The sequence below is a fragment of the Arenibacter troitsensis genome, from assembly GCF_900177645.1.
Taxonomy (GTDB): domain Bacteria; phylum Bacteroidota; class Bacteroidia; order Flavobacteriales; family Flavobacteriaceae; genus Arenibacter; species Arenibacter troitsensis.
This window is the reverse complement of record NZ_FXAO01000013.1, coordinates 1-57,038: the sequence shown is the minus strand read 5'-3', so window position 1 is coordinate 57,038 and position 57,038 is coordinate 1. Positions and strand designations below refer to the sequence as shown.

Genomic DNA, 57,038 nt, shown 5'->3' with positions numbered 1-57,038 from the left:
GCTTCAAGACTGAAGTACACTTTTTAGTTCGTTTCTGTATTCGGACGGATTCTGACCTGTAAACGCTTTAAAGGACTTGTTGAAATGTGAGAAATTGTTAAACCCACTTTCAAAACATACCTCTGTTATACTTATTGGCTTTTCTGCCAATAATTTTGAGGCATGTACCAATCTGCACTCATTAACGAACTGCACAAAAGTCTTATTTGTTATTTTCTTAAAGTATCTACAGAACGACGGTACGGTCATACTCACCAAGTCGGCAATCTCTTCTAAAGTAATTTCCTCCTTAAAATTTGTTTTTACGTAATTGAAGACAATATTTATCCTGTCATTATCCTTCACTTCTGTTTGAAGCGAAAAACCTTGGGCATTCAATACTTGATATTCCTTTGAGTTCCCCAGTTCATTTAAGATATTTAGAATGGACAACAGACGTTGGAAATCTGTTTGATACTCCATGATTTCGATTTTTTCGCCAATTTTTTTCTTGGTACTCCCTGTGAAGGCCACACCTCCACTGGCAATTTGAAAAAGGCTTTGAATTTTTCTCATTTCCGGAATGTTGAAAAAATCGTTGCCTAAAAAATCCTGCTTCATTTGTACCACACTTTCACTTTTGTTGCCAGTAAGCACATCTGTAAATCCACAGTGCGGTAGGTTGGATCCAATCAGAATAAGGTCGCCATCCGTATAATAGGAAACATGGCTTCCAATTTGTCGCTTTCCAGATCCGCCATTAACATAAACCAGCTCAATTTCAGGGTGATAGTGCCAAACCCCTATTTTATTAGGGTTGTGTTCATCAAACTGTTGATAGGTATAAGAATGGCCGAAATCTGGTTCTATGACCTCAAATGTAGGTTTAGGTATCATAAGTTAATTTCATTAGGTTAAGTAAAGATAATACAGCTATTTTGGACAATTCTGTGCAAAATTAACCTAAATATGTTTAAAATTAACCCCTTAACAATTATTTAATATATCAAGATGGTAAAATAGAATAGAAACTGGAGAATTCTGGAGTAGTGGGAAGGGGATTCCTGGTCTACATTTGCCATATAAATGATTTATTAATATTAAATCCTAAATGTTATGAAAGCAGTTTTAAAATTAACAGCAGTGGCAGCCTTATTACTTAGTAGTACTATAGCTATGGCCAACGACCCAGGAATGTACTTGACAACAGTTAAAGAAGCAAAAAGATTGGTTCTTAAATTAAATAAGCAAACTGAATCTTCTACATTGACTTTGACCGATACCGAGAAGCATCAAATATTCATGGAGAATATTAAGGAAGACGAAGATTATACCAAAAAGTTCGATTTGTCCAAATTGGAAGAAGGACTTTACTTTTTAAAAATGGAAAGTCTTACTAGGACTGTGGAGTTCACTATAAGTGTAGAGGATTCTGAAGTAAACGTTATTGCACGTGACGAAATTACAAAGCCATTCTTTAGAAAAAACGGGGATGTTCTTTATTTGAATTATTTGAACCAAAAGCTAAGTCCTGTAGTTGTTAATGTTGTGGATAGCTCCAACAGGATTGTCTTTACCCAGAAATTTGATAAGGATTTGGTTGTAGGTAAGGTTTTTAACTTCACCAATGCCGTAAAAGATGACTATACCATATCTGTTAGTGAAGGTACTACCACTTATTATGAAACCATTTCGGTGAAATAATTTATAAAAGAGTAAGTATAATTACATTGAAAAATAGGGGCCAACGGGCCCCTATTTTAATTTCTTGTCATACATATTTTTTTAGTCGATTCCTTTTGTATTCAGGTAGCGAAGGGTTATCGATCGCTTTTTGAAGTAGTATGGGATCTTTTTCCTTGGCAAGAATAATTTGAAAGCATTCTTTTACGGTCAGGGTATTATTGGATTTTTCCAACAAGCTAAGCATATCTCCGTTTTTTACCTGGCCTTCCTCCAATATACGAACGTAGGTTCCGGAATAACCATGATCTATAAATTCCTTTAATATTTTGGCATTGCCAAAACGTACGCCAAGCTTGTAACAGGGTTCCCTAGGCTGTGAGACTTGAACCACAACGCTTCCAATCTTATAGATATCGCCAATTCTCATTTCGGATTCGTTCAGACCTTTTACGGTAAGATTTTCTCCGAACATTCCCCAGTCCCAATTTAACTCAGGATACATACCTTTCCAATACGGATAGTGGTCTGCTGAAAATAGGTAACAGGCTTTGTTTAACCCGGCATGATGTTCCCTATCTATAACGGTATCTTTAAGAACATCCATTTTACCTAGAAAAAGAGGTTCGACCGTTGGATATTTAAATATCCCTGTTTGCTCCTCCTTTCCATTCCATAGAAAGGTGGTGGCTTTTCCAATATTTGTGGAGATGATTTTCATATTATAAAGATAGAAATCCCCCTAATATAGATGGCTATGGCGTCAATATTAAAATTTAAAGCAAATTCTTGGCTGGCCAATTGGTTAATTACAATTTTTTAGCGAAAAGTATCAGTCATAAGGTTTCGCAATTACACAATGGCTCCTTTGATATAAGGTTAAAACTAAAGCACTAAATATAAATAGGCCCAGTACATTAGGACAAATTGAAGTGGGATTCTAAGAATTAGGATCCATTTTGGGATTCCTGCCGACTCTTTTTCACCCTTTAGCATATAAAAGTGGACCAATAGGAATACGGTAAGCATTAATACGATGCCAATGACGGCAATGTTTTTAGTAGCAGGTAAGCACAGTCCCAGACCCAAAAGAATTTCCGCCAGGCCACTAAGGGAAACCAGGAGTCTATGATTGGGCAAATATCTAGGCATTATTCTCAGATAGACTTTGGGAACTATAAAATGCATTATTCCTGCCAAAATATAAATAAACGCTAAAAGGTAAAGATGCCAAGGGTAGACCATTTGGTAAAGGTATAAATAAAAAAAGCTGAATTACACTAGGCAATTCAGCTTTTTATAATTATTGTTGAAAATGTTTACTTCACCATTTCATAACTTCTCTTAATGAACTTGGTAAGTTCTTCGCCTTTCAACAGTCCTTTGGATAAACGTGCCAAATCGAGGGATTGGTTAATAAGTCGCTCTTTCTTTTTGGCAGTTTTGGTGTTTAAAATTTCAGAAACCAATTCATGGTTGGTGTTCACAACCAAATTATACATTTCCGGCATATTTCCCATGCCGAACATTCCGCCACCGCCTGTTTGCTGCATTTCTTTCATCCGCCTCATAAACTCTGGCTCTGTTATGATGAACGGAGAGGAGCTACTATCCATGGCTTCCAATTGAACGGTATAGCTTTTATTATTGATGGCAGTTTCGATATCTGTTTTTAAGGCTTCTTTTTCTTCATCGGACAGCTTGGATATTTGGGTGTCCTCCTTTTTGATGAGATTGTCCAAATGATCGGCGTCTACTCGTGCAAAGGAAATTTTCTCCTTGGAGGTTTCCAGTTTTTGCATTAGGTGCGATACTATTGGGGAGTCTAATAATAGAACCTCATATCCTTTGGCCGTGGCAGCCTCAATATAACTGTGCTGTTCTTCCTTGTTGGAGGCATAAAGGATTACTAATTTCTCGTCCTTGTCCGTTTGATTGGGCTTTAATTTTTCCTGTAATTCCTCAAAGGTATAATAGGCACCATCTACAGTAGGGTACAAGGCAAATTTGTCCGCTTTTTCAAAGAATTTATCCTCGGAAAGCATCCCATATTCAATTACGATTTTGATATCGTTCCACTTTGCTTCAAAGTCTGCTCTATTATTTTTAAATAAAGAGTTTAATTTATCGGCCACTTTACGGGTAATATAGGTAGATATTTTTTTAACCGCTCCATCGGCCTGTAAATATGATCTACTAACGTTCAACGGAATATCCGGAGAATCTATAACCCCTCTAAGCATGGTCAAAAACTCTGGTACGATTCCTTCAACGTTGTCCGTAACAAAAACCTGATTTTGGTATAATTGAATCCTATCCTTTTGGGTATTTAAATCATTGGTCAATTTTGGGAAATACAAAATCCCGGTCAGATTAAAAGGATAATCCACATTTAAGTGTATGTGGAACAAAGGCTCCTCAAATTGCATTGGGTACAGTTCCCTGTAGAATCCTTTGTAATCCTCATCCGTTAAATCCGTTGGCTGCTTGGTCCAAGCTGGATTGGGATTGTTGATTATGTTGTCTACCTCCTTTGTTGGAGCAGGATCTTCTTCTTTGGCTCCTTCCGGTTTTGGAAGTGTCTCCGTTGTAGTCCCGAACTTAATGGGGATAGGCATAAATTTGTTATACTTTCTAAGTAAGGTGCCAATTTTGCCTTCTTCCAAAAATTCTGTGGAATCCTCTGCTACGTGGAGAATTATTTCCGTACCACGGGTAGTTTTCTTGGCCTTTTTTAGGGTAAAATTGGGCGATCCATCACAGGTCCAATGCGCTGCAGGTTCGTCTTTGTAACTCTTGGTAATGATTTCTACTTTGGATGCTACCATGAACGCAGAATAGAATCCTAGTCCAAAATGACCAATGATTCCTGAGTCTTTGGCAGAATCTTTGTATTTATCCAAGAATTCTTCGGCCCCGGAAAATGCAATTTCATTGATGTATTTCTGTACTTCCTCCTCGGTCATACCAACACCTTGATCAATGATATGAATTTTCTTTCCTTCCTTATCGATCTTAACCTCAATAAGTGGGTTTCCATATTCCACCTTGGCCTCTCCTATAGTGGTAAGGTGTTTTAATTTTAAAGTTGCATCGGTTGCGTTTGAAATAAGCTCCCGTAAAAATATTTCATGGTCGCTGTAAAGGAATTTTTTTATGAGCGGAAATATGTTCTCTACGGAAACATTAATCTTGCCTGTGGCCATACTTCTATTATTTTTTGGTTTAACGACTAAACACTGTCAAAAAAAATACCATAATCGGAGGATGTGACAAACTGACATTTTTTATTGGAATTAAAATACTTTTTATGTCATTGTGTGTATTGAAATTACTCCATTGGCGCTATGACCAAAATCATCATATTGATGTATATTTTTGTTTAAATTGGATGTAACTAAATTTATTTCTCATATTTTAGACTTTATAATAGAAAAAGTAGGAAGCAGGGTCTTCCCGAAATCTTAATTTTCCAACAAATGTTCAATTCAAAAATAATTGGTCTGGGTTACTATGTACCTGAAAATGTGGTTACCAACGATGATTTGTCGAAAATAATGGACACCAATGATGCTTGGATTCAGGAGCGGACCGGTATTCAAGAAAGACGGCATGTTATTAAGGGTGACGGGGATACCACTACCACTATGGGGGTGAAGGCGGCAAAAATTGCCATAGATCGGTCTGGAATAGATAAAAATGATATCGATTTTATCATCTTTGCCACATTGAGTCCTGATTATTATTTTCCTGGCCCCGGGGTGCTTGTGCAACGGGATTTGGATATTAAAACGGTTGGTGCCCTGGATGTACGTAATCAATGTTCCGGATTTGTTTACGCCTTGTCCGTGGCGGATCAATATATAAAAACAGGGATGTATAAGAATGTCTTGGTGATCGGTTCCGAACTACATTCCCACGGACTTGATATGACTACCAGGGGTAGGGGGGTTTCGGTTATTTTTGGTGATGGTGCCGGAGCCGCAATTGTCAGTAGGGAGGAAGATAATAAAAAAGGTATACTTTCTACCCACTTGCATTCCGAAGGACAACATGCAGAAGAATTGTCCCTTATAGCACCTGGAATGGGTAAGCGTTGGGTAAACGATATTTTGGAGGATAACGACCCCAATGACGAGTCTTATTTGCCTTATATGAACGGTCCGTTTGTTTTTAAGAACGCTGTGGTCCGTTTTAGCGAGGTAATAAAAGAGGGTTTAAAAGCCAATGGTCTAGAAGCTAAGGATATAGATATGTTGGTTCCCCATCAGGCCAATCTAAGGATATCCCAATATATTCAAGGTAAGTTTGGTCTAAGGGACGATCAGGTATTCAATAATATTATGAAATATGGGAATACAACCGCAGCCTCTATACCCATTGCGTTGACCGAAGCTTGGGAACAGGGGAAAATTAAGTCGGGCGATTTGGTGGTGCTGGCCGCCTTTGGAAGTGGCTTTACTTGGGGCAGTGCTATTTTAAGGTGGTAAAGGATTAAAAATTAAACTATACAAAAAACAAAACCCGGAACATTTGTTCCGGGTTTCTTTCATTGATAGACTATACTAAACACTAACCATTAACTATAAATATATAGCGTTATCAATGACCAAGTTCTTTATGTACCTCTTAAGGTACGAATATTCTATAGCCTTATTACAAGTATTAACACACTTTAACTTCAAAATAGTAGCGTGTTAACACCAAATAGAAGGGTGTCGTTCCTTTTGGATAATAAGCCAATAAATGTTAATTGCATTGCGGCGATAGGACTGGGGGAACTATGCCGTGAGCAAAATAAGGGTTAATTATTGTATTATCAAAATATACCGCTCATAACTTTATCTTAATTTTCTGAAAATCAATATTGATTTTTAAGGGACATAAGTTTTGGAAAGTTTAGGCGGGAGTATCAATGGTGAAATAAGTTTTTCTGTAGTTGTATTTAATTTATTGTAAATCAGTGTGTAATGCGCTTTGGTGTAACATATGTTTCAAGTGGCAGCTTTTTTAAATGAGGGATAAAGCGTAATTAGAGGGGCTATTTAGAAAGTGAAAACTAATTGGATTGCATAAAACTTGGCTTTCGATGAAAGGTTGTTTGTTTCGGTAATCGGTAATTGGGATGGGGTGAAAGGAAAGGAAGTACAGTACCGAATGGAATGATCAGGAAGGCCATTGGTCAATAACCATTTGGTAGAGGATTCCTCTATCGTTTCCTAAGGATACCATTTGTTTTTAGGTTACAACGATAAGGGTTATTAAATTCTTGTAATTTACTTTTAGAGTGAATGCCTCAATTTAATAGTATAAAATTGTAATTTTGTGGATATGGAATTTTCATCTAAATTATTGGAAAATGCGGTCTATGAGATGTCTCAATTGCCGGGTATTGGTAAGCGCACGGCGCTGAGGTTGGTCCTGCACCTTTTGAAACAGCCCAAGGAGCAAACTGCCAGATTGGCCAATGCGTTGATCAATTTAAAGGACAATATCAAATTCTGTAAAAGCTGCCATAATATTTCAGATGTAGAGGTTTGTGAAATTTGTTCAAACCCGCGGAGGGACGAAAGTCTGGTTTGTGTGGTGGAAGACATTCGGGATGTGATGGCCATTGAGAATACAGGTCAGTTTTTAGGATTGTATCACGTCCTTGGCGGGAAAATTTCGCCAATGGAAGGTGTTGGTCCACAAGATTTGACAATTCACTCTTTGGTCGAAAAAGCGAAACAAGGGAAAATAAAGGAATTAATATTCGCATTAAGCTCTACCATGGAAGGGGATACTACCAATTTCTACATATACCGACAACTAGAGGGGTTGGGTATAACAACTTCAACCATAGCAAGGGGCATTGCGGTAGGCGATGAACTGGAATATGCAGATGAGGTGACTTTGGGAAGAAGTATCCTTAATAGGATTCCGTTCGAGAATTCGTTAAAAGTATAGGAGTTGCAATTAAAATTCATGAATAAAAGGCAAAAATATGCTCTTTTATTTGTTAGTTTTGCAAATTATTAATCATTACAAGTGTATTAAATAAGGATATGTCAAAATTTGAGCTAAAGTTACCACAAATGGGAGAGAGTGTTGCAGAGGCAACACTTACCTCATGGCTGAAGGAAGTTGGCGATACCATAGAAATGGATGAAGCTGTTTTTGAAATTGCTACGGATAAGGTAGATTCAGAAGTTCCTAGCGAGGTAGATGGCATTTTGGTTGAGAAATTATTCAATGTTGATGATGTTGTTAAGGTTGGGCAGACCGTAGCCATAATAGAGCTCAACGGAAGTGATCTTGAATCCGATCATGATCAGGAAAGTGCTGATGCTTCTGTAGGGGATGATGCTCCTAACAAAGCGGTCGAGGAATTGGAAGTTGGGATGTTGAGTGCCAAGGAAAGCGTTGCCGCTCCGGTAATGGATTATAGTGGGGCCGATAGGTTCTATTCTCCCTTGGTAAAAAATATAGCAAAGCAGGAAGGTATTACCTTGTCAGAGTTGGATGCCATAAAAGGTACTGGAAGTGAAGGTAGGGTGACCAAAAATGATATATTGGATTATATTGCTTCGGGAAAAGAAAGCGGAAGACAAGCTTTTGAAGAAAAAAAGGAAGATATTGTAATCCCTTCGGTAGAAAAAGTGGAGCAAGTAGCCAAGTCTGTTCCTGTTAAAAAAGAGGAGCCAAAACAAGACGTGGTTAAACCGGCTTTGGAGAAGGAACAGCCCAGTAACGGGGACGAGCATATTCCGTTGACCCGTATGGGTAAATTGATAGTTCAGCATATGAGCGCAAGCGTGGCTACCTCGGCACACGTACAAAGTTTTGTAGAGGTAGATGTGACCAACGTGGTCAATTGGAGGAATAAGGTCAAGGATGCCTTTGAAAAAAGGGAAGGTGAGAAACTTACCTTTACCCCTATTTTTATGGAGGCGGTGGCCATTGCCTTAAAAAAGTATCCTATGGTCAATATATCCTTGGACGGGGATACCATAATAAAGAAAAAGAACATAAATATAGGTATGGCCGCGGCCTTGGCCGATGGCAATTTGATTGTTCCAGTGATTAAAAATGCCGATCAGTTGAACTTGGTGGGCATGGCAAAGGCGGTCAACGATTTGGCCAAAAGGGCCAGAAACAATGCCTTAAAACCAGATGAGGTAAAGGATGGTACCTATACCGTAACCAATGTGGGTACTTTTGGCAGTGTTTTTGGTACGCCGATTATCAATCAGCCCCAAGTGGGTATCTTGGCTTTGGGCGCTATACGTAAAATGCCCGCCGTAGTAGAGACCAAAGAAGGCGATTTTATCGCCATCAGAAGTAAAATGTATTTGTCCCATAGTTATGATCACAGGGTAGTGAACGGGGCCTTGGGCGGCATGTTCGTGAAGGCCGTGGCCGATTACCTGGAGGCTTGGGACGTAAATAGGGAGATTTAGTAAATCTTTGCTATTGCATTGAATCCTCTTGTGGATTTTGGTTTTGGCTTGGTTTTATAGTGCACTGGCATTGGTCTGGAGTCTACACATCCAAGTTTTATGAATATATATGGAGTTCTTTGCCCTTAAAAGGATTTTCAAGATTTTATGGGTCTATTTTTAGCCATAACCTTTGTAAAAACTATATTTGCATAAAGAACCTACAACATGCAATTAAAGCTTACAAGGCCAATTTGTTTTTTCGATTTGGAGACTACGGGTACTAATGTTGCCAAAGATAGAATAGTGGAAATAGCTATTCTAAAAGTCTATCCAAATGGGAATAAGGAGAGTAAAACATGGTTGGTTAATCCTGAAATGGAAATCCCTCCGCAAGTGGTCGCTATCCATGGCATTTCTAACGAGAAAGTAGCCAATGAACCTACATTTAAACAGCTTTCCAAGGATATTTACAAAATGATTAAGGATAGTGATTTGGGAGGCTACAATTCAGATCGATTTGATATTCCGCTTTTGGCAGAGGAAATGCTCAGGGCCGAAATAGATTTTGATATGAAGAATACCGTTTCTGTGGATGTGCAGACCATTTTTCATAAAATGGAGAAAAGAACCTTGGAGGCGGCCTATAAATTTTATTGCGACAAAAGTCTTGTAGATGCCCATAGTGCGGAGGCGGATACCTTGGCTACCTATGAAGTGCTCTTGTCACAATTGGACCGTTATCCTGAATTGGAAAACAATATTAAAAAGTTATCGGAATTTACAACGAGAAAACAATCGGTAGATTTTGCCGGGTTTATTGTATTGGATGAAGAAGGGGAGGAGATTTTCTCCTTTGGTAAGCATAAAGGTAAAAAAGTACATGCTGTTTTGGAAAATGAACCTGGATATTTTGGTTGGATCTTGAATGCCGATTTTCCATTGTATACCAAAAAGGTATTGACCCAAATAAAATTGAGCAAGTTGAACAACAAACTGGGCTAAGTGCGCTTTAAAAAGATGATTATTTTTTTTTGAAGGCTTTATTTGGGATACTGTCTAGGTTTGAATTCCAAAGCTACTTGCTAAACATTTCTATATAATATGAAGATTATTTGTATTGGTCGTAACTATGTTGATCACATAAAGGAATTGAACAACGAGAGACCTACAGATCCGGTTTTGTTTATTAAGCCGGATTCTGCTGTTTTGCCAAAAGAACAGGATTTTTATATTCCCGAGTTTTCCAATGACATACACTATGAAGTGGAAGTTTTGGTGAAAATAAAAAAAGTGGGCAAACATATAGATGCCCAATTTTCCCATACCTATTATGATGAAATTGGTTTAGGGATAGATTTTACGGCTAGGGACCTTCAGTCCCAATTAAAGGAAAAGGGATTGCCTTGGGAAAAGGCCAAGGGTTTTGATGGCTCTGCGGTGATAGGTAAATGGTTGCCGAAATCCACTCTGGGTGATGTAAACGATTTAAACTTCCAGCTTAAAAAGAACAATGAGGTTGTTCAGGAAGGGAATACCGGTTTAATGCTTTGGAAGATCGATGAAATAATTTCCTATGTTTCCAGTTTTTTTACTTTGAAAAAAGGAGATATTATTTTTACAGGTACCCCTGCCGGTGTTGGTAGAATAAGTGCAAATGATTATCTTTCGGGTACTTTGGAGAATGAACAAATGTTCTCATTAAATATAAAATAGATGATTTATAGTCTGGACAAGATCAATGAAATGGCAGATGGTGATGATGAATTCATTAAATCGGTCGTTGCTGTTTTTTTGGAAGAAGTTCCCCAGGATCTGGACGACCTGGAGAAAGCATTGGTAGTAAAAAATTATGATAGTGTATATAAATTGGCACATAAAATTAAACCCAATGTAGATTTGTTGGGCATGGAGCAGACCCGGGCTATAGCCCTTCAGATAGAAACCTTGGGAAAAAAGGAAGAAAATACCCAAGAAATTGAGCGTTTGGTGCCTTTGCTTAAAAAGGACGTAGATCAGGTGGTTTCAGAATTGAAAAACGACTTTAAGATTTAATGTTTGCTGAAATCATAACTATTGGCGATGAGATTCTCATTGGTCAAATTATAGATACAAATTCTGCCTTCATTGCCCAAGAACTTAACAAGATCGGGGTTTCCGTGTATCAGATTTCTTCGGTACAGGATGAAAGGCTGCATATACTCGAAGCTTTAAAGGAAGCAGAGGCTAGGGCCGACGTAATTATAATTACGGGTGGACTGGGTCCTACCAAGGATGATATCACTAAGCATACGCTGTGCGAGTATTTCAATGATACTTTGGTGGAAAGCAAGGAAGTGTTGGCGCATGTAGAGGCTATATTTAAAAAGCATTTGGGAATACCCTTGTTGGAAGTGAATAAAAATCAAGCTTTAGTGCCTTCCAGGTCAGATGTGCTCCACAATGAATTTGGTACGGCCCCCGGAATGTGGATTAAAAGTGAAGGGAAAGTATTTGTCTCTTTACCGGGTGTCCCCTTCGAGATGAAGAATCTAATTACTACTAAGGTAATTCCAAGAATTATAAAGGAGTTTAAGCGACCTTATATTGTGCATAAGACCATCATTACCTATGGTATAGGGGAAAGTTCCTTGGCGGATAGGATATCCTCTGTTGAAGACAATCTTCCAAGTATGGTAAAACTGGCCTATCTGCCAAGTCTTGGTTCCGTGAGGCTCAGGCTTTCTGCAAAGGGAAACGATAGTGAGCAGTTAAACGCTATGGTCAATATTGAGGCGGAAAAAATTAAAAATCTTTTGGGCGACATCATCCTTGGAGAGGCAGGGGACGAGCCAGTAGAATTTGTAATTGCCCAATTATTGACAAAAAAAGGTATGAGCTTGGGTACGGCGGAGAGTTGTACCGGAGGTAAAATAGCCCAACAGATAACCAGTATACCGGGGGCATCTGCTTATTTTAAGGGGAGTATTGTTAGTTATGCCACCGAAACCAAGATAGAATTGCTCAAGGTGTCCAAAGCTACCATTGACCAATTTTCTGTAGTAAGTGCCGAGGTTGCCGTTGAAATGGCTACCAATCTGCGTAAAATTTTAAAAACCGATTTTGCCATAGCCACTACTGGGAACGCAGGTCCAACTAAAGGGGACTCCGATGCAGAGGTAGGGACGGTGTTTATAGCGGTTGTTTCCCCTAAAGCTACGGTGGTAGAGAAATATCTCATGGGAAGCCAACGTGAAAGAATTGTGCAAAAGACTGTAAATAAGGCTTTTGAAATGCTTCAAAAAGAAATTTTAAAATTCTGACAAAGAATTTTGTCCGTCCCGTAAAATTAATTTAAATTTGCACCCTGTTTATAACAAAATAAAAGTAGAGAGATGTCAAAAGTTTGTGATGTTACTGGAAAGAGGGCCATGTTTGGGAACAATGTGTCCTTCTCGATTAATAAAACCAGAAGAAGATTTGATGTAAATCTTTCTAAAAAGCGTTTCTATATTCCAGAAGAAGATCGTTGGGTAACCTTAAAGGTTTCCGCTAAAGCTCTAAAGAGTATTAATAAAAAAGGAATTTCCGTTGTTTTGAAAGAAGCAAAGGAGAAAGGGTTAATTAAATAATCCTGAAATACTAAGATAATAATGGCAAAGAAAGGTAACAGAATTCAGGTTATTTTGGAATGTACAGAGCATAAGGAATCTGGCATGCCAGGTACTTCAAGGTACATAACCACTAAGAACAAAAAGAATACTCCAGATAGGATGGAAATTAAAAAATTCAATCCTATTCTGAAGAGAATGACAGTTCATAAAGAAATTAAATAATACGTCATGGCAAAGAAAACGGTAGCGAGTTTACAAACAAGTTCAAAAAGATTGACCAAGGCCATAAAAATGGTGAAGTCTCCTAAAACTGGAGCATACACTTTTATGGAGTCTGTAATGAGCCCAGAATTGGTAAACGACTGGTTGAAAAAAAAATAATTACCTAAATTTATTGGTGATAAAGCTACTTTCTGATGAAAGTAGCTTTTTTATTTTTATATCTTTGATGAAAAGGAACATGCCAAAAATATGAGTTTATTTAAAAAAATATTTTCCACACAAAAAAAGGAATCTTTGGACAAGGGTCTGGAAAAGACCAAAACCAATTTTTTATCCAAACTTAGTAAGGCGGTAGTAGGAAAGTCCAAGGTAGATGATGATGTTTTGGATAATTTGGAGGAGGTATTGGTTTCTTCCGATGTGGGTGTAAATACTACCTTAAAGATTATAGATCGTATAGAGGCACGTGTATCCAAGGATAAATACCTTGGGGTAGATGAGCTTAATGTTATATTAAGGGAGGAAATAGCGGGCTTGTTGTCCGAAACCAATTCTGGAAATGAAACGGAATTTACGGTACCTTTGGCGAGAAAGCCTTATGTTATCATGGTAGTTGGGGTTAATGGGGTAGGTAAGACAACCACCATTGGTAAATTGGCATATCAATTTAAAAAGCAAGGTTTAAAGGTAGTGCTCGGAGCGGCCGATACGTTTAGGGCAGCAGCAATAGACCAACTTCAGGTTTGGGCAGATCGCGTTGAAGTGCCTATCATAAAACAAAATATGGGGAGTGATCCTGCCTCAGTAGCGTTCGATACCCTAAGTTCTGCACTCAAGCAGAATGCGGACGTTGTAATAATAGATACGGCTGGAAGATTACATAATAAGGTTAATTTGATGAATGAATTGACCAAGGTGAAGCGTGTTATGCAGAAGGTGGTGGAGGGTACTCCGGATGAAGTACTACTAGTTTTGGACGGCTCTACCGGTCAGAATGCCTTTGAACAGGCAAAACAGTTTACCAAGGCTACGGAGGTAACGTCTTTGGCAGTTACAAAATTGGATGGTACGGCCAAGGGCGGTGTCGTTATTGGTATTTCCGATCAATTCCAAATTCCTGTAAAATATATAGGTGTTGGGGAAGGAATGGATGATTTGCAAGTCTTTAATAAGGTCGAATTTGTGGATTCATTTTTTAGTAAAAAAGAATGAAGGTAATCCGTAGGCTAGTTAAAGCTGTATTTTTTTTACTGCTTTTATTGCTCCTTGTCTATTTTTTGGGTCCCAAGGTAGATAAACCTCTTTTGACCATGGATCTTCCTGCAATGGAAACGGATTTGACTAAACTTCAAAATAGTATTTTAGAAAAGGAAAGGTTAAATACCAAAATCAAGGCAAATAACGAAGCACAAATCCTTTGGTACGATTCTATTCCCCGCAAAACAGAGTATTCCATTCTTTATCTTCATGGTTGGTCCGCCAGTCATGAGGAAGGTGCACCACTGCACAGGGAGCTGGGACAAAGGTATGGTGCCAATGTATACTTGCCCCGTCTGGAAGGGCACGGTATCCAGGAAGAACAGGCCATGCTTCAATTAACGGCGACGGACTACTTCGAATCTGCCAAGGAGGCTTTGGCCGTAGCTAAACAGATTGGAGATAAGGTAATTGTAATGGGTACTTCCACAGGGGGTACGCTAGCTCTTTATTTGGCCCAAGGGGATAAGGATATTGCCAGTCTTCTTTTGTATTCCCCGAATATTAGGATCTATGATCCCTCGGCTTTCCTATTGTCTGGACCATGGGGATTGGAGATTGCCAAAACCATTATGGACAGCGACTTTTATGAATCTGAAGCCGATTCCCTAAAACAGAGTTATTGGACTACTAAATATAGGGTGGAGGCCTTGACACAGTTACAGGCTTTGTTGGATGAAACAATGAAACCGGAAGTCTTTCAGCACATCGATCAACCCACCTTCTTAGGATATTACTATAAAAACGAGGAAGAACAGGATAAGGTAGTCTCGGTTTCCGCCTTGTTGGAAATGTACGAAGAATTGGGTGTAGATAGCAGCTTAAAACGGAAAGTGGCTTTTCCGGAGGTAGGAAACCACGTAATGACGTCCTATATTACTTCAAAGGATTTGGAATCTGTAAAAAGGGAAACCATAGGGTTCTTGGAAGATGTGGTTCATCTTCAGCCTGTGAAATAGTGATTTTTGATACCTGCGGATTTTAGTTGATCAATTCATTTATTTTTTCCCACAAATCGTTGTCAAAGCTAGTAGGTCCCAATTCATCTTCATTTGCGGAATCGCCCATTCGTATAATTACCAATCCTTTACTTGGTACCACATATAGTTTTTGGTCAAATGCACCGAGTCCGGCTATTAGATCGTCCGGAGCATTGGGTATCAGTTTTCCAGGGAACAGTTCTTCGGAACCAGGTATTCTATAACTACTTTTTCCATTGAGCCACCAGAGATAGCCATATGACTTGTTCAGTTCTTGGGAGGTCGTGGTCATTTCTGTAAAATAGTTGGGGTCGTCCAGAATTGGGGTGTCTTCCCATATGCCTTTGTTGAGGCTCAACAGTCCAAACCTTGCCATGCTTCTGGCATTGCTAAAATAAAGATTAAGATATCCCGTCTTTATCCAAGATCCCTGCATCCCAATTTTGTCCCGAACCTTTTCATAAAAATATTCTTTATATTCCTCATTAACGGCTCCGCTTATAATATTATCCAATAAGGTATAGGCTGCATTGTGGTAGTACCAAAAGCTATTGGGCTCATCTTTGTATATTAAACACTCCACATCGGTGCAAAAACTATTTTCACCAGTGAAATCAAGGCCCGATGTCATGGTAAGATGATTTTTTACGGTAATCTGCACTTCTTGTTCAGGGGTCAATGAGGACCAGCCCGTTCCCATATAGTCGGACGAGGCATGGTCTATGTCTAGATAACCTTCCTTTTGGGCAATTCCTACGGTAAAGGCGGTCAAAGTTTTGGCTGCCGAGTTCCAAGAGTGGTTTTTAGAGGCGTTAAAGCTTCCAAAGTATTTTTCCAAAACAATTTTTCCATTCTTTAAAAGGATAAAGGCTTCTGTTTTATTTGTCTCCAAGTAATCATATAGAGGTTGCTCGGCACTTGTATTCCAATTCAGCTCCTCAAGGGACACGGTTTCCCATTCGTTCGAATTTATTGGGGGAAAATACAAGGTTTCCTCCGGTGGAACTGGCACTTGGTCATCATTCCCTTTAGAGCATCCCACTAAACAGGAAAAAAGGAATAAACTACAAATTAGAAATTGGTTTTTCATAGTGCTTTATGAATTAGAGTTCAATTGGTTATAAAGGTTTAACGTTAAAAGAATAAAAAAAGATATATTCGGACTACAATCTTTTTTCAAGTTGTACTTTTGCACTTTATTTGAAAAATATGCGTACTAAATCACTTAAGAAGAATAGGATTAATGTTGTAACCTTGGGGTGTTCCAAGAATGTGTACGATTCAGAGGTGTTGATGGGTCAACTAAGGGCCAATAACAAGGAAGTCGTGCATGAGGAGGAAGGGAATGTGGTAGTGATAAACACTTGTGGTTTTATTGCCAATGCCAAGGAAGAGAGTGTCAATACCATTTTGGAATACGTTCAAAAAAAGGAAGCAGGGGAAGTAGACAAGGTATTTGTTACAGGTTGCTTAAGTGAGCGCTATAAACCAGATCTTCAAAAAGAGATTCCTAATGTGGATGAGTATTTCGGAACTAGTGAATTGCCTAATTTGTTAAAGGCCCTGGGTGCCGATTATAAGCACGAACTTATTGGGGAGCGGCTAACGACCACTCCTAAAAATTACGCTTATCTAAAAATTGCGGAAGGATGTGATCGTCCTTGTTCTTTTTGTGCCATACCCATTATGCGGGGCAAGCATAAGAGTACTCCTATAGAGGATTTGGTAATCGAAGCTAATAAATTGGCGGCCAAAGGGGTGAAGGAATTGATTCTCATTGCCCAAGATCTTACCTATTATGGATTGGACCTTTATAAGAAAAGGAATTTGGCGGAATTGTTGAACGAATTGGTGAAAGTGGATGGTATTGAATGGATTCGATTGCATTATGCTTTCCCTGCCGGATTTCCTATGGATGTCCTGGAAGTGATGAAACGCGAACCTAAGGTTTGTAATTATTTGGATATTCCTTTGCAGCATATTTCTGATGCCATATTAAAGAGTATGCGGAGGGGAACAACTCAGGCCAAAACAACCAAATTGTTGAAGGACTTTAGGGCTGCAGTACCAGAAATGACCATTAGGACTACCCTTATCGTAGGTTATCCAGGCGAGACGGAGGAAGATTTTCAAACTTTGAAAAGTTGGGTAGAAGAAATGCGTTTTGAAAGGTTGGGATGCTTTACCTATAGCCATGAAGAAAATACGCATGCCTATAATTTGGTAGACGATGTTCCTGAGGAAGTGAAACAACAAAGGGCTTCGGAGATCATGGAGCTTCAATCACAGATTTCGTGGGAGTTGAACCAAGAAAAAGTGGGTAAAACTCTGCGTTGTATCATAGACCGTAAGGAAGGCAAGTATTTTGTAGGTCGATCAGAGTTCGATTCTCCCGATGTAGATAACGAAGTCTTGGTGGATGCAACAAGGCATTATTTGAAAGTAGGGGAATTTGTTGATCTTCATATTTTTGAAGCTGCAGATTTTGACCTCTATGGGGAACCTATTCAAGCTTAACCTATTAAATTTTAGTTCCAATTCATGGCAAAGGCCAGGGGATAATAGATCTTTGCTACGTTTGGAAACTTATGGGTTGGATTATTGAAACTATAACCGTCGGTTCTTGCCAGTAAGTGGGACAAACTTCACTTTTTTTCATATTTTAGTCGAATAACTGACTATAATATGAATCGCAGATCCTTTATTGCAGGCGCAGCCACTGCTAGTGTGGCAACAATTTCATTGGCCAACACCTTGCCCTTGGAAATTCCGAAGAAAGAAAAAAGATATCAAAACGGACAGAGTCCGTGGCCCATCTGTTTGGATACAGCGACCATTAGACCCGCCAAGGGCCTGGAAAAAAAGGTAGAGATTGCTATAGCGGCAGGTTACGATGCCATAGAACCTTGGGACAGCGATTTGGCTGAATATGAGAAAAGCGGAGGCGATCTTAAGAAATTAGGCGCTAAAATAAAGGAAGCCGGACTGTTCGTACCCAGTATGATAGGTCTTTGGGGCTGTATTCCCCAGAATGAGGAAGAATTTCAAAAGTCCTTGCCAGCTACTAAAAATAGAATGAGAATGGCATCGGAAATAGGTTGCACCTATGTACAGGCCATACCCAATCAGGTTGGGGAGAATTATGATGTTGCCTTTGTTGCCTCTTGTTACCGCAGATTGTTGGAAATTGGGATAACAGAGTATAATGTAATACCGGCACTGGTGTTTGTTAAGATGTTTCCGCTCAAGACTATGGGGCAGGCAACGGCGGTTGCTCTGGATGCCAACCATCCTAAAGCCAAAATAATACCGGATGTATATCATATGTATATTTCGGAAGGAGGATTTGAAGGTTTAAGACTTTTGAACGGCGATATATTCGCTATTTTTCAATTTAACGATGCTCCCAAAGGAATGGAAATAGCCGATATGGAGGATAAGCATAGGGTTTTTCCGGGTGACGGAATTTTGCCACTGCCACAAATTTTAAAAGACCTTAAAACCACTGGTTTCAACGGTTGTATTTCCTTGGAGTTGTACAATCCGGAGTACCACAGTATGGATTTGTTGGAGGTGGCCAAGACCGGACTGCAAAAGACATTGAAAGTTATTAAAGAGGCGGGAGTTTAGCCTTTTTTCCCATGGGTAAAACAAGTGGTTTGTCGTAAAAGGTGATTCGTATTCCAAATAGTAAAATAATGCCTCCGAGAATCATTTGTGGGGTAATTAGCTCGTTGAGAAATATCCAAGCCAATATTGCGGCCAAGATGGCCTGAGCCAATAGACTTAATGCGACTCTTGTGGCCCGCATATGTTGGGTGGAATAGCTGATGGATAACCAGGCCAACAACTGGCAGACCAATCCTTGGATGACAAGTACAAACCAACCAATGTTGGAGAAGCCGTTGAAAGGCTCCCCAAGGGCATACGATAGGATCCCCAAAAAGAATGAAGAGGAAATTAGGCTTAGGGTCATAAAGTTTAATACAGATATTTTGGCGAGGACTTCCTTACTGATTAGGATATAGATGGCATAGAATACCCCGGATAATACTCCAAAACTAAAACCAATATCAAAAGAAAGATGGGCAAAGAATTTAAAGCCTACCAAGGTGACCATTCCTAATAGTGCAATAACGGTACCTATCCAAAAATTAAGGGAGGGTTTGGGTTTTAAAAAGAAAAATGTACCGATGCCCACCCAAACCGGAGATAGGTTGGTCAGGAACGATGCTTGTGTGGCCGTGGATTCCTGAATGGCAATATTCCAAACTGCCACATCAGAACCAAAACATATTCCGCAAATAACGGTAAGCAATAACGTTCTTCGATCCGGGATTTCCAATTGTTTTGTAAATAGGACATAAGGTAAGATTATGCTTAGGGCGATAGCCATACGGTAGAAGGCGGAAATAAGGCCTGGGGTATAATTTAATTTCACCAATACTGGGAATATGGAAATACAGACTATTCCAACAATTAGAGCGATACGTGGTTTTGTTATCATTTTTGAAAAATGCGCAAAAATAGGAAATAAGAAGAATTGTTGTTGACCATATACCAGTTAAAACCTTGTGAAATTGATTCCCCCTAAATATTCACAAATTCAAATCCTGCCAGAGGTTGGTGTCGCAGGTCATTTTGTGTTTCATTCAACAAAATGCCATATTCCAAATAGGCCTTAAGATTTGCCAGCCAGAAGGTCCATCCGTTGCTGCAGCCATAATGGATGTTCAATTTGCTCTTGTCGTCCGTAGGTATATGGTATTGCTTCAAGGTTAATAGTATATCATGGCCGCAGTCCTCGAGCGAAACCGAAACCTTACATACATTGGCAAAGGTAATTTCAAAAAAATCCGTGCCGTTCGCCTTTGTTACTGTTCCTTTTTCCTGACCGTCCCAATTGTACCATTCCCAGATATAGCTGTCCCCTTCGGCAATCTGATGATGTGCAGCCTTGGGGTGTCCATCAGGAGATGTATAAGTGGCCTTGCTCAAAAACCAAGAGGTAATCCCTTCGGCCGTACACCAGGCCCAATAAATTTTTTCCATATTGGTTTTGATGTATATTTTTTTAGTGAAAGAGTCAAAACTTAAAGCTGTCATTGTCGTTGTTTTTGTGCTATTTCCAGATGGTAGATCTCTCTTCCCAATTGCGCCAAAAACGGAAGTCCAATAGTTTCATACTCATAAGAATTATCGTTAAATATCCCATTTTCATTGGCCAAAAGAGTGGCAGTTAGTATAAATTCTACATTATTTTTACTGTCAGATATATAGGCGCAATCCGTAATTGTGCCATAGGCATTGCCTACTTTATTGTATATTTTGAGATATTCGGGAATGGTATCCCTGGTATCTCCAAACATAAAAAACTTGCAATAACCGTCGTAATAATCCATTTCATCGTACCCTATTTTTCTTGGAGGGTCGCTCATGGCCTTCAGGAGAAATCTATGTTGATCGGGACTAAGGTTGAATCGTTTGTTCTTTGGGAATTGTTCCGGGAAAATGATCCTTTTTAAGACCTCGTTCTGGGTACTTATTGGAAAATAATTTTTTAAGCTAAAATCGAATGGTTCATTAACTAGGGCGTTTTCTTCGTAATAGGCCCTACCTTTTTTAATCCTGTTCAGGTCCAAGGGGACGGGGGGGTTGTTTACGCTCGGTTTTAACCAGGTTAATGTGGTGTCGTTTAAGTAGACTATAAGTGGCTTTGTAGTTACCTCAAAAGCATTGTCCGTTGAAAGTCGATGGGAGATTCGGACAGGTGCTATACCTTTGTCCTTCAATTTTTTGTTTATTCGGTCTTGACCTAAAAATTCCAAAAGTCTATTATTGGCCTCATTGTCGCTTACTGCAAAAATCTTGGAGATTTCGCAGGCAAATGTGGTTTCCAGAGAATCACCCTCCACATAAAATTGGGTGTAAAGATCTAGGGAATCCATTTCGTTGAGCTTTTCCAAGGCAAGTAGGGCCGTTAGGATTTTAACCGTGCTTGCTGGGTAGAAGTAGTTGCTGTCGTTTACCTGAAAATTAAAGTCCGTAAAAACTATACTATCCTTTATACGGTCTATTCGGGTATATCTTACTTGCAGCTCATGTTTTGCCAAGCTATCCATAACATTCCTTATTTTGGAATTGTTGGAGTTTAGGGCAATTTTCAATAAATCCGGGTCTTCAGTAGGGGTGGCACATGATAGAAGCAAGTTAGTGATGGTTGCAATGAATAAAAAGAATCTACTGCCCATAGGTCTGTTTCTTGTTTTTTGTTTAGTCAATCGGGGTGTAGACCTCACCGCGATGCGGTTTTAGGGCATCCCTAACGGCAATCATCTCTGATTCGCTTACAACGAGATAGGCAATGGAGTGCATACTGCTTAGGTCTTTGTTCCCTGTAATGTTGAAAGTTAAATTTTGGGCCAGCACATAGTCTTCAAGATGTATTTTATGATGTTTCGCCGTGTTCTGGGCCGATTCCCCTCTAAAATCCCAAATTAGTTTTATTTGTCTTTCCGCCATGGAATAAAATTAATAATAAAAGAAATAAAATGTGCAGTAAACCTGTCTATAAATGTAGGGGAATTTTATTGGGAAACAAGGACTTGCATAATGCTGCTTAATTGCTAAATTTGCGGAATGGATTTTTGTGAAATAAAGCTGGAAAAAATCTCAATATTTTTAATGAGTGTGGTTTTGCTATGCACGTGTATATCCTGTGATTCCCTTTTTAATAAAAAGGAAGACAAAATTCCAGTGGCTAGGGTAGGGGAAACGTATTTGTACAAGGAGGATTTAAAAGAGTTGCTTCTGACCAATATGTCCAAAGAAGATAGTACTTCTCTGGTTAATAACTATATTAATAATTGGGCTTACAAACAACTTTTGCTTTCCAAGGCCAAAATAAATCTTCCTGAGGAGAAATTGGAATATTTTGAGCAATTGGTCTCCAATTACAGAACAGATTTATATACAGGCGCTTATAAGGAGGCATTGGTCCTCCAATCCCACGATACCGTTGTTACACGTACCCAGCTCACTGAGTTTTACGAACGGGAAAAGGAAAATTTTAAGCTAAAGGAACGGATAATACAGTTGAGGTTCGTGGAATTGCCTACGCAATATTTGGACAAGGATTTGGTTGCCAATAAATTGAGGAATTTTAAAGAGGCGGATAAGCGCTATTTGGATTCTATAAGTGTGCAATTTAGAAAGGTAAATTTTAACGATTCAATTTGGGTGAGCGCTTTTCGGGTTATGGAGGAAATTACTCCGTTAACCACTGAAAATCAGGATAAGTACTTAAAAAAATCACAATTTTTTGAATTACAGGATTCTTTAGGGGTATATTTGGGGAAGATAAACGATATGTTGGAAATCAACGACATTGCTCCCCTTACGTATATTGAACCTACCATTAAGCAACTGCTTTTAAATAGAAGGAAGTTGGATTATATGAAAAAATTGGAAGTGGAGGTAATGGATGAAGCTATTAAAGAAAAAGAATTTGAAGTTTATGAACAAGGTAATTAAATCAGGTTTAACCCTTTCTATTTTATTTTTGACAGGGATAATGAGCGCTCAGGAATCGGAAACTCTTCCTGACACCCAGGTAGAACCGCAGGAGGTAATTGTTGAGGAATCCATGATTTCCAAGAACGATTCGGTAAACAATTTTAAAAGGATAAAATTGGATGGAATAGCCGCAGTGGTGGGCGACTATGTAATCTTGGAGTCGGATATAGAAAAAACTTTGATAGACCTCAAAAGTCAAGGGGCTTCCACTGCCGATGTTACCAGATGTAGTCTTTTGGGCAAATTAATGGAAGATCGTCTATATGCGCACCAAGCGGTTCAGGACAGTATTTTGGTTTCGGATGATGAGGTAAATGCCCAAGGGGATCGACAATTGCAGCAATTGGTATCCCAGATCGGCTCTATGGATAAGGTCTTAAATTATTACAAAAAGGATGATGAGGCCAGTTTTCGTGAAGAACTGTACAAGATTAACAAGCTAAGAATGCTTTCCGAAAAAATGCAGAACAAGATTGTTTCGGAAATAGAGATTACCCCAGAGGAGGTTAGGCAGTTCTTTAATAAGATTCCAGTTGATGAAAGACCTGTTTTTGGTGCCGAGTTGGAGATTGCCCAAATCGTAAAACAACCTAAGGCTTCAGAGGAAGAAAAACAAAAGGTTATAGATAAACTGAACGAGATCAAAGCCGACATTGAGGAAAATGATGCTAGTTTTAGCGTAAAGGCCATCTTGTATTCCCAAGATCCTGGATCCAAATCCAAGGGTGGATTTTACAGTATGACGCGTGAGACCCAGTTTGTAAAGGAATTTAAGGATGTGGCTTTTAGTTTGAGGGAAGGTGAGATTTCTGACCCATTCGAAACCGAATTTGGTTATCATATTATATATGTGGAAAAAATTAGGGGCAGAGAGCTGGATCTAAGGCATATTCTTATCACCCCGGAAATATCCCAAAAAGAGTTGGACAACGCAAAGAAGGAATTGGATAGTATAAGGCAGGGGGTTTTGGATGGTAAATTTACATTTGCTGCCGCAGCTTTAAACTTTTCGGACGAAAAGGAAACCAAGTTTGATGGAGGTTTGTTAAGAAATCCGCAGGATTACAGTTCCAGATTTGAGCTTACCAAAATGGAGCCATCCCTCTACAATCAAGTTAGGGATATTAAGGACAATGAAATTTCCAGGCCAATACTGGAAAATGATCCACGGGGAGGTGCTCCCAAGTACAAGATTATGAAGATCACCAATCGTTATGATGAACACGTTGCAGATTTTGCTAAGGATTATATAAAGATTCAGGAATTGGCGCTTAGGGAAAAGCAGTATAACGCCATTAAAAAATGGATGGATGAGCATATTGAAGATACCTATGTGAGTGTTAATTCCGGGAATAAAGAATGTGATTTTGCAAATAATTGGGTAAAGGAATAAATGCATGTCGGACGTAGCTGCAATTAAGGCTCTAGTAGAAAAAAATAAGGTTCTTAAACAAGAAATTGCCAAAATCATAGTTGGGCAGGAGGAAGTAGTAGACCAAATATTGCTTTCGGTCTATACTGGGGGGCATTCTCTACTTATTGGAGTTCCCGGATTGGCCAAGACCCTCATGGTAAATACAATTGCCTCTGCATTGGGATTGGGTTTTAAAAGGATTCAATTTACCCCCGATCTTATGCCTAGTGATATTCTAGGGAGTGAGGTGCTGGATCAGAATAGAAATTTCAAATTCATAAAAGGGCCAATTTTTTCCAATATTGTTCTGGCCGACGAAATAAACCGTACCCCTCCCAAAACCCAAGCGGCCTTATTGGAGGCTATGCAGGAAAGAGCGGTGACCATAGCTGGCAATCAATATAAATTGGATCTTCCCTATTATGTTTTAGCTACCCAGAACCCAATTGAACAGGAAGGTACCTATCCATTGCCAGAAGCACAGTTGGATCGTTTTATGTTTGCCATAGAATTGAAATATCCATCTATTGCGGAGGAAATAAAAGTTGTAAAGGAAACAACTTCCGATTATAAGCATGAAATTACTCCTTTGTTTACACCTGGTGAAATAATGGACATTCAGCATTTGGTTCGTAGAATTCCGGTTCCCGACAATGTGGTGGAATATGCGGTTAAATTGGTAAATAGTACAAGGCCAAATCAAGACAATGCTTCGGAATTTGTAAAACAGTTCATTGATTGGGGAGCGGGACCCAGGGCTTCCCAGAATTTAATATTGGGAGCCAAGGCCCATGCTGCCGTAAATGGTAAATTTTCTCCGGATATTGAAGATGTCAAAGCAGTGTCCGTAGGAATCCTAAGACATCGGATAATTAAAAATTATAAGGCGGAAGCTGAAGGAATTTCCGAAGAGGATATTATTCGAAAGCTCTTATCGTAGGGAAAAAATAAGCCGCATCTTCATGACTTTTATAGGCTGAAAAAAAAGGAAATTTATTGCATTTACATTCCTATAATGGCAATCTTTTTTATAATTACATAAAATTGGTGTATTCTTGAAGTATTCTTAGTTTAAAAGTTTTATAAACGTAAGGTATTTTCTTAATTTTGAAGAATAACTTAAACTAAAATTTTATAGATAATGGCATTCGATATTGATATGATTAAAAAGGTGTATGCCGACATGTCCGAGCGTGTTGATAAGGCACGTGAAATTGTTGGAAAACCTTTGACCCTTTCAGAGAAAATTTTGTATTCCCACTTATGGGACGGTACGCCCACCAAGGCGTTTAAAAGAGGTAAGGACTATGTTGATTTTGCACCGGATCGAATCGCTTGTCAAGATGCTACTGCGCAAATGGCATTGTTGCAATTTATGCAGGCTGGAAAACCAAAAGTAGCGGTACCAACTACCGTTCATTGTGATCACCTTATACAGGCAAAAAGTGGAGCCGTGGCAGATTTGAAAGTGGCCAATACTTCCAGTGCCGAAGTCTTTAATTTTTTGGAATCCGTTTCCAATAAGTACGGAATTGGTTTTTGGAAGCCGGGTGCAGGTATCATTCACCAAGTTGTTCTAGAAAACTATGCCTTTCCTGGAGGAATGATGATAGGGACCGATTCCCATACGGTTAATGCAGGTGGACTGGGAATGGTTGCCATAGGTGTTGGTGGTGCGGATGCTGTGGATGTAATGGCCGGAATGGCTTGGGAACTTAAGTTTCCAAAATTGATAGGAGTAAAATTAACGGGTAATATCTCAGGCTGGACATCTGCCAAGGATGTTATATTAAAGGTGGCTGGTATATTGACCGTAAAAGGTGGTACTGGAGCCATCATAGAATATTTTGGTGAAGGTGCTAAAAACCTTTCCTGTACCGGTAAGGGGACCATATGTAACATGGGTGCCGAAGTTGGGGCTACCACTTCTACCTTTGGCTATGATGCCTCTATGGAAAGATATTTAAGGGCTACCGATAGAAATGATGTTGCCGATGCAGCAAATGCGGTTAAGGATTACTTAACGGCAGATCCTGAGGTATATGCCAATCCAGAAAAATATTTTGATGAAATTATAGAAATAGATTTGGACACACTTAAGCCACATCTTAATGGTCCGTTCACCCCGGATTTAGCTACTCCGGTAGGACAGTTGGGAGAAAAGGCGAAAGCTAATGGATGGCCTTTAAAAGTGGATTGGGGTCTAATAGGTTCTTGTACCAATTCTTCTTATGAAGATTTGACCAGGGCTGCCTCTATTGCGAAGCAGGCGGTTGATAAAAAGATAAAGCCAAAATCCGATTTTGGTATCAACCCAGGATCTGAGCAAATTAGATATACAGCGGAGCGTGATGGTTTGTTGCAGATATTCGAAAATTTGGGAGCTACGGTATTTACCAATGCCTGTGGTCCGTGTATAGGACAATGGGATCGTAGTGATCTAAAAGGTGATGAGAAGAATACCATAGTGCATTCCTTTAACCGTAACTTTTCCAAAAGGGCGGATGGAAATCCAAATACCCATGCCTTTGTTGGATCCCCGGAAATGGTGGCGGCTATTGCAATTTCAGGTAGATTGGATTTTGATCCCATGAACGATACGTTGATCAATGAGGACGGGGAAGAAGTTAAATTGGACGAGCCTTTGGGAATTGAGTTGCCTCCAAAAGGGTTTGAAGTAGAGGATGCAGGTTATTTGGCACCTATGGAAGATGGCTCTGGCGTTCAGGTAAAGGTAGATCCCAAATCTGAGCGTTTGCAATTATTAGATCCATTTATTCCTATAAAACCAGAAAGTCTTCAAGGAGCTAAATTATTGATCAAAGCTTTTGGAAAATGTACTACAGACCACATTTCCATGGCTGGTCCTTGGTTGCGCTTTAGAGGTCATTTGGACAATATTGCCAACAATACTTTGATTGGAGCGGTAAATGCCTTCAATAAAAAGACAAATTTTGTAAAGAATCAGCTTACTGGTGAATATGGAGGTGTTCCTGACGCACAAAGGGCTTATAAGGCGGCCGGAATAAAAACGGTAGTTGTGGGAGATCATAACTATGGAGAAGGTTCTTCACGTGAACATGCCGCCATGCAGCCAAGACATTTGGGTGTTGCCGTGGTTATCGTTAAATCTTTTGCACGTATCCATGAAACCAACCTTAAGAAGCAAGGTATGTTGGGGCTCACCTTTGCCAATGAAAGTGATTATGACTTAATTCAAGAGGATGATACCTTCAACTTTATCGATATAAAGGATTTTGCTCCAGACAAGCAAATTACCTTGGAATTGGTACATAAAGATGGTACCAAGGACACCATTAAATTGAACCATACCTATAACCAATCCCAGATTGAATGGTTTAACGAAGGTTCTGCCCTTAACGTTATAAAAAGGGAAAACGCGGCATAATTTTGTGCTGTAAATACTTTATAAAAACTCCTGATATTCATCGGGAGTTTTTTAGTTTTGACAAAAGGATAAATTAAATGAAAATTCGTAGGAAAACTGTTTTGAACATTGCCATAATGGCTTTAATTCTATCTTTTTTTGTGACGCCTTTGGGCGATTATAGCAAGGTTTTGTTAAATAAATGGTTCTCCTTTTCTCCAGAAGTTACCAAAGAAATCAATAGGGGGCAGATTAAGGATTACAATTGGAAGCTAAAGGATGCCAATTGGAATTTTTTCAATTTTAAAAAGTCAAAAGGTCGTGTGGTATTTATTAATTTTTGGAGGTCTTGGAATATTCCAAGTGAGGCCGAAGTGGAAAGTATTCAAAAATTATATGACGATTATAAGGGTAAGATAGATTTCTATATCATTACCAATGAGGAAAGGGAACCGGTAGAGAAATTTATGGAGGAACATGGCTTTACCTTTCCGGTAACCTATTCCATAGTGGGCGATCCGATGCCTGTGGATGGTTCCAAGCCACCACGATCCTATTTGTTGGATAAAGAGGGAAGGATAGTGATTAGCAAGGAAGGGGTAGCGGATTGGGACAATGATAAGGTGAAGGCCATTTTGGACGATCTTATTGCTAAATAGGTAATGTATGGTACCCAACAAGAAATGGATTGTTAACGGAGTTTTTGTTCTTGCCGTTATTCTGTTGGTTTTAACTCCCGTAGGTTTTAAAATAAAGGTTTTTGCCAGTAAATTGTTGTCCACTAGTGCTGCCATGGTGAAGGAGGGGATGCAGGTTTCTTTGGATTCCTATCAATGGAAATTGACCGATTTGCAAAATAGGCCATTCGATTTTGAAGCTCAAAGAGGAAGGGTAATCCTTGTGAATTTTTGGGCTACTTGGTGCCCGCCCTGTGTAGCCGAAATGCCTAGTATGCAAAAACTTTACGATGATTATGGGGATAAGGTTACCTTTATGTTCGTGACTTCAGACGACCGTCAAAAAGTGGAGAACTTTTTAAAAAGAAAGAATTTGAATCTCCCCGTTTACTATCCAAATTCCGAAACACCCGAAACACTTAAATCCAAACTCCTTCCAACCACCTACATCATAAATAGTAAAGGTGAAATTGTAGTGGCAGAAACTGGTGCTGCCGATTGGAACAGTAATAAAACGAGAGCCCTTATAGATGACTTGTTGAGCCAGTAAGCGGAGGAAACTCCAATTTTATTTTTCTTTTTTTTGGAAATATTTAAAAGGGACCATTAACATTCCATAGCATTCGCCATCCTCTTTCCCTAAATGTTTATGATGCATTTTGTGTGCTCTTCTTACCCCTTTGGCATACCAATTATTTGCGTTTCTGAACAATTTGAATCTTTGGTGTATAAAAATATCATGGACTAGGAAGTAAGCGACGCCATACGCCAAAATACCGAAGCCTAAGGGCCAACCATACCAAAAGTCGGTTTGTGAACCCAACCAAAAGAAAGTCATGCTAACGGCTGCATAGAACAAAAAAAATGCATCGTTCCTTTCAAACCATAAATCGTGGTCCTTTTTGTGGTGATCCCTGTGCAGGGACCATAAGAAACCATGCATGATATATTTATGGGTAAACCATGCCATAAATTCCATAAAGGAAAAAGTAGCCAAGAAAATTAAAATCCATATCAACATTTTCATCCTAAACGAGTTTTAATTTATAGTTAATGTACGAATTGACCAATAATCCAATTTTTTGCGGATTGGAAACCCTTATTCTAGTACGTATGATCTTGGTTGAAGGGGTCTCCTGTAATTTTTTCAACAACTTATAATAATACTTATATGCCGTATATACTCCGAATTTAGCTTCACGTGGCAATTGAACTATACCGGAGTATCCCAATTTAAAATCGGCTTTTATTTCATCCACTATTTTGTTTTTTTCTTCCTCTGTAAGATTTTGAAGATTGGTGTTAGGGAAATAAGTTCTGTTCAAATCTTCAAAATCTGTTTTCATATCCCTTAAAAAATTCACCTTTTGAAAAGCAGATCCTAGGGCCATGGCAGAGAGTTGGAGTTTTTCGTACTCTATTTTGTCTCCCTTTACAAATACCATTAGGCACATAAGACCAACAACATCGGCGGAGCCATAGATATACTCCTTGTACTGGCTATCCGAAAGACAAATCCCTTTTTTCAAGTCCATCCGCATACTCTTCAGGAATGAGGTTACCAAATGCAGTGGAATGTCATAGTTGTGGAAGGTATGTTGAAAGGAGTTTAGAATGGGGTTAAGACTTATTTTGTGTTCCAGTGCATCCTTCAAATCCTCCTCAAATTTATTCAATAAAAACAACTTATCATAATGGTGAAAACTGTCCACAATTTCATCGGCGAATCGGACAAAGCCATAAATATTATATATATCCCCTCTTATGCAAGGAGCCAACATTTTGGTGGCCAAGGAAAAGGAGGTGCTGTAATAATGGGTAACGAGCTTACTGCATTCTTGGGAAACGACATCAAAAATAGATTTCATAATTATGTTTTTTGATGTTTAACAATAAGTTCTGAAACCAATTTTCCGGAAATCAGGGCCGGTGGTACACCTGGGCCGGGAACGGTGAGCTGGCCGGTAAAAAATAGATTATCTACTTTTTTGCTGTGTAATTTGGGTCTAAGAAAGGCTGTTTGTAAAAGGGTATTGGCCATACCATAGGCATTTCCCTTATAGGAATTGTATTGGTCTATAAAATCATTTACACAAAAGTCTTCCTTAAAAAGGATACTGCTTTTTACTTGTTGACCGGTAAGTTTTTGAAATCTGTTTAAAATAATATCAAAATACTTATTTCGGAGTTCTTGGGTGTCCTCTAAATCTGGGGCAATGGGAATTAGGAAAAAGCCTGTTTCGCAACCTTCAGGAGCCATTGTGGAATCCGTAATGGACGGAAAATTGGCATAGAAGAGGGGTGCTTCCGGCCATTTGGGGTCGTCATATATTTCTTGGGCGTGTTGCTCAAAGCTGGTATCGAAAAATAAGTTATGATGGGATACGTTTTGTAACTTTTTGTTAAACCCCACATAAAACAATAAGGATGACGGGGCAAAGGTCTTTTTGTTCCAGTAAGCTTCGGAGTATTGACGAAACTCTGGGTCCAACAGCGTTTCCGAATGGTGGTAATCGGCACCGCTCAATACTACATCTGCTTTAATACTGTTTCCGTTAACTATAATGCCGGTGGCCCTGCCCTTGGCTACTTCTATCTTTGTTACGGCATGATCGGTATTAATTTTGACTCCCAATTCCAAGGCCAAATGCTCCATAGCTCTAATTACCTGGTACATTCCGCCTTGGGGATGCCAAGTGCCTAGTCCAAAATCGGCAAAATTCATAAAACTGTAAAAGGATGGGGTTTTGCTGGGTTTGGCCCCTAGGAATAGCACTGGAAACTCTAGGGTGGAAATTAGTTTTGGATTTTTAAAGCGTTTACGGACCTCGTCACTAATAGATTTAAAGAACTGGTCCAAGCGTATCATAGTATCCTTGCTTACCAATTCCAAAGGGGAAAGGCCTGGGCGAAGTACTATCTTGTGTATGGCGATTTCATAATTGTCCTGTGCTTTTTTAATGAACTTCCGCAATGGTACTGCACTCCCTTCTTCAATTCGTTCAAATTCTTCGCAAATTTTGTCCATACTATCCCCTATGGTAACGACATCGTCTGAAAAGTAAATATTATAGGCGGGATCCAGCTTATCCAGTTGATAGTAGTCCGATGTTTTTTTTCCAAAATCATTAAAAAAGCGTTCAAATATATCTGGCATCCAATACCAACTTGGTCCCATATCAAAAGTAAAACCTTCCCGGATAAATTGTCTTGCTCGGCCTCCTACGGTTTTGTTCTTTTCATAAATAGACACATCGTATCCCTGTTGTGCCAAGTAGCAGGAGGCAGAAAGGGATGCAAAACCAGATCCGATGATAATAACTCTTTTGTCCATAGTTATTTGTGTATAATTTGTAGCACTTTAAGACTGCTAAACGCCATATTATGAAAATAAGGCTTATTTTCTAGATATGTAAGGCAATTTTTGTAATTGATGAGGGATTTAAATTTCCTTGTTGATTTATTTATTTACATAAATATCCAAATACCCAGAAATCGTCTTTGATCCTTACTAAGAATCAATCCCAAAAGTTGTGTGTGAATTACAAAAAGTTATAATTTACTATCTCAAGTTAGTGTTCTGTTCATTTTTTGCATTGCCCAAAAAACGAACCAAAAAACGCTAGGCTGATTTTAAATTTCTTTAAATCTACGCAATTTCCACAGCCGCGCCGCCCAGGCCGCTTTCACTAAGGTGAAATGCTCTATGGACGGCTTCCCACGACCAGTGTGAAAACCACTCGATTTAAGACGAAATTGAAAATAGGCCGGTCCTTTGTTCCGTCGACCTTCATGTGGGGATAAGTCATTTTCCGTTATTAAATACCTTTGGACATTGTCCTCAAGGTCTATGGTTCGGTAGTTCTTATTCCGTAGTGGAGATGGCATGGCCGTTAAGAATTATTGAAGCCCTGGAAATAATTTAGGCCATGGCATCGGTCCTTAAAATCCAAAGATTTTATGGGCCACCTAGTGAAGAAGGGTCTTTTCTTTTGTTTCGTTTTCTTTGGACAAGCAAAGAAAATGAAAGAATGATTTAATGGTTGGTTTTTCTAGATTTCTCCTATTAATTAAAACTATTGTTCAAAAAACATGAGTGATCAAATTAATCCTAACTTTACATAAACACAACAATTGTTCCTGATCCCTTACTAAGCCCAGAGTTGGCTAAGGGAATAAAAAAAACCGCCAACCTCATTTAAGAAGTAAACGGTTTATGGTGCCCACGACTAGATTCGAACTAGCACGTCCTTGCGAACACCACCCCCTCAAGGTGGCGTGTCTACCAATTTCACCACGTGGGCATAATAGCCTTGAAACGGACCTATTGTATTTTTTAATAGTCCCTAAATTTAAGCAATTAGAAACTATTTTAAACAAAAAAAGTTAAGTACGAGACTTAACTTTTTTGTGACCGGGCTGGGGCTCGAACCCAGGACCCTCTCCTTAAAAGGGAGATGCTCTACCAACTGAGCTACCAGGTCAAAATGAGTTGCAAACTATTGCTGTTTGCGGGTGCAAATATAAAACCATTTGTTTGTTTTGCAAGGCCTTTTTAAGAATTTTTTATTTTTTTTTGATTTACCACTAAATTAGACCAATTTTACAAAAAATTACAGCGTGAAAATAGTATTGGTAGGGTATATGGGTAGCGGTAAAACTACCATTGGTAAATTGTTGGCTAAGAAATTGAAAATTAGTTTTTTAGATCTTGATGAAGTCATTGAGGAAAGGCTGGAAGATTCCATTTCCGATATTTTTAATGGGAAGGGTGAAATTTTTTTTAGGAAAAAGGAACATGAATATTTAAATGATGTTTTAACCCAAAAAAACAACTTTATACTGTCTACCGGTGGCGGAACTCCATGCTATTCTGGAAACATGGATACTATGTTGGAGTTGGCCGATTATGTTTTCTACCTAAAAATTTCTATTCCAGGGCTCGTAAAAAGGTTAATATTGGAAAAGGAACAAAGACCTTTGATTAAAAATATAGACGATGGGGACTTGCCCGAGTTTATTGGAAAGCATTTGTTTGAACGCAATAATTTTTACCTTAAGGCGAATCATATTATTGAGTGCGATAATAAGGACCCCAAAGCTTTGGTTGATGAAATAAAAGGATTACTCGCTTAGATATACCGAATCGTTCTTGGCCTTAAATTCAACATTGATGTGTTCCTGAAGCGATGTGGACAAGGATATTCCTTTATAATCTGCCTTAACCGGATATTTCTTGTGATTTCTGTTCACCAATACAGCAGTTTTAAGTTGTTTTAGAGGGACGCGTAGAAAATGATGTACTCCATATATCAGGGTTGTTCCTGAATTGAGCACATCGTCTACCAGGACAACTGATTTGTTGGCATATTCCGATTCTGGAATGGAAGTCTTTACGCCGCTGGCCAAGGGATTGGACTTGTCCATAATTACTTTGCACAGAATAATGTTGGCCTCGGTAATCTTTTGCAGTACGGCCTGGATTTTTTTCGCAAAGTTTAATCCTCCACCTTCAATTCCGGCAATAATAATTTCGGGTTCATCAACATTGGTTTCATATATCTGGTAAGCAATGCGCTTTATTTTATGCTGTATCTGCTCATGTGATAAAATTCTATTGGACATAGTCATTTTTATTTAGATTCAAATATAAAAAAGAGTTCCTTATCCGCTCTCGGTTTTATGGAATTGTATGCGGATTCCAAGGTCTTGATATTAAAATGCCCTTGAAATAGGTTCTTGTATTCGGAAATGCTGCCTCCAAAGGGCGGTCCGGATTCGGTTAAGGGAAAATTAAACAGCAGCCCTGCAAGTTTACCATTAGGTTGTAACAGTTGTTTAATTTTCTTTACGTAACCTGTCCTTAGACTGGGGTCTAGGGCGCAAAAAAATGTTTGTTCCAGGATCAAATCAAAATTATTCACTGCCAAATCAAAAAAATTGCCCTCTAGGAGTTGATGTTCTGGAAAATTTGGAATTCTTTTTTTAATGTTTTCCAGCGGTTGTCTGGCAATGTCAATGACAAAAACATTGGGAAATCCCTTCTCAATCAAATAATGTAGTTCGTAGGCATTGCCGGCACCTGGTATTAGAATTTTAAGGTTCTTATCCGTAAGTTGGTCTATGTATTCCTTTAGAGGGGTGGAAATGGTACCTATATCCCATCCCATCTCTCCCTTCTCATACTTTTGTTCCCAAAATTCCTTATTCAGCTTCTTCATCCAAGTATCCGTCTATATCCCTTCGGTCTTTTTTCGTAGGTCGCCCAGTACCTTTTTTTCGATAATAATCCTTAGAGAACTTTAACAGTTCATTGTGCTCAAAGGCTTCCTTGGGAGTGGTGTCCTTACGGTAGATGTCCACTAATTTGGCGCCTACCCTGCTTTCTGGAATATCCAATACCGTAAATTCATAATTGATCTGGTTTTTCCGAACCACAACTTTATCCAAGGGATAAACTTCCCTCGATGGTTTTACTACCTGTTCATTGATTCTTATATGTCCCTTTTTGCAAGCCTCCGTGGCTATGTTTCTCGTTTTATAATAGCGGGTGCTCCATAGGTATTTGTCAATTCGCATAAACTATTGAAAATCTTTGTTAACGTCCTCTACAAAAATAGTTGAAAATTGTATCTTGCGGCCTTTAATTAAGAAATCAATGGATCCTTAACGGTTATTATTATGATCATAAGGGAACATCCCTTAATTAAAAGACAATAAAAACAAACTGATGAATATAAAGAGATTTCTTTTACTTGCTTTAATTTTTTTGACGATCTGGTCTTGCAAAAAGGACGATGGGGATGATATTCAGGTAATACCCCCAAGATTGTTAAGTGAGGTTGTTGTTGAAAATGATGCTGAAATTCAGGCTTTTTTAAAGACCCATTTTTATAACTATGAAGATTTTGAGGAGCCTATCGATGAAGGTTTTGATCTTAGGATCAGGATAGATACCATAGCCGGAGCCAATGCCGATAAAAGATCTTTATTTGAGGATGCCCAAACGCAGGTGATAAAGATATCCTCTAGTGACCTAGGGTTGGATGCAGGGGAAATAGATGTTGAGCATACCTTGTATTATGTTGTGGCGAGAACGGGAATTGGTGAAAATCCTACTCCTGTAGATTCTGTGTACTTGAAATATCAGGGTATGCGATTGGACGGAACTATTTTTGATAGTAGACTGGGGTCTCCAGTGTGGTTCGATATGCAGGGTTCTGGAATTTCAGGAAATTCTGGGGTCATAAAAGGATTTAAGGAAGGAATGCCCAAATTTAAATCGGGGGGTGCTATCATTGAAAATGGCGACGGTACCTTTACTGTAACTGGAAGTGGGGTTGGTCTTATTTTTATGCCCTCCGGGATTGCTTATTTCAGCGGCAGTGCACCTGGGGCAAGTTATGCACCACTAATGTTTGAAGTTAACCTCTTGGCAACCAATACTGCTGATCATGATAGGGATGGTGTGGATACGATTTTGGAGGATTTGGATGGTGACGGTAATCTGTTTAATGATGACACCGATGAAGATGGTCTTCCCAATTATTTGGATACCGATGACGATGGGGATGGTATCCTTACCGAGGATGAATTAGGAGATGCCAATAATGATGGTATTCCCGATTATTTGGACAAAAATATATGAAGTTGAACTATTGGTTCACCAAATAAAAAATGCCCCTGCAATTGCGGGGGCATTTTTTTTGTTACTGGAAAATGCTTTTTTTTAAAGTTTTAAGGCAACACTTAAAATCAATTGATCTGGTCTAGTGTCTATTCTGTCATTGGAAAAGACACCGTCGACAACGGTTACTTCATTTTCACTAAAACCTCTTTCGTACCTTAAGTCAATTCCGAACTTGCCAAAAGAAAGTCCTGCACCTATATTAAGCCCTACGGTAAAATCGTTTTCTACATCGCCTATGGTGATGCCATCATAATCCGTGTCCAATATATACTGAAAAGCTGGCCCGGCAAAAACGTTCAAAGGACCAATGATATTAATGCCCAATAGAACAGGAAGATCTAGCTTGCTCATGTCCAGACTATTGTTTTCATAGTCCGATTTTGTTTTGGTGTATACCAATTCTGGGCGTAGGTATATTTTTTTTCCTATCTGCCCAAAAATTCCTAGGTGGTAACCAACGTTGCTTTTGGGATCTTTGTACGCCTGTTCGGTAGATTCAAAATAATCGCCATTGGCGCCATAATTTAGTCCGCCCTTGATGCCGAACCCTGATCCTTTTTGTGCGTGTGCAGTTATGCCCATTAAAGCGATAGCTGCTAATAAAACTGTTTTCTTCATCATACTGTGTTCTTTTTAAATTAGAATACATTGTGCAATTTTAGGCACAACCTTTTTAATTGATTAACCTAAAAAGAAATTATCTTGACACGAAACGGCGGGGTAGTGGTAAAAAAAAACTGCTAAATTCTACCATATATTGTGAAAGGTAGTTCTAGCAGTTTAGTTGGGTTCTGTTCCATAGTTCTCGCTATTTTGCATGTTAAGAATCCTCATTGCCCATTAAGGGATTTGATTATTTTCTTTTTAACACAGTCAAAACGGCGTTTTCTATGGCTTTATTGTTTAATCCGTATTTATCCATTAGTTGCTCGGGTGTTCCACTTTCGCCAAAGGTATCTTTGGTAGCCACAAACTCCTGTGGCGTAGGGTGCGTGGTAGCGAGGAATCCGGAGATACTTTCACCTAGTCCGCCTAAATAATTGTGCTCTTCCGCAGTAACTATGCAACCAGTTTTTTTAACAGATTTTAACACAGCTTCCCCGTCAAGAGGCTTTATAGTATGTATGTTGATGACTTCAGCGGATATACCCTGATTTTCTAGATTTTCAGCAGCGATCAATGCTTCCCATACCAAATGCCCAGTGGCCACAATGGTAACATCCGTGCCCTCGTTGAGCATAACGGCTTTTCCTATCTCGAATTTTTGGTCAACTGGGGTAAAGTTGGCCACTTTTGGCCGTCCAAACCTTAGGTAAACAGGACCATGATGTTCTGCTATGGCAATGGTAGCGGCCTTGGTCTGATTGTAGTCACAGGTGTTGATGACGGTCATTCCGGGTAACATTTTCATCAATCCCAAATCTTCCAATATTTGGTGTGTAGCACCGTCTTCACCAAGGGTTACCCCGGCATGGGAAGCACAGATTTTTACATTCTTATCGGAATAGGCAATAGATTGTCTAATTTGATCATAGACACGTCCAGTGGAAAAGTTGGCGAAAGTTCCGGTAAAGGGAATTTTTCCCCCTATGGTAAGTCCGGCTGCAATGCCCATCATATTGGCTTCGGCAATACCTATTTGGAAGAAACGTTCGGGATTTTCCTCAATAAATTTCTCCATCTTAAGGGATCCCACCAAATCCGCGCACAAAGCAACTACATTGGGGTTGGTTCGGCCCAATTCGGCCAGTCCCGCACCAAAACCACTTCTTGTGTCATTTTTACCTTGATCTATATATTTTTTCATCTGTATATTCTTTAATTTTTTTGGAAAAGGTTGTGGATTAGTAATCCCCTAGAGTTTCTGGGTTCTGCGCCAAAGCAGTTGCCAATTGTTCGTCATTGGGCGCCTTGCCGTGCCATGCGTGGGTGTACATCATAAAATCTACCCCATGTCCCATTATGGTATGCAATAGTACGCATACCGGTTTTCCTTTTCCGGTCCTACTCTTGGCCTCTTTCATTCCTTTTAGAATAGCTTCCAGATCGTTTCCTTCCTTAATGTCCAGAACATCCCAACCAAAGGCTTCAAATTTCTTTTTTAGGTCTCCCATTGGAAGCACGTCGTCCGTAGCTCCGTCTATCTGTTGGCCATTATAATCTATTGTGGCAATAATATTGTCTACTTTCTTGCCAGCGGCATACATAATGGCTTCCCAGTTCTGGCCTTCCTGCAACTCGCCATCACCGTGTAGCGTATAGACCAGTTTGGAGTCTTTGTTGAGTTTTTTGGCCTGTGCCGCACCCAAGGCCACGGACATGCCCTGTCCCAACGAACCTGATGCGATACGTACACCTGGCAAACCTTCATGGGTGGTAGGGTGTCCTTGTAGACGCGAATCTATTAATCTAAAGGTATTTAATTCATCAACTGGAAAGTAGCCTTTTCTTGCCAGAACACTGTAGAAAACAGGGGATATGTGGCCATTGGACAAAAAGAAAAGATCTTCGCCTTTTCCGTCCATATCAAATCCGTCCTTAAGCTCCATGATTTCATTGTAAAGCGCAACAATAAATTCGGTACAGCCTAGGGAACCGCCTGGATGCCCGGAGTTTACCTTATGAACCATTCTTAGAATGTCCCTGCGGACCTGAACGGTCAAATCTTGTAATTCTTGAAGTTTTGGCATTTTATCTATATTTTTTAAACTTTTCAAAAGTAATGGCAATCTTTTGGGTACACAAGCATGAATTATAATATTTTATCAACTATAATGGACCATAACAGAACTTTATTTTTTTGTTAAGGTTTTAATGGCTCCGAGTTGACTATATTTGCGGCTTTAAATAGATTTTTTTTGAAATTTACCTTACAACATTCGGACACAAGGACAAAGGCTAGGGCGGCCGAGCTTATTACGGACCATGGCAAGATAGAAACCCCTATTTTTATGCCTGTAGGTACGGTAGCTTCCGTAAAGGGGGTACACCAAAGGGAATTGAAGGAGGAGATAAATCCTGACATTATTTTAGGGAATACATATCATTTGTATTTAAGGCCTAAGACCGAAATACTGAAACAGGCTGGAGGACTTCATAAATTTATGAATTGGGACCGCAATATTTTAACGGATAGTGGTGGTTATCAGGTCTATTCCCTGTCGGACAACAGAAAGATAAAGGAAGAAGGAGTAAAGTTTAAGTCGCATATTGATGGTTCCTACCATGTGTTTACCCCAGAGAATGTTATGGAGATTCAGCGTGTCATAGGTGCGGATATTATCATGGCATTTGATGAATGTACTCCATATCCATGCGATTATAATTATGCGAAGAGATCCATGCACATGACCCATAGGTGGTTGGAACGTTGTATAAGGCATTTGGAAAAAACTCCTTTTGCCTATGATTATGAGCAAACCTTTTTTCCAATTGTACAAGGGTCTACCTATAAGGACCTTAGGAGGCAATCGGCCGAATATATTGCTGGGGTAGGTGCAGAGGGTAATGCTATTGGCGGACTTTCGGTGGGCGAGCCGGCCGAGGAAATGTATGCCATGACAGAGGTAGTCTGTGAAATACTGCCTGAGGATAAACCCAGATATTTAATGGGCGTGGGTACCCCGATCAATATTTTGGAGAATATTGCCTTGGGGATAGATATGTTCGATTGTGTTATGCCGACCAGAAATGCTAGAAATGGTATGCTGTTTACGGCACATGGTACTATCAATATAAAAAATAAGAAGTGGGAAGACGATTTTTCCCCTTTGGACGAGATGGGGACTACCTTTGTAGACCATGAATATTCCAAGGCTTACCTAAGGCATTTGTTCGCTGCGAACGAGTATTTGGGAAAACAAATCGCTACCATTCACAATTTGGGATTTTATTTGTGGTTGGTTCGTGAGGCAAGAAGACATATTTTAGCAGGGGATTTCTATGAATGGAAATCTGTAATGGTAAAACAAATGGATAAAAGACTCTAGGTGCTGAGCATAATTGACAAATATATTTTAAAAAGATATCTGGCTACCTTCTTTGTGATGTTGTTGCTGTTTATCCCTATTGGGATAATGGCAAATTTGGCAGAGCAGATCGGAAAAATGATCGATAATGAGGTTCCTCTTTCCGAAATTGTCATGTATTACTGGAATTTTACTTTGGTAATAGGTAACTTGCTATTCCCCATTTTTCTTTTTCTTTCCGTAATCTTCTTTACCTCCAAATTGGCCAACAACACTGAAATTGTAGCGATTTTAAGTTCGGGGGTTTCTTACGGACGTTTTCTGCGACCATATCTGATCGGGGCATCAATCATAGCTTTGATCATGTTTTTTATGAATATGTTTATTGTGCCTCCGGCAAGTGTGGGATACAATGAATTCAAATTTAAGTATTTAAAGAAAGGTAAACAGGATAGGGTAACTACCAATATTTTTAACCAACTGAACGAGAGTGATTATATCTATGTCAGTAGTTTTGACCCTACCAGGCAAATAGGTTATAACTTCACTATGGAGCGTTTCAACGAACAGAACACCTTGGATTTTAAGATCTCTGCAGCCAACATAAGGTGGATAGAAAAAGATACGGTTTATCGACTTACCTCCTACGAAAAGAGAACCTTGGTGAACGATAAGGAGATAGTGGAAACAAAGCGTAGATTGGATACCATTTTCGATTTTAAAATAGACGACCTTACACCGGTTTCCTATATTGCTGAAACCAAGAATATGTTTGAGCTGGACAAATTTATAGCGGCACAAAGAAAAAAGGGCGCTTCCAATATAAATAGTTATGTGTTGGTGAAGTATAAGCGTTGGGCCCTGCCTATAGCCGCTTTTATCCTTACCATTATTGCCGTGGCGGTATCCTCGGTGAAGAGACGTGGAGGTATGGGGGTAAATCTGGCCTTCGGTATAGGAGTGGCATTTATATATATCTTTTTTGACAAGGTTTTCGGTACCCTTGCGGAACAATCTGGATTTTCGCCCCTATGGGCGGTGATCATTCCCAATGTTATGTTTGGGGCCATAGCATTTTACTTGTTGCAGAATGCCAAACGTTAAGCTCAATAATTACCTTCATCTACATTTTATTGTTTTTGTCTGGGGCTTCACGGCGGTCATTGGCAAGTTGATCACTATAGATGCCCTTCCTTTGGTTTGGTATCGTATGTTAATGGCTTCCCTAATCATCTTAGCCTATATCCTCATTAGAAAATTTCAGTTAAGGGTACCTCCCAAAACACTATTGATGCTTATTTTGGGCGGCATAGTGGTATCCTTACATTGGGTCACCTTCTTCATGGCCATTAAAGTTTCAAATGTATCCATTGCCCTGGCAACAATGTCTACGGGCGCATTTTTTACGGCCTTGTTGGAACCTTTTTGGTATGGCCGAAAAATGGTAGGTTATGAAGTGGTCTTAGGACTAATCGTTATGTTAGGGTTATATATAATGTTTAGGGTGGAAACTGATTTTTTTATTGGAATACTCTTGGCATTGGCGTCCTCCTTGTTATCTGCCACCTTTTCCTTGATAAATGGTAAACTAACGCAGGAGCAAAGACCTTCGGTAATTTCATTTTATGAATTGGGGAGCGGCGTTCTGTTTTTGTCTGTTTTTTTGATATATTCTGGCAGTTATGACCATAAGTTTTTTCAACTTTCCATTAATGATTGGTTGTATATATTCATACTGGCATCGGTCTGTACGGCATACGCCTTCATTGCTTCCGTAAAGATTCTAAAATATATTTCTCCCTATACGGTTATGTTGACAAACAATCTGGAACCCGTCTATGGAATACTATTGGGAGTTGTGCTTCTGGGGGATAGTGAAAAAATGAAACCACTTTTCTATTTGGGGGCACTATTGGTTTTGCTGACCGTGGTGGCAAACGGAATTTTGAAAAATAGAAATAAATTAAAAAAAACGACTAATGGGTTACCTTCCCATTAAAGTTTTATATTTGCTCGTTGAAAAGAGCTAAACCTATAAACCTATGGAGTATTTAGATTTTGAACTGCCAATTAAAGAGCTGGAAGAGCAATTGGATAAGTGCATGATAATCGGTGAAGAGAGTGAAGTTGATGTTTCTGAGACTTGTAAACAAATAGAGAAAAAACTCGTTGAGACCCGAAAGGAAATATATAAGAACCTAACTGCATGGCAAAGGGTGCAATTGTCAAGGCACCCAAATAGACCCTATACCTTGGATTATATTAGGGCCATTTGCGGAGAAACCTTTTTGGAATTGCATGGCGATCGCAATGTTAAGGATGATAAGGCAATGATCGGCGGCCTTGGTAAAATTGGGGATCAGAGTTATATGTTCGTTGGGCAACAGAAAGGCTATAATACCAAAACAAGGCAACTGCGAAATTTTGGTATGGCTAATCCTGAAGGGTACAGAAAAGCATTGCGCTTAATGAAGTCTGCCGAAAAGTTCGGTATCCCCGTGGTATGCTTAATAGATACCCCAGGGGCATATCCCGGTATTGAGGCAGAGGAAAGGGGCCAAGGGGAGGCTATTGCAAGGAATATTTTGGAAATGACCCGCCTAAAGGTACCCATTATAGTAGTCATTATTGGCGAAGGCGCTTCTGGAGGTGCATTGGGTATTGGTGTAGGGGACAAGGTATTGATGTTGGAAAATACTTGGTACTCGGTTATTTCACCAGAATCCTGTTCTTCCATACTTTGGAGAAGTTGGGAGTATAAGGAAATTGCGGCCGAGGCACTAAAGCTTACGGCAACGGACATGAAGAAGATGAAATTGATAGATGAGATTGTTCGTGAACCGGTAGGTGGTGCACATGCCAATAGGGATAAGACTTTTGAAATTGTAAAAAATAAAATTTCTTCCCATTATGAGGAATTAAAAAAGTTATCACCAAAAGAATTGGTAAAAAACCGAATGGAAAAATATGCCAATATGGGTGTATTTAATGGATAATATCCCTTATTGTCAAGGTAAAAAAAACTGGAGCGGAAATTCTCCGGTTTTTTTTTGCTTATGAACAAATTTCGTAACTTATTAACAGGTAAAATGTTGAACAACTGTTAATATCCCAAATCTCTTTTTAAATCTTATTTGTATAATTTAGCACTCATGGAAAAAACGAACCCCATTATTGGTCATCGAATAGACAAGTCGACCATCATTAGCCTTGAAAAGGGAAAAATACCTCCTCAAGCTACTGATTTAGAGGAAGTTGTACTTGGGGCTATGATGATTGATAAAAAGGGGGTGGATGAAGTAATAGATATCCTACATCCTGAAGTCTTTTACAAGGATGCCCATAGATATATCTACGAAGCCATTTTTAAGTTGTTTGAAAATTCTGAACCTGTAGATTTATTAACCGTTTCGTCCCAATTGAAGAAAGATGGTCGGTTGGAGAGCGCCGGAGGTGATTTTTACCTGATAAAGTTAACCCAAAAAGTAGCTTCCTCTGCGCACATTGAGTTTCATGCGCGTATCATTCTTCAGAAGTTTATCCAGCGTAGTCTTATCAAGATTTCAAATGAAATTATCGAGGAGGCCTATGAGGATTCCACAGATGTATTCGACTTATTGGATACTGCAGAATCCAAATTGTATGACGTAACCCAGGGCAACTTGAAACGTTCTGCCGAGACGGCCCAGAATTTGGTGATACAGGCCAAGAAGAGGATTGAGGAAATTGCAGGTAAGGAAGGGCTTAGTGGTATTCCATCCGGTTTCGATAAATTGGACAAATTAACTTCGGGATGGCAGCCCAGTGACTTGGTTATCGTGGCAGCACGTCCAGGTATGGGTAAAACGGCCCTTACCTTGTCCATGGCCAGAAATATTGCAGTGAATTCGAATATTGGAGTGGCTTTCTTTTCCCTGGAAATGTCATCAGTCCAGTTGATTACCAGGTTGATATCCTCCGAGACGGGCCTGTCTTCCGAAAAATTAAGAACAGGTAGATTGGAGAAACATGAATGGGAACAGTTGAACGTTAAGGTTAAGGCCTTGGAGACTGCACCTTTATTTATTGATGATACGCCATCGCTTTCTATTTTCGACCTTAGGGCAAAGGCCAGGCGTTTGGCATCCCAGCACGATATTAAGATGATCATTATTGATTATTTGCAGTTGATGACCGCTGGGGGAAGTCAAAAAGGAGGAAACCGTGAACAGGAAATATCTACTATATCCAGGAACTTAAAGGCCCTGGCCAAGGAATTGAACGTTCCTGTTATTGCACTTTCCCAGTTATCACGTGCGGTGGAGACCAGGGGCGGTAGTAAACGACCTATTTTATCCGATTTACGGGAATCCGGGGCAATTGAGCAGGATGCGGATATTGTTTCCTTTATCTATAGACCGGAATACTATAAGATTGACGAATGGGATGACGAAGAACGTTCGCCAACTGCCGGTCAGGCCGAATTTATTGTGGCCAAGCACAGAAATGGTGGTCTGGAAAATATTCGTCTCAAGTTCTTGGGACATTTGGGTAAGTTTGACAACTTGGATGATTTTGATTCCCCATTTGAGTTTCAGTCGAAAATGAATGCGGATGATGATAACCCCTTCATCACCAAAAACCTTCCAAATGCCAATGAGGCCTTTGGTAGTTCTATGAATGATGATTCCATGCAGGATGATAACGATGTGCCATTTTAAGCATTATAAATAGTACAACCTAAAGTTGCTTTTTTTGGGTTTTCCTCTAATGATCAGTAAATTACGTGTTTGTATTATTGCTCTACGCCATGGGTCATTTTTAAAATTTTAACCCCATTTCAAAACTGAAACACCAATTTTCCATTATCTTTGGGAAGATGCACATTAGATATCGGTACATGCAAAAGTGTTTTTTTTCCCTTTTATTTATTCTTTTTTTTATAGTTGATGTTTCGGCTTCATCCATTCTTATTCCCATGGATGCTGAAGGTCAGAAAAACCATTTAAAGGCATATGGTATTACCTATTGGGTATTGACCAAGCAACAAAAAGTACAGTGGTTGTTAAATTATAGGGGAGGCTCTTTTTTGTTGCCGGATGGGGATATTATTAGGAAAGAATGTCAGATAAGGGGTGTGACATTTGAAATTATTTCCGATTCCCAGGCCCAACTTATTTTAGAAGAAATTGCAAGTCCATCACAGAACCAAGAAGCTGTTATTTTGGAGAAAGCCCCAAAAATAGCTGTTTATTCCCCAAAGGATAATTCGCCTTGGGACGATGCGGTTACTATGGTATTAACCTATGCCGAAATTCCTTACGATCAGATTTACGATGAGGAAGTTTTGGAGGACAAATTGGTGCTCTATGATTGGCTGCACTTGCACCATGAGGACTTTACCGGGCAATACGGAAAATTTTATGGCGCCTATAGGGCGGCACCTTGGTATATTGAAGGCAAACAGCAGGCAGAGGCATTGGCTCTGAAATTGGGATTCAATAAAGTTTCGGAGGAAAAGCGGGCCGTAGCACTTAAAATAAGAAATTATGTTATTGGGGGAGGTTTTATGTTTGCTATGTGTTCTGCCACAGATAGTTTTGATATTGCCTTGGCTGCGGACGCAGTGGATATATGCGAGCCAATGTTCGATGGTGATCCTTCGGATGCCAATTACCAGGCCAAGCTAGATTATGGGAAGACTTTTGCCTTTACCAATTTTATATTGGAGCGCAATCCGTTGCGATATGAATTTTCTTCGATAGATATGACCAATAAGCGGGATAACGTGCCCCGGACTTCGGACTATTTTTCCTTAATGGATTTCTCTGCAAAATGGGACCCCGTGCCTACTATGTTATGTCAGAACCACACAGCTCTGGTCAAAGGTTTTATGGGGCAGACTACCGCTTTTGCCAGGGAAGAGATTAAACCGACAGTGTTGGTTCTGGGAGAAAATAAAATTAATGGGGAGGCCAGATATATTCATGGAATTAAAGGAAAGGGATTCTTTACCTTTTATGGCGGGCACGATCCGGAAGACTATCAGCATAGGGTAGGGGATCCAAAAACAGAATTGGAACTGCACCCTACATCGCCAGGTTATCGTCTTATCCTGAACAATGTGTTGTTTCCTGCGGCCCAGAAGAAGAAGCAGAAAACCTAATGATGGGGTTTTTTGAAGCTGGGATTGCTTTGAACTATAAACAAAAACTGTTGTAAAAGGCTAGGCCTGTACAACAGTTTTTGTGCTTAATCCTATTATTGGCAAGCGGTGGTAAAGATGGTATCCTTCCCTTTGGTTTTTTGATATATCATTTTTCAAATGCTTTAGCGCTATTCGTATTCTTGTCAAAAAAAAGTTGGCTAAATATCACTTGTAAAAGGAAGGGGTCTCTGGTGTGAAATTTATTCACCTAATGCACCTTTTTGGGCTTAAAAAGTGCCTATAAAGTGACTTCCCGCTACGTTTACCAATTCAGCCCCCTTGGTTACTTCACCAGTTTCGGTATCTACAATATATATGTTCCCGTTTTGCCCTACAGGGGCTTGTGTAAGGTAAATTTCAGTTCCGTCAACCACAAAGCCTTGATACTGGAAAAGGTAAAAATCCGGGTCATAAGGAATAGCTTCAATTTTTTGTGCCGTTTTGGCGTTCAAATCGGCCAGAGCAAAAAATCCTTGGGCCCCTGCTACTCCTTCGGCAGAACCATCATGTCTGTAGGCAATAACAGCTTTTCCATTGGCAGCAGGCCTCCAGGCAAGGATGTAGGCACCATCTATTCCTAGGGCATCGTCTAAATTAAATTGATAAGAATCGTCATATTCGTTATCGGCATCAATTTTTAGAATGTAAGAACCCTCAGGGTCACCCTGATTTGCTTGATAAACACTGCCGTTATATTCGAAGGAATTAATACTGCGGTATCCATTCGTATTTCCATGCCCTACAGCAGACGTAATTACAGTTGGGTTCAAAAGGGAAGGGTAATCCAGTACAATGGTTTTGGAGCCTAATATTTCGTAATCACTATCATTTTCGGTAGTGGCGGGATTAACCTTGCTTAAACGTGCGCCTATATACAATTTATCTCCAGCGGCATTTAATGTAGGCATGTCAATTCTAGAAATATAGTAACCATTAGCTTCTTCCTCGGCACTTAAGGCAACACTGTTTTCTTGAAACTCGATTATTGATGAGTTGACTAAATCTAAAGTAACAACACCTATGGTTGCTTCCGTTCGAGTATAATTGTCGTTTTCATCAAACTCATGTTCCGTAGTTACGTATACGGCGGCACCCGTTTTATCCCCGTCAAATAGTTTTATCCATCTTGGAGCGGTGCCTACATAAGGGGCAATACTAACCTCCGAGCCGGTTGGTGTAAATACTTGGCCTCCTTCTACGGTGTATTTTGTATAGTTTCCACCAGTATCCCCAGCGTAACTAATATTAAATATGGTATTGCCATCTTCGGAAGATTGTAATCTGGCGGTTCTATTCGAAGGTGCTATAAAGCCATTTTGAAAAGGCTCAATGGAGACTGTTGGATCTTTGGCATCTTCGCTGGAAACGGAATATATTAAAGTTCCTCCGTTGCCGTCACCAGGGTTATCGCCCATTTTGGCTCCAGCAACGGTAATCCATCTGGTTTCTTCCGGATCAACCGTGTCGGGTGGGGTTATAGTATCGTCATCACTGCTACAAGCGGTTATTAGGCCTGCTGTTAATACAAGGGTAGCAAGGGTTTTAAGGTTTAAAAACGTTCGTTTCATTTTTGGTATTTATTAAAAGGTTAAAATTTATTAATTGTGTAATTCAGTTTTAAATAAAAGGCCCTTCCCGGCTTTTGTACGGAAAGATTATCGTAAACTGGTTCGTCCAGTATATTTTTGATGTCAAAACTCAATACAAACCTATTGTTGGGAAAACTGTAGCTCAGTCCTATATCTTGTGCCAGCTGTTGGGGTACTTCAAAAAACTCATTGCCCACGGTGTTCGTCCCCTGTGTGGTCAGGAATGAAAATTCATCGGTGAAATAGACATTGTAGAAAAGGTTTAAACGTGATCTCTTGAGGAATACATTTTCAAAGGAGTAGCGTAGACCACCGTTCATAGTAAAGAACGGGGTATTTGGAACGTCTATCTCTATACCTTGATTCTCAATTTTTAAATTGAAACGGGAAAAATTGAAATTAAGACCAAAATTATGGTTGTAGGTGTAATTCAATTGTGCGTCAATTCCTTTAGATGTGCCGCTGCCTTGATTTACATATACTATTAATTCGTCATCTACATTTAGTGAAGTTTCAATAGGTAAACCAATTCTATCCTTAATGTTTCGGGTAAAAACATTTGTTGCCAAGGTAACATGGTGCTTATTGAAGTTAAATGTTCCAAATCTGACCCCTAAGTTATAATTGTTGCTTTTTTCGGGATCTATACTTGAATTAGCCACAACATTATCTCCATCGTTACCAAATACCTCGGTTTCGTTAGGCAATCGGATAGCTTTTTCTGCTGATGCCAAAAGTGTTATATTGGGAATAAGGGCGTACGAGGCCGCAAAACCATATCCATCGTAATTCTTATGGTTGCTGACAACTTCATCTACCACCACATCGTTTCCGTTGATGTCTGTCCCTATGGCAGGATCTACACTTACTGTTTTTTGCTGATAGTGTTTGCCAAATAAACTAGCTTTTAATTTTTCTTCAAAAGCTGTTAATTCATAGGTTAAGGAATATATATTTTTATGTAGATCCCTGGTTCCCAAAAAGGTATTTTCCAATACAGATCTTAATGCATCACTATCTTCTCTGTCAATACCACTATATACATGGTTCAATAGCAACTTATGGTGGTCATTGATGGAATAGGACACTCCGGTTCTTATGGAGGCCACATTTCTTTTTATTTTGGCAAGCGTAGGACCACCTTCTTGTTGGGAACCCCAAGTGTACTCGAATTCATCTCCTCTAAAATCAATAGCTCGTTCACCGTTCCAACTATAGGCCCATGCTACGGTATCGTTAACTGCACGATTTCTTTTACCGTACAGACCGTTAATATTAACATCCAGTCCCGTGGTGAAAAGGTCTTTCTTTTGGTAGTTTAAGCTCGCCAAAAGGGCATCGGATTCCAGGTATCTATCCTTGTATGGGGTAATGGTCATAAAGGCCCCGTGTTGAACCTCTTTATAGTCATTTGAGCCGGTAACGCCTATGAAAAATTGGTCTGCCCATGTTACATCGGTATAACCAATTTGGGCCATTCCACCTGTGGATCTATAGGCGTCATTAAACCTTTTGGCTGTTATTGGTGTTTGTACACCTCCTAAACCTGTAACTACAACACTTCTACCCGAAACCTTGTAATTATTATCTGAATAGTTGTGGAAAATGGATGCTTTTACGGTGAATCCTGATTTACTAAAGCGATACAAACCGTTGGTACTTGTTTGAAAGGTGTTGAAGGATCCGTAGGAAATCGAAGTATTGAAATTGGTTTTCGTATCCTTATGTAGTACAATGTTGATGGCACCACCTAATGCATCATCTGCTAAATGTCCGGGAACCACCCCTTTGTATACCTCAATATTTTTTATCATTGATGGTGGAATACTGTTTAAATTAAATGAGGAGCCAAAAGTTGACATGGGAATGGCGTCTATGAAAATTCGTACTGAATTGCCCGATAATCCATTTAAACTATAGCTGACATCAGAGCCCAAGCCTCCATTTTGGCGAATTTTTACGCCAACTGTAGTGTTTAGCAATTCGTTTGTCTGGATATTACGCAGACTGGCTTCCTCGGTTTTTACGGCATTTACGGCAAAGCCTTTTGTTTCCAACTCGGTTTCCTTGCTTCTTCCGTTGACCGTTACTTCATCCAAGTTTTCTAAGGATTCGGTTAAGGTAAAATCAACCTTAATGTTACTGTTGCTTTCATTCACCTCAATGGTAATGGTTTGGGTGCTATATCCCAGAATGGAAACTAAGACCCTGTACTTTCCTTGGGGTACTTTATTAATAGAGTAAACCCCATGTTCGTCTGTATGTACGCCTTGTTTTAATTCATCCAACAATACAGTTGCAAAGGCCAATGGATTTCCGGCGTTATCGCTCACTCTGCCCGATAAGGTGCATGAAGGATTTTGGGCTTGCATGGACGAGACAATCACCAGTATTAAAATATGTAGTAATCTTTTCATTAAATATTTGGTTATTTTTATTAAGATTTAGTCTAAATAAATAACTTTGCAAATCTAAATTATGTTTTCAGTTGGGACTAACGAGAAAGGAATTATTAGTGACGAATAAAGAAGAGACGAATATTGGGCTTTGGAATGTAAGAAGGTGTACACTTACCAATAAGGAAGCAGACCAAATTGTATTGGAAAAATCTACCAGTGCTTTTATTTCGGACGAACTTAAGGGTAAAATAGGAGGGTGGCAAGAAGAAATTAGAACGGATAAGGCCATGATCCTTATACGTAAATTGTCCCTAACCGATGAATTTGTGGAAGAGGTAAAAGGTCAAGATTCCTATATTGGGATTCATTTTATAATACAAGGATCCTATGAGTGCAAGCGTCGTAAGGATTCATTTAATTTGGTTATACCTTCTGGTTCTTATAACATTGTTCACTGGTCCAAGGACCTTTTTGACCAGAAACTGATTGGAGCAAATTATGAAGCCTTGGAAATATTTTTCAAGGGAGAATTTTTGGAGGAATTGTTGGGTAAAGAATATAATGCGGATAACAAAATGTTCGCTTACAACGCTGCACTTGGTTTTTGGAGCGCAGCGAAGCCGATAACCATGCCGTTGCATGTAGCGATTAGTGAGATTTTGAATTGTAGTTTAACAAGTAATGCCAAGGTCCACTATCTGGAATCTAAAATAAGATTGTTGCTTATTGATCTGTTTATAGGACAAGAAGCACATATTAGTAGGAAGAGGGAGGAGTCCTTGTCGGCATCGGATTATGAAACTATTGAAAATTTGGTTCACTATATCGAGACCCACTTAAAGAAACCATTGACTATTAAGGAATTGTCTGCAGTAGCAGGATACAATACAACAAAGTTAAAAAGTTACTTTAAGAAGGTCCACAATACTACTATTTTTAAGTTTATAACCAGTTTGCGAATGCAAAAGGCCAAAGCTTTGATTCTTGAGGATAATTATACTATTGCCCAAGCTTCTTATGAAGTAGGGTATTCCAACCCTCAACATTTTACTGTGGCATTCAAAAAGAACATGGGATACCTACCTAGTGTCTTGTTGGGTATGGATCCATAATTGGTAGTACATATTAGGTTTGTGCAAGCATTAATTCCAATATTTTTTCCACTCCATTATTATCATTACTATCGGCTCGGTATTTAGCCGCTTGTTTTACATTGGGATGGGCATTGGCCATCGCAAAACTATAATCGGCCATTGCCAACATTTCCAGGTCGTTGTTATAATCTCCAAAAACCATGGTTTCCTGTCTGCTTATTCCGAACTTTTCTTGAATGTGTTGAAGCGCGTAACCTTTGTTGGCGTTCATATGGGAAATATCCAGCCAATTCTCCCCGGAAACTTTTACTTTTAATTCGGATTCTAGATGATTTACCAAAGGATAGATATGCTTTTCCGAACTTTCAAAATGGTATATGGCTATTTTCAGGACCTCGCCATCAAAGGAGGCAATGTCGTTTAGTATACTAAACTCGGAATAATATTCCCTCAATTTACTTACAAAATCGTCGGAATTTCCATTGATGTAGGCATTGTTCTTTCCGCATAGCACGGGATGTATACCCTCCACGTTCTTTAAAAGTTCTATAGTGCTTTTAATAGTATTTTGGTTCAAAGGGGTAGCCAGCAATTCCTGGTCTTGCTTTTTAACAAAAGCTCCATTCTCCGCCACAACTATGATATCATCTTTAATGGCATCCAGTTTTTCCACAATACTGTTATATTGCCGCCCACTTGCTGCAACAAACCTAATGTCGCGTTTTTTTAATTCTTCGAATAATTTAAAGAATTTGTTGCTTACTTCATGCTTGGAGTTCAATAGGGTGCCGTCCATATCGGAGACCACCATTTTTACCTGTGATAAATCCATTCAAATAAATTAAGTTGCAAAGGTATTTGATATTGGCTTATTTAATGGCCTTCTTGTGTAAAGTTTCACATTTCTTAATATTTATCGAAATTTGAATAAATTCCAAATACCAATCGTTATGCTGTTTTATCAAGAAGAATTACGTTTAAAGGCTTATAGTAGGGGCTTTCATTTAATAACGCACACCATCCTGGACCACCTTCCACATTTAAAAAGGATTCAAACTGGCATGATGCAGGTGTTCATAAAGCATACATCGGCAAGCCTTACCATAAATGAGAATGCGGATTCCACTGTTAGGTCCGATTTTGAAAGTCACATGAATATTATGGTTCCGGAAAACGCGCCCTATTACCTTCATGATTACGAAGGTTCGGACGACATGCCTGCCCATATAAAATCCTCTTTGATGGGAGCTTCCGTACAGATACCCATTAGCAATGGAAAATTGAATTTGGGAATTTGGCAGGGTATTTATTTGTGCGAACACAGGAATAATGCCAGTGGCCGTAATTTGGTAATAAGCTATTTTGGAGTTTAGGCAACTGCATTTTATTTAGTAAATTAGAGTCATATAAATTTTAATGAATAGGATATGGCTACAAAGGATATGATTTTGGATAAAATACAGATCCTAATCACCAATAAATTTGAAACTCCAGAGGAGGCTTATAATTTTTTTGATGAAGATGGTGATGGAAAACTCAAAAAAAGCGAGATTGTCGAATTGTTAAAAAAGGCGGAAATAAGTGGTTTTTTGCGAGGAATTGTTTCTTCCAAGCTTATAGAAGGTTATGATAAATCTGGCGATGAGTTGATAGACTGGGAAGAATTTAAGGCCGCCATCAGTAAAATAAAAACAACTTGACACTAGTTGGTTTAGAGTTGGAGATTCCTGAAGAGCACTAACTGGGTATAAAAAAAACCTGTTCCAATTGGAACAGGTATTTTTCTTATAAGCGAGATAAGTTTATTAATTTATTTTACTTTGTTCACAATAGCCTTGAAAGCCTCTGGGTGGTTCATGGCCAAATCCGCCAATACCTTACGGTTTAGCTCTATGTTGTTGGCTTTTACCTTGCCCATAAACTGGGAATAGGACATTCCGTGCAATCTGGCACCAGCATTAATACGGGTAATCCATAGGGAACGGAAATTTCTTTTCTTGTTTCTACGGTCTCTATAAGCATATAGCATTGCTTTTTCAACCGCATTTTTGGCTACTGTCCAAACGTTTTTACGTCTTCCAAAGTATCCTTTGGCCTGCTTCATTACCTTTTTTCTTCTGGCTCTGGAAGCAACTGAATTTACTGATCTTGGCATAATTTTAATTGTTTTTTGTAGTAGGCGATCCTTTAATGTAGAATACTTTTACTGCCTAACTCCAGGGTTAATAATTACCGTTGGAACGATTACTTTAAACGCAATTGTTCCTTAATACTGTTAACATCCGCCTCGTGCACTAGTGCAGAGTGGGTTAACGCTAGCTTACGCTTTTTAGACTTCTTCGTTAGAATATGGCTTTTAAAGGCGTGCTTTCTTTTAATTTTACCACTACCGGTAAGCTTAAATCGCTTTTTGGCACTGGATTTTGTTTTCTGTTTAGGCATTTTCTTCCTATTTATTAATTTATCTCGCTTACTATCTTTATGCTAAAACACTTTTAGCATTTTTATTTTTGCAACCAAAGCCAAAAGGCATAGGTTATTTTTTTGTTTTTGGGGCAATGAACATGGTCATACGTTTACCCTCCAGTTTTGGCATTTGTTCCACTTTGCCCAAATCTTCCAACTCGGATGCCAACTTAAGTAATAGTATCTCTCCTTGGTCCTTATAAACAATGGAACGACCTTTGAAAAATACATAGGCCTTTAGCTTGGCACCATCTTTTAAGAATTTTTCTGCGTGCTTCTTCTTAAATTCATAATCGTGATCATCCGTTTGTGGACCAAACCTTATTTCTTTTACGATTACTTTGGTGGCTTTGGCCTTCATGACCTTTTCCCTTTTCTTTTGCTCGTAAAGGAATTTCTTGTAATCTATAATTTTACACACTGGGGGATCTGCTTTAGGGGAAATCTCCACTAAGTCCAATTCCAGTTCTTCCGCTTTGGCCAAGGCTTCACGGGTGCTATATACACCTACTTCTACATTGTCGCCAACCAACCTAACCTTGGGCGATGAAATACTTTCATTGATGTTGTGAGGGTTTTTGTTTTCCCTCCTAGGTTGGGGTCTAAATCTTTTTCTAATTGCTATGACGTAATATTTTTAGTTAAACTTTTTTTTAAAACGACTTTAAGGTACTGTTTATTTCATTTATTACCAAGTCGGTAAAGGCATTTACGGAGATGGCACCTAAATCTTCACCGCCGTGCCTCCTAATGGAAATGGTTTCCTCTTTTTCTTCATTCTCCCCTACGATCAGCATAAATGGTATTTTATTCATCTCTGCTTCACGTATTTTTTTGCCAACCGTTTCATTTCGGTTGTCAATGAGGGCGCGAATGTCGTTATTTTCCAAGGAATTTAAAACTTTTTGGGCATATATTTCATGTTTTTCGCTGACAGGGAGGATTATAGCTTGCTCTGGCATCAGCCAAAGGGGGAAATTTCCACCGGTATGTTCCAGTAATAAAGCTATAAATCGTTCCATACTTCCGAAAGGGGCCCTGTGGATCATAACGGGTCTGTGCAGTTCATTGTCGCTACCTTTATAGGTAAGGTCAAATCGCTCTGGTAAATTGTAGTCCACCTGGATGGTTCCCAATTGCCAGTTCCTTCCAAGTGCGTCTTTTACCATAAAATCCAACTTTGGACCATAAAAAGCGGCTTCACCACTTTCTATAACAAAATCAAGACCTTTTTCCTTAGCGGCGTTTATAATGGCATTTTCCGCCTTTTCCCAGTTTTCAATAGAACCGATATACTTCTCCGGTTTTTCCAGATCCCTTACGGATACTTGGGCCGTAAAATTACCAAAGCCCAATGATCCCAATACATAAAGGGTTAGGTCGATAACGTTCTTAAATTCATCCGCCAATTGATCGGGAGTACAGAAAATGTGCGCGTCATCCTGAGTAAAGCCACGTACCCTGGTAAGGCCGTGCAATTCTCCACTCTGTTCATAACGGTAAACAGTTCCGAATTCTGCATATCTTTTTGGAAGTTCCCTGTAGCTAAATGGCTTGGTGTTGTATATTTCACAGTGATGTGGACAGTTCATTGGCTTCAACAAGAACTCCTCATCTTCTTTTGGAGTTTTTATGGGTTGAAAACTGTCTTCTCCGTATTTGGCATAATGTCCAGAAGTAACATAAAGTTCCTTTTGTCCTATATGTGGGGTAACCACCATCTCGTATCCGGCTTTCTTCTGAGCCTTCTTTAAAAAGTTCTCCAATCGCTCCCGCAGAGCCGCTCCCTTTGGAAGCCATAAGGGGAGACCTTGCCCTACTTTTTGGGAGAAGGTGAAAAGTTCCAATTCCTTGCCCAGTTTCCTATGGTCCCTTTTTTTTGCCTCTTCCAATAGTTCCAGATACTCTGTAAGTTCTTTCTGTTTGGGAAAGGAAATACCGTATACCCTGGTCAACTGATTGTTTTTTTCATTCCCTCTCCAATAGGCACCGGCTACACTTAATATTTTAATGGCCTTTATAATACCTGTGTTGGGTATGTGTCCTCCTCTACATAGATCGGTGAAGGTGTCATGGTCACAAAAGGTAATGGTACCGTCTTCCAGATTTTCTATAAGTTCTACCTTATATTGGTTACCTTGTGATCTGTATAGTTCCAATGCCTCTGCCTTGGTAGCGGATCGCATTTTAAAATCGTGTTTTCCCCTGGCAATTTCCAGTGCTTTTTTCTCAATCTCCGGAAAGTCTTTTTCAGAAATAGAGCCCTCCGCCAAATCTACATCATAATAAAAACCGTTATCAATGGCTGGTCCTATGGTAAGTTTTACACCGGGGTACAGTTCTTCCAGAGCCTGGGCCACAACGTGGGAGGTAGAATGCCAGAATGCGGTTTTGCCTTCCTTGTCGTTCCAGCTGTAGAGGATAAGGGATCCATCTTCCTTTAAAGGTGTTACGGTTTCAACGGTAACTCCGTTGAATTTTGCTGAAATAATATTTCGTGCCAAGCCTTCGCTTATGCTTTTGGCTACCGCTAAAGGGGTTGTACCTTCAGCATATTCCCTAACGCTCCCGTCTGGTAAAGTTATTTTGATCATGCTTTTTTTGTCGTAATAAGTGTGCAAAGATAACATCTAGTATTTATGTTGGCAATATATATAGGAACGATTTTATACTTATACATATATAGGATAGTCGTTTGGCGTTCCCTCCATTGTCGGGCCGGGTGCTCCGCTGTATCCCTTGCCCTGCTTCGGGGATGCCGCTCCGCCCCCTAACGCTTTCCGCTGTAATTTTAACGTGTCTTTTTTTTGTGGTTGTTGGAAAAAGCGTTAAATTGTTTTCCCTTTTTCGCGGGAGGTCCCTGTCGCAATATGCTTGTTGACAGGGTGTTGTGCGTTGCCCTTAAAAAAAGGCAAAAAAAGTTTTGAAAAACCCTTGCGGATTTAAAAAAGGGTGGTAGATTTGCACCCCGCTAACGAAGGAATCACGGAGTCGGCGGAAGGGGCGTTGGGAGCGCCACGTTCATATAGTTTTGTTTCCGTTGCCGGGCTTCCAAAAGAAAAAAAATATTTTTTCAAAAAAGCTTGGCGGATTAAAAAAAGGCTGTACATTTGCAGCCGCTTTGGGAGACAGGGCGAACGAAAGGAAGTAAAGAAGTTCATTGATATATTGTAAAGACAGCGTGCCACATTCCTGGGAACGGGGATGTGGTGCAGAAAAAGAAATCGAAATAACGGGCCGGGAAACAGCTTTTATGGGTTGATCGAATTTATATAAGAATCAACGATGAAGAGTTTGATCCTGGCTCAGGATGAACGCTAGCGGCAGGCCTAACACATGCAAGTCGAGGGGCAGCGGGGATAAGCTTGCTTATCCGCCGGCGACCGGCGCACGGGTGCGCAACGCGTATAGAATCTGCCCTGTACTGGGGAATAGCCCAGAGAAATTTGGATTAAT

General features: G+C 39.5%; 58 protein-coding genes, 2 tRNA genes and 1 rRNA gene (1 of these 61 running past the window's edge). 33 read left to right on the top strand and 28 right to left on the bottom strand.

Annotated elements, in window-relative coordinates:
* On the bottom strand, window positions 1–7 hold the 5' end (the start) of the coding sequence (locus B9Y87_RS20630) for an alpha-ketoglutarate-dependent dioxygenase AlkB family protein (protein WP_085500846.1). 593 nt of this gene lie to the left of the window's left edge; the window shows 7 of its 600 coding nt (coding positions 1–7); its start codon is at window positions 5–7; the stop codon falls past the left edge of the window.
* Window positions 4–876: an AraC family transcriptional regulator gene (locus tag B9Y87_RS20625; RefSeq protein ID WP_085500845.1), complete on the bottom strand. Its 873-nt coding sequence runs from the start codon at window positions 874–876 to the stop codon at window positions 4–6. The genes B9Y87_RS20630 and B9Y87_RS20625 overlap by 4 nt, the downstream gene beginning before the upstream one ends.
* Window positions 877–1,095: 219 nt before the next feature.
* Here B9Y87_RS20625 and B9Y87_RS20620 point away from each other — a divergent pair, with 219 nt between their 5' ends.
* Window positions 1,096–1,683, top strand: coding sequence for a hypothetical protein (locus B9Y87_RS20620; protein ID WP_085500844.1), 588 nt, complete (start codon window positions 1,096–1,098; stop codon window positions 1,681–1,683).
* Window positions 1,684–1,750: 67 nt separating this feature from the next.
* On the opposite strand, the gene B9Y87_RS20615 is transcribed toward B9Y87_RS20620, so the two are convergent.
* The 3 genes from B9Y87_RS20615 to htpG all read right to left on the bottom strand — a co-directional run bounded on the left by B9Y87_RS20615 (window position 1,751) and on the right by htpG (window position 4,868).
* Window positions 1,751–2,383, bottom strand: coding sequence for an MOSC domain-containing protein (locus B9Y87_RS20615; protein WP_085500843.1), 633 nt, complete (start codon window positions 2,381–2,383; stop codon window positions 1,751–1,753).
* Window positions 2,384–2,547: 164 nt separating this feature from the next.
* Entirely contained in the window at window positions 2,548–2,907 is a 360-nt protein-coding gene (locus B9Y87_RS20610) for a DoxX family protein (RefSeq protein WP_085500842.1), read from the bottom strand.
* 74 nt (window positions 2,908–2,981) lie between these two features.
* Window positions 2,982–4,868 carry a molecular chaperone HtpG gene (gene htpG, locus B9Y87_RS20605; RefSeq protein ID WP_085500841.1) on the bottom strand — a complete coding sequence of 629 codons (1,887 nt, stop codon included), beginning with the start codon at window positions 4,866–4,868 and terminating at the stop codon, window positions 2,982–2,984.
* Window positions 4,869–5,141: 273 nt separating this feature from the next.
* Between htpG and B9Y87_RS20600 the strand changes: the two genes are divergently transcribed.
* From B9Y87_RS20600 to B9Y87_RS20545, 12 genes are all read left to right on the top strand, one after another.
* Window positions 5,142–6,152: a 3-oxoacyl-ACP synthase III family protein gene (locus B9Y87_RS20600; protein ID WP_085500840.1), complete on the top strand. Its 1,011-nt coding sequence runs from the start codon at window positions 5,142–5,144 to the stop codon at window positions 6,150–6,152.
* Between the two features lie 841 nt (window positions 6,153–6,993).
* Window positions 6,994–7,611 (top strand): recombination mediator RecR, encoded by a 618-nt coding sequence (gene recR / locus B9Y87_RS20595; RefSeq protein ID WP_085500839.1) that lies wholly within the window; start codon window positions 6,994–6,996, stop codon window positions 7,609–7,611.
* Window positions 7,612–7,709: 98 nt separating this feature from the next.
* Window positions 7,710–9,104 (top strand): dihydrolipoamide acetyltransferase family protein, encoded by a 1,395-nt coding sequence (locus tag B9Y87_RS20590; RefSeq protein WP_085500838.1) that lies wholly within the window; start codon window positions 7,710–7,712, stop codon window positions 9,102–9,104.
* 207 nt (window positions 9,105–9,311) lie between these two features.
* Window positions 9,312–10,088 carry a 3'-5' exonuclease gene (locus tag B9Y87_RS20585; protein ID WP_085500837.1) on the top strand — a complete coding sequence of 259 codons (777 nt, stop codon included), beginning with the start codon at window positions 9,312–9,314 and terminating at the stop codon, window positions 10,086–10,088.
* A gap of 99 nt (window positions 10,089–10,187) precedes the next feature.
* Complete coding sequence (locus tag B9Y87_RS20580; protein WP_085500836.1) at window positions 10,188–10,799, top strand: fumarylacetoacetate hydrolase family protein; 612 nt, start codon at window positions 10,188–10,190, stop codon at window positions 10,797–10,799.
* Window positions 10,800–11,138, top strand: coding sequence for an Hpt domain-containing protein (locus tag B9Y87_RS20575; RefSeq protein WP_085500835.1), 339 nt, complete (start codon window positions 10,800–10,802; stop codon window positions 11,136–11,138).
* The gene (locus B9Y87_RS20570) at window positions 11,138–12,385 is read left to right on the top strand and encodes a competence/damage-inducible protein A (RefSeq protein ID WP_085500834.1); all 1,248 of its coding nucleotides are present in this window, start codon (window positions 11,138–11,140) and stop codon (window positions 12,383–12,385) included. The genes B9Y87_RS20575 and B9Y87_RS20570 overlap by 1 nt, the downstream gene beginning before the upstream one ends.
* A gap of 72 nt (window positions 12,386–12,457) precedes the next feature.
* Complete coding sequence (gene rpmB / locus B9Y87_RS20565) at window positions 12,458–12,694, top strand: 50S ribosomal protein L28 (RefSeq protein WP_031444792.1); 237 nt, start codon at window positions 12,458–12,460, stop codon at window positions 12,692–12,694.
* A 21-nt stretch (window positions 12,695–12,715) separates the two neighbouring features.
* Window positions 12,716–12,898 carry a 50S ribosomal protein L33 gene (gene rpmG, locus B9Y87_RS20560; protein ID WP_031444791.1) on the top strand — a complete coding sequence of 61 codons (183 nt, stop codon included), beginning with the start codon at window positions 12,716–12,718 and terminating at the stop codon, window positions 12,896–12,898.
* Between the two features lie 6 nt (window positions 12,899–12,904).
* Entirely contained in the window at window positions 12,905–13,057 is a 153-nt protein-coding gene (locus B9Y87_RS20555; protein ID WP_085500833.1) for a DUF4295 domain-containing protein, read from the top strand.
* Window positions 13,058–13,147: 90 nt separating this feature from the next.
* Window positions 13,148–14,110 carry a signal recognition particle-docking protein FtsY gene (ftsY, locus tag B9Y87_RS20550; protein ID WP_085500832.1) on the top strand — a complete coding sequence of 321 codons (963 nt, stop codon included), beginning with the start codon at window positions 13,148–13,150 and terminating at the stop codon, window positions 14,108–14,110.
* Window positions 14,111–14,208: 98 nt separating this feature from the next.
* A complete protein-coding gene (locus tag B9Y87_RS20545; protein ID WP_245808766.1) occupies window positions 14,209–15,114 on the top strand; it encodes an alpha/beta hydrolase in 906 nt (301 codons plus the stop codon).
* Between the two features lie 22 nt (window positions 15,115–15,136).
* On the opposite strand, the gene B9Y87_RS20540 is transcribed toward B9Y87_RS20545, so the two are convergent.
* A complete protein-coding gene (locus B9Y87_RS20540) occupies window positions 15,137–16,225 on the bottom strand; it encodes a serine hydrolase domain-containing protein (RefSeq protein WP_085500830.1) in 1,089 nt (362 codons plus the stop codon).
* 119 nt (window positions 16,226–16,344) lie between these two features.
* Here B9Y87_RS20540 and rimO point away from each other — a divergent pair, with 119 nt between their 5' ends.
* Both rimO and B9Y87_RS20530 read left to right on the top strand, forming a co-directional pair.
* A complete protein-coding gene (rimO, locus tag B9Y87_RS20535) occupies window positions 16,345–17,652 on the top strand; it encodes a 30S ribosomal protein S12 methylthiotransferase RimO (protein WP_085500829.1) in 1,308 nt (435 codons plus the stop codon).
* A 168-nt stretch (window positions 17,653–17,820) separates the two neighbouring features.
* Window positions 17,821–18,765, top strand: coding sequence for a sugar phosphate isomerase/epimerase family protein (locus B9Y87_RS20530; protein ID WP_085500828.1), 945 nt, complete (start codon window positions 17,821–17,823; stop codon window positions 18,763–18,765).
* Here the strand turns inward: B9Y87_RS20530 and B9Y87_RS20525 are convergent.
* The 4 genes from B9Y87_RS20525 to B9Y87_RS20510 all read right to left on the bottom strand — a co-directional run bounded on the left by B9Y87_RS20525 (window position 18,746) and on the right by B9Y87_RS20510 (window position 21,657).
* Window positions 18,746–19,642 (bottom strand): DMT family transporter, encoded by an 897-nt coding sequence (locus tag B9Y87_RS20525; protein WP_085500827.1) that lies wholly within the window; start codon window positions 19,640–19,642, stop codon window positions 18,746–18,748. The genes B9Y87_RS20530 and B9Y87_RS20525 overlap by 20 nt on opposite strands.
* Window positions 19,643–19,725: 83 nt before the next feature.
* Window positions 19,726–20,241: an SRPBCC family protein gene (locus B9Y87_RS20520; protein ID WP_085500826.1), complete on the bottom strand. Its 516-nt coding sequence runs from the start codon at window positions 20,239–20,241 to the stop codon at window positions 19,726–19,728.
* Window positions 20,238–21,386, bottom strand: a complete 1,149-nt coding sequence (locus tag B9Y87_RS20515) for a serine hydrolase (protein WP_085500825.1) — start codon at window positions 21,384–21,386, stop codon at window positions 20,238–20,240. Before B9Y87_RS20515 ends, B9Y87_RS20520 begins: the two co-directional genes overlap by 4 nt.
* 22 nt (window positions 21,387–21,408) lie before the next feature.
* On the bottom strand, window positions 21,409–21,657 hold the full coding sequence (locus B9Y87_RS20510; protein ID WP_085500824.1) for a hypothetical protein: 249 nt from the start codon (window positions 21,655–21,657) through the stop codon (window positions 21,409–21,411).
* Window positions 21,658–21,774: 117 nt separating this feature from the next.
* Here B9Y87_RS20510 and B9Y87_RS20505 point away from each other — a divergent pair, with 117 nt between their 5' ends.
* The 6 genes from B9Y87_RS20505 to B9Y87_RS20480 all read left to right on the top strand — a co-directional run bounded on the left by B9Y87_RS20505 (window position 21,775) and on the right by B9Y87_RS20480 (window position 28,739).
* Complete coding sequence (locus tag B9Y87_RS20505; RefSeq protein WP_085500823.1) at window positions 21,775–22,668, top strand: peptidylprolyl isomerase; 894 nt, start codon at window positions 21,775–21,777, stop codon at window positions 22,666–22,668.
* Complete coding sequence (locus B9Y87_RS20500) at window positions 22,652–24,103, top strand: peptidylprolyl isomerase (protein WP_085500860.1); 1,452 nt, start codon at window positions 22,652–22,654, stop codon at window positions 24,101–24,103. The genes B9Y87_RS20505 and B9Y87_RS20500 overlap by 17 nt, the downstream gene beginning before the upstream one ends.
* Before the next feature lie 4 nt (window positions 24,104–24,107).
* Window positions 24,108–25,064, top strand: a complete 957-nt coding sequence (locus tag B9Y87_RS20495) for an AAA family ATPase (protein WP_085500822.1) — start codon at window positions 24,108–24,110, stop codon at window positions 25,062–25,064.
* 201 nt (window positions 25,065–25,265) lie between these two features.
* The gene (locus B9Y87_RS20490) at window positions 25,266–27,533 is read left to right on the top strand and encodes an aconitate hydratase (RefSeq protein ID WP_085500821.1); all 2,268 of its coding nucleotides are present in this window, start codon (window positions 25,266–25,268) and stop codon (window positions 27,531–27,533) included.
* A gap of 77 nt (window positions 27,534–27,610) precedes the next feature.
* On the top strand, window positions 27,611–28,171 hold the full coding sequence (locus B9Y87_RS20485) for a TlpA family protein disulfide reductase (RefSeq protein WP_085500820.1): 561 nt from the start codon (window positions 27,611–27,613) through the stop codon (window positions 28,169–28,171).
* Window positions 28,172–28,178: 7 nt separating this feature from the next.
* Entirely contained in the window at window positions 28,179–28,739 is a 561-nt protein-coding gene (locus tag B9Y87_RS20480) for a TlpA family protein disulfide reductase (RefSeq protein ID WP_085500819.1), read from the top strand.
* An 18-nt stretch (window positions 28,740–28,757) separates the two neighbouring features.
* Here B9Y87_RS20480 and B9Y87_RS20475 read toward each other — a convergent pair whose 3' ends face one another.
* The 5 genes from B9Y87_RS20475 to B9Y87_RS20450 form a co-directional block, all read right to left on the bottom strand.
* Window positions 28,758–29,216 carry a sterol desaturase family protein gene (locus B9Y87_RS20475; protein ID WP_085500818.1) on the bottom strand — a complete coding sequence of 153 codons (459 nt, stop codon included), beginning with the start codon at window positions 29,214–29,216 and terminating at the stop codon, window positions 28,758–28,760.
* A gap of 1 nt (window position 29,217) precedes the next feature.
* On the bottom strand, window positions 29,218–30,057 hold the full coding sequence (locus B9Y87_RS20470) for a phytoene/squalene synthase family protein (protein WP_085500817.1): 840 nt from the start codon (window positions 30,055–30,057) through the stop codon (window positions 29,218–29,220).
* A 2-nt stretch (window positions 30,058–30,059) separates the two neighbouring features.
* Window positions 30,060–31,523, bottom strand: a complete 1,464-nt coding sequence (locus tag B9Y87_RS20465) for a phytoene desaturase family protein (RefSeq protein ID WP_085500816.1) — start codon at window positions 31,521–31,523, stop codon at window positions 30,060–30,062.
* Window positions 31,524–32,406: 883 nt separating this feature from the next.
* Window positions 32,407–32,493: transfer RNA gene (locus tag B9Y87_RS20455), tRNA-Leu, on the bottom strand.
* A gap of 107 nt (window positions 32,494–32,600) precedes the next feature.
* Window positions 32,601–32,673 (bottom strand) — tRNA-Lys (locus tag B9Y87_RS20450).
* A 136-nt stretch (window positions 32,674–32,809) separates the two neighbouring features.
* Here B9Y87_RS20450 and B9Y87_RS20445 point away from each other — a divergent pair.
* A complete protein-coding gene (locus B9Y87_RS20445) occupies window positions 32,810–33,325 on the top strand; it encodes a shikimate kinase (RefSeq protein WP_085500814.1) in 516 nt (171 codons plus the stop codon).
* Here the strand turns inward: B9Y87_RS20445 and B9Y87_RS20440 are convergent.
* The 3 genes from B9Y87_RS20440 to B9Y87_RS20430 are packed head-to-tail and all read right to left on the bottom strand — an operon-like array spanning window position 33,314 to window position 34,768.
* Window positions 33,314–33,814, bottom strand: a complete 501-nt coding sequence (locus tag B9Y87_RS20440; RefSeq protein WP_085500859.1) for a phosphoribosyltransferase family protein — start codon at window positions 33,812–33,814, stop codon at window positions 33,314–33,316. The genes B9Y87_RS20445 and B9Y87_RS20440 overlap by 12 nt on opposite strands.
* A gap of 8 nt (window positions 33,815–33,822) precedes the next feature.
* Window positions 33,823–34,410, bottom strand: coding sequence for a methyltransferase domain-containing protein (locus B9Y87_RS20435; protein ID WP_085500813.1), 588 nt, complete (start codon window positions 34,408–34,410; stop codon window positions 33,823–33,825).
* Entirely contained in the window at window positions 34,394–34,768 is a 375-nt protein-coding gene (locus tag B9Y87_RS20430; RefSeq protein WP_085500812.1) for an RNA-binding S4 domain-containing protein, read from the bottom strand. The genes B9Y87_RS20435 and B9Y87_RS20430 overlap by 17 nt, the downstream gene beginning before the upstream one ends.
* Before the next feature lie 151 nt (window positions 34,769–34,919).
* Between B9Y87_RS20430 and B9Y87_RS20425 the strand changes: the two genes are divergently transcribed.
* On the top strand, window positions 34,920–35,837 hold the full coding sequence (locus tag B9Y87_RS20425; RefSeq protein WP_085500811.1) for an FKBP-type peptidyl-prolyl cis-trans isomerase: 918 nt from the start codon (window positions 34,920–34,922) through the stop codon (window positions 35,835–35,837).
* Between the two features lie 81 nt (window positions 35,838–35,918).
* Here the strand turns inward: B9Y87_RS20425 and B9Y87_RS20420 are convergent, their stop codons facing one another.
* From B9Y87_RS20420 to B9Y87_RS20410, 3 genes are all read right to left on the bottom strand, one after another.
* A complete protein-coding gene (locus B9Y87_RS20420) occupies window positions 35,919–36,497 on the bottom strand; it encodes an outer membrane beta-barrel protein (RefSeq protein WP_085500810.1) in 579 nt (192 codons plus the stop codon).
* Between the two features lie 235 nt (window positions 36,498–36,732).
* Window positions 36,733–37,686: a transketolase family protein gene (locus B9Y87_RS20415; protein WP_085500809.1), complete on the bottom strand. Its 954-nt coding sequence runs from the start codon at window positions 37,684–37,686 to the stop codon at window positions 36,733–36,735.
* Between the two features lie 37 nt (window positions 37,687–37,723).
* Window positions 37,724–38,578, bottom strand: coding sequence for a transketolase (locus B9Y87_RS20410; protein WP_262483192.1), 855 nt, complete (start codon window positions 38,576–38,578; stop codon window positions 37,724–37,726).
* 159 nt (window positions 38,579–38,737) lie between these two features.
* On the opposite strand from B9Y87_RS20410, the gene tgt reads away from it, so the two are divergent.
* From tgt to B9Y87_RS20380, 6 genes are all read left to right on the top strand, one after another.
* Window positions 38,738–39,868: a tRNA guanosine(34) transglycosylase Tgt gene (gene tgt, locus B9Y87_RS20405; RefSeq protein ID WP_085500858.1), complete on the top strand. Its 1,131-nt coding sequence runs from the start codon at window positions 38,738–38,740 to the stop codon at window positions 39,866–39,868.
* Between the two features lie 3 nt (window positions 39,869–39,871).
* A complete protein-coding gene (locus tag B9Y87_RS20400; protein ID WP_085500857.1) occupies window positions 39,872–40,951 on the top strand; it encodes an LptF/LptG family permease in 1,080 nt (359 codons plus the stop codon).
* Window positions 40,938–41,846, top strand: a complete 909-nt coding sequence (locus B9Y87_RS20395; RefSeq protein ID WP_085500807.1) for a DMT family transporter — start codon at window positions 40,938–40,940, stop codon at window positions 41,844–41,846. Before B9Y87_RS20400 ends, B9Y87_RS20395 begins: the two co-directional genes overlap by 14 nt.
* Window positions 41,847–41,889: 43 nt before the next feature.
* Entirely contained in the window at window positions 41,890–42,843 is a 954-nt protein-coding gene (locus B9Y87_RS20390) for an acetyl-CoA carboxylase carboxyltransferase subunit alpha (protein WP_072865628.1), read from the top strand.
* A gap of 156 nt (window positions 42,844–42,999) precedes the next feature.
* Window positions 43,000–44,547, top strand: a complete 1,548-nt coding sequence (gene dnaB / locus B9Y87_RS20385; protein WP_072865630.1) for a replicative DNA helicase — start codon at window positions 43,000–43,002, stop codon at window positions 44,545–44,547.
* Window positions 44,548–44,726: 179 nt separating this feature from the next.
* A complete protein-coding gene (locus B9Y87_RS20380; RefSeq protein WP_085500806.1) occupies window positions 44,727–45,992 on the top strand; it encodes an asparagine synthetase B in 1,266 nt (421 codons plus the stop codon).
* A gap of 269 nt (window positions 45,993–46,261) precedes the next feature.
* Here B9Y87_RS20380 and B9Y87_RS20375 read toward each other — a convergent pair whose 3' ends face one another.
* Window positions 46,262–47,602: a hypothetical protein gene (locus tag B9Y87_RS20375; protein WP_085500805.1), complete on the bottom strand. Its 1,341-nt coding sequence runs from the start codon at window positions 47,600–47,602 to the stop codon at window positions 46,262–46,264.
* A 20-nt stretch (window positions 47,603–47,622) separates the two neighbouring features.
* Window positions 47,623–50,040, bottom strand: a complete 2,418-nt coding sequence (locus tag B9Y87_RS20370; protein ID WP_085500804.1) for a TonB-dependent receptor — start codon at window positions 50,038–50,040, stop codon at window positions 47,623–47,625.
* Between the two features lie 71 nt (window positions 50,041–50,111).
* Between B9Y87_RS20370 and B9Y87_RS20365 the strand changes: the two genes are divergently transcribed.
* Entirely contained in the window at window positions 50,112–51,134 is a 1,023-nt protein-coding gene (locus B9Y87_RS20365; RefSeq protein ID WP_085500803.1) for a helix-turn-helix domain-containing protein, read from the top strand.
* Window positions 51,135–51,147: 13 nt separating this feature from the next.
* Here the strand turns inward: B9Y87_RS20365 and B9Y87_RS20360 are convergent, their stop codons facing one another.
* Window positions 51,148–51,948 (bottom strand): HAD family hydrolase, encoded by an 801-nt coding sequence (locus B9Y87_RS20360; protein WP_085500802.1) that lies wholly within the window; start codon window positions 51,946–51,948, stop codon window positions 51,148–51,150.
* A 118-nt stretch (window positions 51,949–52,066) separates the two neighbouring features.
* Here B9Y87_RS20360 and B9Y87_RS20355 point away from each other — a divergent pair, with 118 nt between their 5' ends.
* A complete protein-coding gene (locus tag B9Y87_RS20355; RefSeq protein WP_085500801.1) occupies window positions 52,067–52,489 on the top strand; it encodes a secondary thiamine-phosphate synthase enzyme YjbQ in 423 nt (140 codons plus the stop codon).
* Window positions 52,490–52,543: 54 nt separating this feature from the next.
* Window positions 52,544–52,816 (top strand): EF-hand domain-containing protein, encoded by a 273-nt coding sequence (locus tag B9Y87_RS20350; protein ID WP_072865640.1) that lies wholly within the window; start codon window positions 52,544–52,546, stop codon window positions 52,814–52,816.
* 110 nt (window positions 52,817–52,926) lie between these two features.
* Here the strand turns inward: B9Y87_RS20350 and rplT are convergent, their stop codons facing one another.
* From rplT to thrS, 4 genes are all read right to left on the bottom strand, one after another.
* Window positions 52,927–53,271 carry a 50S ribosomal protein L20 gene (rplT, locus tag B9Y87_RS20345; RefSeq protein ID WP_031444752.1) on the bottom strand — a complete coding sequence of 115 codons (345 nt, stop codon included), beginning with the start codon at window positions 53,269–53,271 and terminating at the stop codon, window positions 52,927–52,929.
* Window positions 53,272–53,360: 89 nt separating this feature from the next.
* Window positions 53,361–53,558 carry a 50S ribosomal protein L35 gene (rpmI, locus tag B9Y87_RS20340; protein ID WP_072865642.1) on the bottom strand — a complete coding sequence of 66 codons (198 nt, stop codon included), beginning with the start codon at window positions 53,556–53,558 and terminating at the stop codon, window positions 53,361–53,363.
* A gap of 94 nt (window positions 53,559–53,652) precedes the next feature.
* Entirely contained in the window at window positions 53,653–54,207 is a 555-nt protein-coding gene (gene infC / locus B9Y87_RS20335; protein ID WP_083260705.1) for a translation initiation factor IF-3, read from the bottom strand.
* Window positions 54,208–54,235: 28 nt separating this feature from the next.
* Entirely contained in the window at window positions 54,236–56,176 is a 1,941-nt protein-coding gene (thrS, locus tag B9Y87_RS20330; RefSeq protein ID WP_085500800.1) for a threonine--tRNA ligase, read from the bottom strand.
* Between the two features lie 688 nt (window positions 56,177–56,864).
* On the opposite strand from thrS, the gene B9Y87_RS20320 reads away from it, so the two are divergent.
* Window positions 56,865–57,038 (top strand): 16S ribosomal RNA (locus B9Y87_RS20320); the annotation flags it as partial.

What these genes read in the sequence shown, in the direction of transcription:
- B9Y87_RS20425 (WP_085500811.1), top strand. Translation starts at nt 34,920, where the DNA reads ATGAATATAAAGAGATTTCTTTTACTTGCTTTAATTTTTTTGACGATC.
- B9Y87_RS20440 (WP_085500859.1), bottom strand. Translation starts at nt 33,814, where the DNA reads ATGTCCAATAGAATTTTATCACATGAGCAGATACAGCATAAAATAAAG.
- B9Y87_RS20395 (WP_085500807.1), top strand. Translation starts at nt 40,938, where the DNA reads ATGCCAAACGTTAAGCTCAATAATTACCTTCATCTACATTTTATTGTT.
- B9Y87_RS20475 (WP_085500818.1), bottom strand. Translation starts at nt 29,216, where the DNA reads ATGAAAATGTTGATATGGATTTTAATTTTCTTGGCTACTTTTTCCTTT.
- B9Y87_RS20610 (WP_085500842.1), bottom strand. Translation starts at nt 2,907, where the DNA reads ATGGTCTACCCTTGGCATCTTTACCTTTTAGCGTTTATTTATATTTTG.
- B9Y87_RS20615 (WP_085500843.1), bottom strand. Translation starts at nt 2,383, where the DNA reads ATGAAAATCATCTCCACAAATATTGGAAAAGCCACCACCTTTCTATGG.
- B9Y87_RS20490 (WP_085500821.1), top strand. Translation starts at nt 25,266, where the DNA reads ATGGCATTCGATATTGATATGATTAAAAAGGTGTATGCCGACATGTCC.
- B9Y87_RS20600 (WP_085500840.1), top strand. Translation starts at nt 5,142, where the DNA reads ATGTTCAATTCAAAAATAATTGGTCTGGGTTACTATGTACCTGAAAAT.
- B9Y87_RS20575 (WP_085500835.1), top strand. Translation starts at nt 10,800, where the DNA reads ATGATTTATAGTCTGGACAAGATCAATGAAATGGCAGATGGTGATGAT.
- B9Y87_RS20420 (WP_085500810.1), bottom strand. Translation starts at nt 36,497, where the DNA reads ATGAAGAAAACAGTTTTATTAGCAGCTATCGCTTTAATGGGCATAACT.
- rplT (WP_031444752.1), bottom strand. Translation starts at nt 53,271, where the DNA reads ATGCCAAGATCAGTAAATTCAGTTGCTTCCAGAGCCAGAAGAAAAAAG.
- ftsY (WP_085500832.1), top strand. Translation starts at nt 13,148, where the DNA reads ATGAGTTTATTTAAAAAAATATTTTCCACACAAAAAAAGGAATCTTTG.
- rpmG (WP_031444791.1), top strand. Translation starts at nt 12,716, where the DNA reads ATGGCAAAGAAAGGTAACAGAATTCAGGTTATTTTGGAATGTACAGAG.
- B9Y87_RS20510 (WP_085500824.1), bottom strand. Translation starts at nt 21,657, where the DNA reads ATGGCGGAAAGACAAATAAAACTAATTTGGGATTTTAGAGGGGAATCG.
- recR (WP_085500839.1), top strand. Translation starts at nt 6,994, where the DNA reads ATGGAATTTTCATCTAAATTATTGGAAAATGCGGTCTATGAGATGTCT.
- B9Y87_RS20485 (WP_085500820.1), top strand. Translation starts at nt 27,611, where the DNA reads ATGAAAATTCGTAGGAAAACTGTTTTGAACATTGCCATAATGGCTTTA.
- B9Y87_RS20355 (WP_085500801.1), top strand. Translation starts at nt 52,067, where the DNA reads ATGCTGTTTTATCAAGAAGAATTACGTTTAAAGGCTTATAGTAGGGGC.
- B9Y87_RS20435 (WP_085500813.1), bottom strand. Translation starts at nt 34,410, where the DNA reads ATGAAGAAGCTGAATAAGGAATTTTGGGAACAAAAGTATGAGAAGGGA.
- B9Y87_RS20505 (WP_085500823.1), top strand. Translation starts at nt 21,775, where the DNA reads ATGGATTTTTGTGAAATAAAGCTGGAAAAAATCTCAATATTTTTAATG.
- B9Y87_RS20495 (WP_085500822.1), top strand. Translation starts at nt 24,108, where the DNA reads ATGTCGGACGTAGCTGCAATTAAGGCTCTAGTAGAAAAAAATAAGGTT.
- B9Y87_RS20590 (WP_085500838.1), top strand. Translation starts at nt 7,710, where the DNA reads ATGTCAAAATTTGAGCTAAAGTTACCACAAATGGGAGAGAGTGTTGCA.
- B9Y87_RS20360 (WP_085500802.1), bottom strand. Translation starts at nt 51,948, where the DNA reads ATGGATTTATCACAGGTAAAAATGGTGGTCTCCGATATGGACGGCACC.
- thrS (WP_085500800.1), bottom strand. Translation starts at nt 56,176, where the DNA reads ATGATCAAAATAACTTTACCAGACGGGAGCGTTAGGGAATATGCTGAA.
- B9Y87_RS20515 (WP_085500825.1), bottom strand. Translation starts at nt 21,386, where the DNA reads ATGGGCAGTAGATTCTTTTTATTCATTGCAACCATCACTAACTTGCTT.
- B9Y87_RS20545 (WP_245808766.1), top strand. Translation starts at nt 14,209, where the DNA reads ATGGATCTTCCTGCAATGGAAACGGATTTGACTAAACTTCAAAATAGT.
- B9Y87_RS20570 (WP_085500834.1), top strand. Translation starts at nt 11,138, where the DNA reads ATGTTTGCTGAAATCATAACTATTGGCGATGAGATTCTCATTGGTCAA.
- B9Y87_RS20500 (WP_085500860.1), top strand. Translation starts at nt 22,652, where the DNA reads ATGAACAAGGTAATTAAATCAGGTTTAACCCTTTCTATTTTATTTTTG.
- B9Y87_RS20580 (WP_085500836.1), top strand. Translation starts at nt 10,188, where the DNA reads ATGAAGATTATTTGTATTGGTCGTAACTATGTTGATCACATAAAGGAA.
- B9Y87_RS20375 (WP_085500805.1), bottom strand. Translation starts at nt 47,602, where the DNA reads ATGAAACGAACGTTTTTAAACCTTAAAACCCTTGCTACCCTTGTATTA.
- B9Y87_RS20625 (WP_085500845.1), bottom strand. Translation starts at nt 876, where the DNA reads ATGATACCTAAACCTACATTTGAGGTCATAGAACCAGATTTCGGCCAT.
- B9Y87_RS20350 (WP_072865640.1), top strand. Translation starts at nt 52,544, where the DNA reads ATGGCTACAAAGGATATGATTTTGGATAAAATACAGATCCTAATCACC.
- B9Y87_RS20430 (WP_085500812.1), bottom strand. Translation starts at nt 34,768, where the DNA reads ATGCGAATTGACAAATACCTATGGAGCACCCGCTATTATAAAACGAGA.
- B9Y87_RS20480 (WP_085500819.1), top strand. Translation starts at nt 28,179, where the DNA reads ATGGTACCCAACAAGAAATGGATTGTTAACGGAGTTTTTGTTCTTGCC.
- dnaB (WP_072865630.1), top strand. Translation starts at nt 43,000, where the DNA reads ATGGAAAAAACGAACCCCATTATTGGTCATCGAATAGACAAGTCGACC.
- rpmB (WP_031444792.1), top strand. Translation starts at nt 12,458, where the DNA reads ATGTCAAAAGTTTGTGATGTTACTGGAAAGAGGGCCATGTTTGGGAAC.
- B9Y87_RS20530 (WP_085500828.1), top strand. Translation starts at nt 17,821, where the DNA reads ATGAATCGCAGATCCTTTATTGCAGGCGCAGCCACTGCTAGTGTGGCA.
- rpmI (WP_072865642.1), bottom strand. Translation starts at nt 53,558, where the DNA reads ATGCCTAAACAGAAAACAAAATCCAGTGCCAAAAAGCGATTTAAGCTT.
- B9Y87_RS20380 (WP_085500806.1), top strand. Translation starts at nt 44,727, where the DNA reads ATGCAAAAGTGTTTTTTTTCCCTTTTATTTATTCTTTTTTTTATAGTT.
- B9Y87_RS20465 (WP_085500816.1), bottom strand. Translation starts at nt 31,523, where the DNA reads ATGGACAAAAGAGTTATTATCATCGGATCTGGTTTTGCATCCCTTTCT.
- B9Y87_RS20540 (WP_085500830.1), bottom strand. Translation starts at nt 16,225, where the DNA reads ATGAAAAACCAATTTCTAATTTGTAGTTTATTCCTTTTTTCCTGTTTA.
- B9Y87_RS20525 (WP_085500827.1), bottom strand. Translation starts at nt 19,642, where the DNA reads ATGATAACAAAACCACGTATCGCTCTAATTGTTGGAATAGTCTGTATT.
- B9Y87_RS20370 (WP_085500804.1), bottom strand. Translation starts at nt 50,040, where the DNA reads ATGAAAAGATTACTACATATTTTAATACTGGTGATTGTCTCGTCCATG.
- B9Y87_RS20415 (WP_085500809.1), bottom strand. Translation starts at nt 37,686, where the DNA reads ATGAAAAAATATATAGATCAAGGTAAAAATGACACAAGAAGTGGTTTT.
- B9Y87_RS20520 (WP_085500826.1), bottom strand. Translation starts at nt 20,241, where the DNA reads ATGACAGCTTTAAGTTTTGACTCTTTCACTAAAAAAATATACATCAAA.
- B9Y87_RS20555 (WP_085500833.1), top strand. Translation starts at nt 12,905, where the DNA reads ATGGCAAAGAAAACGGTAGCGAGTTTACAAACAAGTTCAAAAAGATTG.
- B9Y87_RS20470 (WP_085500817.1), bottom strand. Translation starts at nt 30,057, where the DNA reads ATGAAATCTATTTTTGATGTCGTTTCCCAAGAATGCAGTAAGCTCGTT.
- htpG (WP_085500841.1), bottom strand. Translation starts at nt 4,868, where the DNA reads ATGGCCACAGGCAAGATTAATGTTTCCGTAGAGAACATATTTCCGCTC.
- rimO (WP_085500829.1), top strand. Translation starts at nt 16,345, where the DNA reads ATGCGTACTAAATCACTTAAGAAGAATAGGATTAATGTTGTAACCTTG.
- B9Y87_RS20585 (WP_085500837.1), top strand. Translation starts at nt 9,312, where the DNA reads ATGCAATTAAAGCTTACAAGGCCAATTTGTTTTTTCGATTTGGAGACT.
- B9Y87_RS20620 (WP_085500844.1), top strand. Translation starts at nt 1,096, where the DNA reads ATGAAAGCAGTTTTAAAATTAACAGCAGTGGCAGCCTTATTACTTAGT.
- B9Y87_RS20390 (WP_072865628.1), top strand. Translation starts at nt 41,890, where the DNA reads ATGGAGTATTTAGATTTTGAACTGCCAATTAAAGAGCTGGAAGAGCAA.